General features: G+C 69.4%; 56 protein-coding genes (2 of these 56 cut by a window edge). 21 read left to right on the forward strand and 35 right to left on the reverse strand.

Annotated elements, in window-relative coordinates:
• Positions 1-749, forward strand: the final stretch of a protein-coding gene (locus tag ACWIFB_RS09945) for a DEAD/DEAH box helicase (RefSeq protein ID WP_454058192.1). 1,054 nt of this gene lie to the left of the window's left edge; 749 of the gene's 1,803 nt are visible here — the last part of the coding sequence; the start codon falls outside the window, past its left edge; it ends in the stop codon at positions 747-749.
• 113 nt (positions 750-862) lie between these two features.
• Here ACWIFB_RS09945 and ACWIFB_RS09950 read toward each other — a convergent pair whose 3' ends face one another.
• Positions 863-2,305, reverse strand: a complete 1,443-nt coding sequence (locus ACWIFB_RS09950) for an RNA polymerase sigma factor (RefSeq protein ID WP_452098788.1) — start codon at positions 2,303-2,305, stop codon at positions 863-865.
• Positions 2,306-2,409: 104 nt separating this feature from the next.
• A complete protein-coding gene (gene ppgK, locus ACWIFB_RS09955) occupies positions 2,410-3,255 on the reverse strand; it encodes a polyphosphate--glucose phosphotransferase (RefSeq protein WP_454058150.1) in 846 nt (281 codons plus the stop codon).
• Between the two features lie 160 nt (positions 3,256-3,415).
• Here ppgK and ACWIFB_RS09960 point away from each other — a divergent pair, with 160 nt between their 5' ends.
• Positions 3,416-4,270, forward strand: a complete 855-nt coding sequence (locus tag ACWIFB_RS09960; RefSeq protein ID WP_454058151.1) for an inositol monophosphatase family protein — start codon at positions 3,416-3,418, stop codon at positions 4,268-4,270.
• A 51-nt stretch (positions 4,271-4,321) separates the two neighbouring features.
• Here ACWIFB_RS09960 and cei read toward each other — a convergent pair whose 3' ends face one another.
• Positions 4,322-4,960, reverse strand: coding sequence for an envelope integrity protein Cei (gene cei / locus ACWIFB_RS09965; RefSeq protein ID WP_452098792.1), 639 nt, complete (start codon positions 4,958-4,960; stop codon positions 4,322-4,324).
• A gap of 204 nt (positions 4,961-5,164) precedes the next feature.
• Between cei and ACWIFB_RS09970 the strand changes: the two genes are divergently transcribed.
• A complete protein-coding gene (locus tag ACWIFB_RS09970) occupies positions 5,165-5,467 on the forward strand; it encodes a DUF4193 domain-containing protein (protein WP_230929015.1) in 303 nt (100 codons plus the stop codon).
• A 109-nt stretch (positions 5,468-5,576) separates the two neighbouring features.
• Here the strand turns inward: ACWIFB_RS09970 and ACWIFB_RS09975 are convergent, their stop codons facing one another.
• The gene (locus ACWIFB_RS09975; RefSeq protein ID WP_452098793.1) at positions 5,577-6,083 is read right to left on the reverse strand and encodes a DUF3093 domain-containing protein; all 507 of its coding nucleotides are present in this window, start codon (positions 6,081-6,083) and stop codon (positions 5,577-5,579) included.
• Between the two features lie 53 nt (positions 6,084-6,136).
• Here ACWIFB_RS09975 and dut point away from each other — a divergent pair, with 53 nt between their 5' ends.
• The 4 genes from dut to ACWIFB_RS09995 all read left to right on the forward strand — a co-directional run bounded on the left by dut (position 6,137) and on the right by ACWIFB_RS09995 (position 8,821).
• A complete protein-coding gene (gene dut, locus ACWIFB_RS09980; protein WP_454058152.1) occupies positions 6,137-6,616 on the forward strand; it encodes a dUTP diphosphatase in 480 nt (159 codons plus the stop codon).
• 79 nt (positions 6,617-6,695) lie between these two features.
• Positions 6,696-7,613, forward strand: coding sequence for a DUF3710 domain-containing protein (locus ACWIFB_RS09985; protein WP_454058153.1), 918 nt, complete (start codon positions 6,696-6,698; stop codon positions 7,611-7,613).
• Positions 7,614-7,638: 25 nt separating this feature from the next.
• A complete protein-coding gene (locus ACWIFB_RS09990) occupies positions 7,639-8,049 on the forward strand; it encodes a single stranded DNA-binding domain-containing protein (protein WP_230929011.1) in 411 nt (136 codons plus the stop codon).
• Positions 8,036-8,821 (forward strand): DUF3159 domain-containing protein, encoded by a 786-nt coding sequence (locus ACWIFB_RS09995; RefSeq protein ID WP_452098796.1) that lies wholly within the window; start codon positions 8,036-8,038, stop codon positions 8,819-8,821. Before ACWIFB_RS09990 ends, ACWIFB_RS09995 begins: the two co-directional genes overlap by 14 nt.
• A gap of 90 nt (positions 8,822-8,911) precedes the next feature.
• Here ACWIFB_RS09995 and ACWIFB_RS10000 read toward each other — a convergent pair whose 3' ends face one another.
• The 3 genes from ACWIFB_RS10000 to ACWIFB_RS10010 form a co-directional block, all read right to left on the reverse strand.
• Complete coding sequence (locus ACWIFB_RS10000; RefSeq protein ID WP_454058154.1) at positions 8,912-9,874, reverse strand: hypothetical protein; 963 nt, start codon at positions 9,872-9,874, stop codon at positions 8,912-8,914.
• A 183-nt stretch (positions 9,875-10,057) separates the two neighbouring features.
• A complete protein-coding gene (locus ACWIFB_RS10005; RefSeq protein ID WP_230929009.1) occupies positions 10,058-10,582 on the reverse strand; it encodes a carboxymuconolactone decarboxylase family protein in 525 nt (174 codons plus the stop codon).
• Complete coding sequence (locus tag ACWIFB_RS10010) at positions 10,579-11,175, reverse strand: peroxiredoxin (RefSeq protein ID WP_230929008.1); 597 nt, start codon at positions 11,173-11,175, stop codon at positions 10,579-10,581. Before ACWIFB_RS10010 ends, ACWIFB_RS10005 begins: the two co-directional genes overlap by 4 nt.
• A 154-nt stretch (positions 11,176-11,329) precedes the next feature.
• On the opposite strand from ACWIFB_RS10010, the gene ACWIFB_RS10015 reads away from it, so the two are divergent.
• A complete protein-coding gene (locus tag ACWIFB_RS10015) occupies positions 11,330-12,265 on the forward strand; it encodes a hydrogen peroxide-inducible genes activator (RefSeq protein ID WP_452098798.1) in 936 nt (311 codons plus the stop codon).
• Positions 12,266-12,268: 3 nt separating this feature from the next.
• On the opposite strand, the gene ACWIFB_RS10020 is transcribed toward ACWIFB_RS10015, so the two are convergent.
• The 3 genes from ACWIFB_RS10020 to gndA form a co-directional block, all read right to left on the reverse strand.
• Positions 12,269-13,129 carry a hypothetical protein gene (locus ACWIFB_RS10020; RefSeq protein ID WP_454058155.1) on the reverse strand — a complete coding sequence of 287 codons (861 nt, stop codon included), beginning with the start codon at positions 13,127-13,129 and terminating at the stop codon, positions 12,269-12,271.
• Positions 13,130-13,233: 104 nt separating this feature from the next.
• Positions 13,234-14,655 (reverse strand): DEAD/DEAH box helicase, encoded by a 1,422-nt coding sequence (locus tag ACWIFB_RS10025; protein WP_454058156.1) that lies wholly within the window; start codon positions 14,653-14,655, stop codon positions 13,234-13,236.
• Complete coding sequence (gndA, locus tag ACWIFB_RS10030) at positions 14,622-16,094, reverse strand: NADP-dependent phosphogluconate dehydrogenase (protein WP_452098801.1); 1,473 nt, start codon at positions 16,092-16,094, stop codon at positions 14,622-14,624. The genes ACWIFB_RS10025 and gndA overlap by 34 nt, the downstream gene beginning before the upstream one ends.
• Positions 16,095-16,393: 299 nt before the next feature.
• Here gndA and ACWIFB_RS10035 point away from each other — a divergent pair, with 299 nt between their 5' ends.
• Together ACWIFB_RS10035 and ACWIFB_RS10040 are read left to right on the forward strand one after the other, a co-directional pair.
• Positions 16,394-17,158, forward strand: a complete 765-nt coding sequence (locus ACWIFB_RS10035) for a hypothetical protein (RefSeq protein WP_452098802.1) — start codon at positions 16,394-16,396, stop codon at positions 17,156-17,158.
• Between the two features lie 112 nt (positions 17,159-17,270).
• A complete protein-coding gene (locus ACWIFB_RS10040) occupies positions 17,271-17,684 on the forward strand; it encodes a PaaI family thioesterase (RefSeq protein WP_452098803.1) in 414 nt (137 codons plus the stop codon).
• 121 nt (positions 17,685-17,805) lie between these two features.
• Here the strand turns inward: ACWIFB_RS10040 and ACWIFB_RS10045 are convergent, their stop codons facing one another.
• Complete coding sequence (locus tag ACWIFB_RS10045) at positions 17,806-19,266, reverse strand: NAD(P)/FAD-dependent oxidoreductase (RefSeq protein WP_454058157.1); 1,461 nt, start codon at positions 19,264-19,266, stop codon at positions 17,806-17,808.
• 225 nt (positions 19,267-19,491) lie between these two features.
• On the opposite strand from ACWIFB_RS10045, the gene ACWIFB_RS10050 reads away from it, so the two are divergent.
• Entirely contained in the window at positions 19,492-20,808 is a 1,317-nt protein-coding gene (locus tag ACWIFB_RS10050; RefSeq protein WP_454058158.1) for a class I SAM-dependent methyltransferase, read from the forward strand.
• A gap of 33 nt (positions 20,809-20,841) precedes the next feature.
• Positions 20,842-21,321 carry a nitroreductase family deazaflavin-dependent oxidoreductase gene (locus ACWIFB_RS10055; protein ID WP_452098806.1) on the forward strand — a complete coding sequence of 160 codons (480 nt, stop codon included), beginning with the start codon at positions 20,842-20,844 and terminating at the stop codon, positions 21,319-21,321.
• A gap of 64 nt (positions 21,322-21,385) precedes the next feature.
• Here ACWIFB_RS10055 and ACWIFB_RS10060 read toward each other — a convergent pair whose 3' ends face one another.
• Entirely contained in the window at positions 21,386-21,868 is a 483-nt protein-coding gene (locus tag ACWIFB_RS10060; RefSeq protein ID WP_452098807.1) for a MaoC family dehydratase, read from the reverse strand.
• Between the two features lie 65 nt (positions 21,869-21,933).
• Between ACWIFB_RS10060 and ACWIFB_RS10065 the strand changes: the two genes are divergently transcribed.
• The gene (locus ACWIFB_RS10065) at positions 21,934-22,701 is read left to right on the forward strand and encodes a thioesterase family protein (RefSeq protein ID WP_452098808.1); all 768 of its coding nucleotides are present in this window, start codon (positions 21,934-21,936) and stop codon (positions 22,699-22,701) included.
• Positions 22,702-22,714: 13 nt separating this feature from the next.
• Here the strand turns inward: ACWIFB_RS10065 and ACWIFB_RS10070 are convergent, their stop codons facing one another.
• The 4 genes from ACWIFB_RS10070 to ACWIFB_RS10085 all read right to left on the reverse strand — a co-directional run bounded on the left by ACWIFB_RS10070 (position 22,715) and on the right by ACWIFB_RS10085 (position 26,481).
• Positions 22,715-23,206, reverse strand: a complete 492-nt coding sequence (locus tag ACWIFB_RS10070; RefSeq protein ID WP_454058193.1) for a GNAT family N-acetyltransferase — start codon at positions 23,204-23,206, stop codon at positions 22,715-22,717.
• Between the two features lie 503 nt (positions 23,207-23,709).
• The gene (locus ACWIFB_RS10075; RefSeq protein WP_452098809.1) at positions 23,710-25,140 is read right to left on the reverse strand and encodes an L-lactate permease; all 1,431 of its coding nucleotides are present in this window, start codon (positions 25,138-25,140) and stop codon (positions 23,710-23,712) included.
• A 100-nt stretch (positions 25,141-25,240) separates the two neighbouring features.
• The gene (locus ACWIFB_RS10080; RefSeq protein WP_452098810.1) at positions 25,241-25,519 is read right to left on the reverse strand and encodes a hypothetical protein; all 279 of its coding nucleotides are present in this window, start codon (positions 25,517-25,519) and stop codon (positions 25,241-25,243) included.
• A 44-nt stretch (positions 25,520-25,563) separates the two neighbouring features.
• Positions 25,564-26,481, reverse strand: coding sequence for an SDR family oxidoreductase (locus ACWIFB_RS10085; RefSeq protein ID WP_454058159.1), 918 nt, complete (start codon positions 26,479-26,481; stop codon positions 25,564-25,566).
• A 180-nt stretch (positions 26,482-26,661) separates the two neighbouring features.
• On the opposite strand from ACWIFB_RS10085, the gene ACWIFB_RS10090 reads away from it, so the two are divergent.
• Positions 26,662-27,198, forward strand: coding sequence for a GNAT family N-acetyltransferase (locus ACWIFB_RS10090; RefSeq protein WP_452098812.1), 537 nt, complete (start codon positions 26,662-26,664; stop codon positions 27,196-27,198).
• 50 nt (positions 27,199-27,248) lie between these two features.
• Positions 27,249-27,683 (forward strand): nitroreductase family deazaflavin-dependent oxidoreductase, encoded by a 435-nt coding sequence (locus tag ACWIFB_RS10095; protein WP_454058160.1) that lies wholly within the window; start codon positions 27,249-27,251, stop codon positions 27,681-27,683.
• 128 nt (positions 27,684-27,811) lie between these two features.
• Here ACWIFB_RS10095 and ACWIFB_RS10100 read toward each other — a convergent pair whose 3' ends face one another.
• From ACWIFB_RS10100 to ACWIFB_RS10125, 6 genes are all read right to left on the reverse strand, one after another.
• A complete protein-coding gene (locus ACWIFB_RS10100; RefSeq protein WP_452098814.1) occupies positions 27,812-28,315 on the reverse strand; it encodes a DUF309 domain-containing protein in 504 nt (167 codons plus the stop codon).
• A gap of 132 nt (positions 28,316-28,447) precedes the next feature.
• Complete coding sequence (locus ACWIFB_RS10105; protein ID WP_454058161.1) at positions 28,448-29,191, reverse strand: DUF981 family protein; 744 nt, start codon at positions 29,189-29,191, stop codon at positions 28,448-28,450.
• Between the two features lie 208 nt (positions 29,192-29,399).
• A complete protein-coding gene (locus tag ACWIFB_RS10110; protein WP_452098816.1) occupies positions 29,400-30,302 on the reverse strand; it encodes a P1 family peptidase in 903 nt (300 codons plus the stop codon).
• A gap of 95 nt (positions 30,303-30,397) precedes the next feature.
• Positions 30,398-31,051, reverse strand: coding sequence for a GyrI-like domain-containing protein (locus tag ACWIFB_RS10115; protein WP_452098817.1), 654 nt, complete (start codon positions 31,049-31,051; stop codon positions 30,398-30,400).
• A 15-nt stretch (positions 31,052-31,066) separates the two neighbouring features.
• Positions 31,067-32,686 (reverse strand): ABC-F family ATP-binding cassette domain-containing protein, encoded by a 1,620-nt coding sequence (locus ACWIFB_RS10120; RefSeq protein WP_454058162.1) that lies wholly within the window; start codon positions 32,684-32,686, stop codon positions 31,067-31,069.
• Positions 32,687-32,857: 171 nt separating this feature from the next.
• Positions 32,858-33,475, reverse strand: a complete 618-nt coding sequence (locus tag ACWIFB_RS10125; RefSeq protein ID WP_454058163.1) for a pyridoxamine 5'-phosphate oxidase family protein — start codon at positions 33,473-33,475, stop codon at positions 32,858-32,860.
• A gap of 117 nt (positions 33,476-33,592) precedes the next feature.
• Between ACWIFB_RS10125 and ACWIFB_RS10130 the strand changes: the two genes are divergently transcribed.
• Together ACWIFB_RS10130 and ACWIFB_RS10135 are read left to right on the forward strand one after the other, a co-directional pair.
• Positions 33,593-33,799: a hypothetical protein gene (locus ACWIFB_RS10130; protein WP_452098820.1), complete on the forward strand. Its 207-nt coding sequence runs from the start codon at positions 33,593-33,595 to the stop codon at positions 33,797-33,799.
• Between the two features lie 15 nt (positions 33,800-33,814).
• Complete coding sequence (locus tag ACWIFB_RS10135) at positions 33,815-35,584, forward strand: FUSC family protein (protein WP_454058164.1); 1,770 nt, start codon at positions 33,815-33,817, stop codon at positions 35,582-35,584.
• A gap of 44 nt (positions 35,585-35,628) precedes the next feature.
• On the opposite strand, the gene ACWIFB_RS10140 is transcribed toward ACWIFB_RS10135, so the two are convergent.
• From ACWIFB_RS10140 to ACWIFB_RS10150, 3 genes are all read right to left on the reverse strand, one after another.
• The gene (locus tag ACWIFB_RS10140; protein WP_454058165.1) at positions 35,629-37,992 is read right to left on the reverse strand and encodes an ATP-binding cassette domain-containing protein; all 2,364 of its coding nucleotides are present in this window, start codon (positions 37,990-37,992) and stop codon (positions 35,629-35,631) included.
• A 107-nt stretch (positions 37,993-38,099) separates the two neighbouring features.
• Positions 38,100-39,812, reverse strand: a complete 1,713-nt coding sequence (locus ACWIFB_RS10145; protein ID WP_452098824.1) for an alpha/beta hydrolase — start codon at positions 39,810-39,812, stop codon at positions 38,100-38,102.
• Positions 39,809-40,225, reverse strand: a complete 417-nt coding sequence (locus ACWIFB_RS10150; RefSeq protein WP_452098825.1) for a hypothetical protein — start codon at positions 40,223-40,225, stop codon at positions 39,809-39,811. Before ACWIFB_RS10150 ends, ACWIFB_RS10145 begins: the two co-directional genes overlap by 4 nt.
• A 99-nt stretch (positions 40,226-40,324) precedes the next feature.
• Here ACWIFB_RS10150 and ACWIFB_RS10155 point away from each other — a divergent pair, with 99 nt between their 5' ends.
• Positions 40,325-40,669, forward strand: a complete 345-nt coding sequence (locus ACWIFB_RS10155) for an RNA polymerase-binding protein RbpA (RefSeq protein ID WP_230928980.1) — start codon at positions 40,325-40,327, stop codon at positions 40,667-40,669.
• Between the two features lie 97 nt (positions 40,670-40,766).
• Here ACWIFB_RS10155 and ACWIFB_RS10160 read toward each other — a convergent pair whose 3' ends face one another.
• The 3 genes from ACWIFB_RS10160 to ACWIFB_RS10170 are packed head-to-tail and all read right to left on the reverse strand — an operon-like array spanning position 40,767 to position 44,056.
• Positions 40,767-41,531: a polyprenol monophosphomannose synthase gene (locus ACWIFB_RS10160; RefSeq protein ID WP_452099057.1), complete on the reverse strand. Its 765-nt coding sequence runs from the start codon at positions 41,529-41,531 to the stop codon at positions 40,767-40,769.
• A gap of 15 nt (positions 41,532-41,546) precedes the next feature.
• Positions 41,547-43,145, reverse strand: a complete 1,599-nt coding sequence (gene lnt / locus ACWIFB_RS10165) for an apolipoprotein N-acyltransferase (RefSeq protein WP_454058166.1) — start codon at positions 43,143-43,145, stop codon at positions 41,547-41,549.
• Positions 43,142-44,056 carry an amidohydrolase gene (locus tag ACWIFB_RS10170; RefSeq protein ID WP_454058167.1) on the reverse strand — a complete coding sequence of 305 codons (915 nt, stop codon included), beginning with the start codon at positions 44,054-44,056 and terminating at the stop codon, positions 43,142-43,144. Before ACWIFB_RS10170 ends, lnt begins: the two co-directional genes overlap by 4 nt.
• A gap of 74 nt (positions 44,057-44,130) precedes the next feature.
• On the opposite strand from ACWIFB_RS10170, the gene ACWIFB_RS10175 reads away from it, so the two are divergent.
• A complete protein-coding gene (locus tag ACWIFB_RS10175; protein ID WP_454058168.1) occupies positions 44,131-45,339 on the forward strand; it encodes a precorrin-3B synthase in 1,209 nt (402 codons plus the stop codon).
• Positions 45,340-45,346: 7 nt separating this feature from the next.
• Here ACWIFB_RS10175 and ACWIFB_RS10180 read toward each other — a convergent pair whose 3' ends face one another.
• Both ACWIFB_RS10180 and ACWIFB_RS10185 read right to left on the reverse strand, forming a co-directional pair.
• Positions 45,347-46,606 carry a cobalt-precorrin-6A reductase gene (locus ACWIFB_RS10180; RefSeq protein ID WP_454058169.1) on the reverse strand — a complete coding sequence of 420 codons (1,260 nt, stop codon included), beginning with the start codon at positions 46,604-46,606 and terminating at the stop codon, positions 45,347-45,349.
• Positions 46,603-47,376 carry an SDR family NAD(P)-dependent oxidoreductase gene (locus ACWIFB_RS10185; RefSeq protein ID WP_454058170.1) on the reverse strand — a complete coding sequence of 258 codons (774 nt, stop codon included), beginning with the start codon at positions 47,374-47,376 and terminating at the stop codon, positions 46,603-46,605. Before ACWIFB_RS10185 ends, ACWIFB_RS10180 begins: the two co-directional genes overlap by 4 nt.
• Positions 47,377-47,461: 85 nt before the next feature.
• Here ACWIFB_RS10185 and ACWIFB_RS10190 point away from each other — a divergent pair, with 85 nt between their 5' ends.
• Positions 47,462-47,869 carry a PPOX class F420-dependent oxidoreductase gene (locus ACWIFB_RS10190; RefSeq protein WP_454058171.1) on the forward strand — a complete coding sequence of 136 codons (408 nt, stop codon included), beginning with the start codon at positions 47,462-47,464 and terminating at the stop codon, positions 47,867-47,869.
• A 5-nt stretch (positions 47,870-47,874) separates the two neighbouring features.
• On the opposite strand, the gene ACWIFB_RS10195 is transcribed toward ACWIFB_RS10190, so the two are convergent.
• Positions 47,875-48,981 (reverse strand): M24 family metallopeptidase, encoded by a 1,107-nt coding sequence (locus tag ACWIFB_RS10195; RefSeq protein WP_452098832.1) that lies wholly within the window; start codon positions 48,979-48,981, stop codon positions 47,875-47,877.
• Positions 48,982-49,071: 90 nt separating this feature from the next.
• Between ACWIFB_RS10195 and ACWIFB_RS10200 the strand changes: the two genes are divergently transcribed.
• Positions 49,072-50,001, forward strand: a complete 930-nt coding sequence (locus ACWIFB_RS10200) for a 5'-3' exonuclease (protein ID WP_454058172.1) — start codon at positions 49,072-49,074, stop codon at positions 49,999-50,001.
• 127 nt (positions 50,002-50,128) lie between these two features.
• Here ACWIFB_RS10200 and ACWIFB_RS10205 read toward each other — a convergent pair whose 3' ends face one another.
• The 4 genes from ACWIFB_RS10205 to ACWIFB_RS10220 form a co-directional block, all read right to left on the reverse strand.
• A complete protein-coding gene (locus ACWIFB_RS10205) occupies positions 50,129-52,807 on the reverse strand; it encodes a DEAD/DEAH box helicase (protein WP_454058173.1) in 2,679 nt (892 codons plus the stop codon).
• Complete coding sequence (tatC, locus tag ACWIFB_RS10210) at positions 52,791-53,765, reverse strand: twin-arginine translocase subunit TatC (protein WP_454058194.1); 975 nt, start codon at positions 53,763-53,765, stop codon at positions 52,791-52,793. The genes ACWIFB_RS10205 and tatC overlap by 17 nt, the downstream gene beginning before the upstream one ends.
• A 114-nt stretch (positions 53,766-53,879) precedes the next feature.
• A complete protein-coding gene (gene tatA, locus ACWIFB_RS10215; RefSeq protein ID WP_454058174.1) occupies positions 53,880-54,266 on the reverse strand; it encodes a Sec-independent protein translocase subunit TatA in 387 nt (128 codons plus the stop codon).
• Positions 54,267-54,374: 108 nt separating this feature from the next.
• Positions 54,375-54,425, reverse strand: the end of a protein-coding gene (locus tag ACWIFB_RS10220) for a helix-turn-helix transcriptional regulator (protein ID WP_452098837.1). It continues 924 nt past the right edge of the window; the window shows 51 of its 975 coding nt (coding positions 925-975); the start codon falls outside the window, past its right edge; it ends in the stop codon at positions 54,375-54,377.

The raw sequence follows: 54,425 nt of genomic DNA on the forward strand, positions 1-54,425 counted from the left end.
CCAGCGCCTCCACCCCGCTGTACTTCGCCCAGGCCATCGGGCGGTTCGTGCGTTCGCGGCGCCCGGGGGAGACCGCCTCGGTGTTCCTGCCGTCGGTGCCTGTGTTGCTGAAGCTCGCCTCGGAGATGGAGGCCCAGCGCGATCACGTGCTGGGTAAGCCGCATCGGGAGGAGGGGCTGGAGGACCAGCTGCTCGCCCAGGCGAACCAACAGCAGGACGAGAACACGGAGGACGAAGAGGACCGCGGCTACATCTCCCTGGGCGCGGACGCCGAGCTCGACCAGATCGTGTACGAGGGGTCTTCGTACGGCACCGCGACATTCGCCGGCAGTGAGGAGGAGGCCGACTACATCGGGCTCCCCGGCCTGCTGGGAGCGGACGACGTGAAGGCCCTTCTGCGGCAGCGGGAGAAGGAGCAGTTGAGGGATCGTTCCTCCGCGCAGGCCTCCGGGCCCGGGGCGGTGTCCGTGGTGGGCGCCGACCCCGCCGTGTCGGGAGCGACTCTGCCGGGCAACGCCGCGGGCCCCGGCGCCCACGCCGGCGCCGCCGCCGAGCGGGTCGCCTCGGCCGCCGAGCTCAAGGATCTGCGGCGCCAGCTCAACACCCTGGTCTCCGTGTACTCGGGCCGCCTGGGCAAGTCCCACGGGGCGATCCACTCCCAGCTGCGCAACGCCTGCGGTGGGCCGCCCGTGCCGATGGCCTCGACCGAGCAGATCCGCGAGAGGATCTCGACCCTGCGCAGCTGGTAGGTCCTCCGACCGGCCTCACCAAATCCAAGAAATCCGCTACTCGGATGCCCGATCCGCTACCTGCCTGCGGGTATCGGATCGTGCGGGGGAGTAGCGGATCTCTCCGGGGCGGGTCAGTCCAGGTAGTCGCGCAGGACCTGCGAGCGCGACGGGTGCCGCAGCTTCGACATGGTCTTCGACTCGATCTGGCGGATCCGCTCGCGGGTCACGCCGTAGACCTGGCCGATCTCGTCGAGGGTCCGGGGGAGGCCGTCGGTGAGGCCGAAGCGAAGCCGGACCACGCCGGCCTCACGCTCGGAGAGCGTGTCGAGCACGGACCGCAGCTGGTCCTGCAGAAGCGTGAAGCTCACCGCGTCCACCGCGACCACGGCCTCGGAGTCCTCGATGAAGTCGCCGAGCTGCGAGTCGCCCTCGTCGCCGATGGTCTGGTCGAGCGAAATGGGCTCCCGGGCGTACTGCTGGATCTCCAGCACCTTCTCCGGGGTGATGTCCATCTCCTTGGCGAGCTCCTCCGGGGTGGGCTCGCGGCCCAGATCCTGGAGCAGCTCACGCTGGATGCGACCGAGCTTGTTGATGACCTCGACCATGTGCACCGGGATACGGATCGTGCGGGCCTGGTCGGCCATGGCGCGGGTGATGGCCTGGCGGATCCACCAGGTGGCGTATGTGGAGAACTTGTAGCCCTTGGTGTAGTCGAACTTCTCGACCGCGCGGATCAGACCGAGGTTGCCCTCCTGGATGAGGTCCAGGAACGCCATGCCACGCCCGGTGTAGCGCTTGGCCAGGGAGACGACCAGCCGGAGGTTGGCCTCGAGCAGATGGTTCTTCGCGCGGACGCCGTCCCGCTCGATCCACTTGTAGTCGCGCCGCTGAGCGGTGGTGAGCTTCTCGCCGCGCTCGGCGACCTGCGCCATCCACCACGTGGAGTACAGGCCCGCCTCGATGCGCTTGGCGAGCTCCACCTCCTCCTCGGCGTTGAGGAGGGCGACCTTGCCGATCTGCTTGAGGTATGCGCGCACGGAGTCCGCGGACGCGGTGAGCTCGGCGTCCTTGCGGGCCTGCCGCAGAGCCTCGGACTCGTCCTCGTCCCAGACGAAGTCACCGGAGGCCTTGTCCTTGGCGGAGGGCTCCTCCTTGGTTTCCTCGTCGGCCTCTTCGTCGTCCTCGACATCCTCGACCTCGACGTCTTCCAGCTCGGAGGTGTCGGGCTCGGCCTCGAGGTTCTCCGCCGACTCGTCGATCTGATCCTCGTCGACCTCGGACGTCGCCGGGGAGGTGGTCTTCTTGGCCGCCGTCTTCTTGGCGGCGGTCTTCTTCGCCGCCGTCTTTTTTGCCGCGGTCTTCTTGGCGGGGGCCTTCCTGGCCGCGGCCTTCTTCGCGGGCGCCTTCTTGGCGGCGGTCTTCTTGGCGGGGGCTGCGCCCGTGACCTCGGTGCCTGACGGATCGCCGCTCTCTGCGGGATCCGAACTGGTGGTCTTCGTGGCTGCCACAAACGCCCCTTCACAACCGGTTGCTAGATAGGAATCGGGGATCGGTGCCGCGTGCTCTGCAGACACTCGAGCCGTCCGCCTTGCGGTACCGGGCCCGTCCCCGGCCGGTACATGAGTCCGGCCTGCGCCATTGTAACGAGGAACCGGCGCGAGGGTCGCATCCGGCGGGGTTAACCGGGTCGGTCCTCGGTGACGGAGAGCGCCTCTCCGAGGTCGATGGCGCCGGAGTGCGCCGCGGCATAGAGGGCGGCACCGATGATCCCGGCGTCGTTGAGACGCACGGCCGCGCGAACGGGGGTGCGGTTCTCCAGAAGCGGGAACCACTCGTCGGCGGCCTCGCTGACCCCGCCCCCCAGCACGAATGCACGAGGCCACAGCAGGTCCTCGATCGCGCGAAGCACGTTGGACAGGTGCGGGGCCCATTCGGCGAAGGACATCTCCTCGCGCGCCCGGACGGCGCCCGACGCGAGGTGTTCGGCCTCATCGAAGCCCCGGCCGGCGATGTCCTCAATCATCAGATGGCCGAACTCGCTGTTGGGGATGAGCCGCCCGTTCATGAGCAGCGCGGAGCCGATCCCGGTTCCGATCGTGAGAAGGATCACGAGCCCGTCGACGCCCTCGCCCGCCCCGTAGTGCACCTCGGTCAGCCCGGCGGCATCGGCGTCGTTGAGCATGACAACCGTGCGCCCGGGCAGATGGCGGTCGAACAGGTCCACCACGTCGCAACCGATCCACGACTCGTCGATGTTGGGCGCGATCCTTGCGATCCCCTCGTGGATGACGGTCGGGACGGCCACCCCCACCGACCCGTCCCAGTCGAACTCGTCGACCATCTCCCGGATCGTCGCGGCGATCGCGTCGGGGGTGGCAGGCTGCGGGGTCGGCCTGAGCAGCCGGTCGCCGATCAACTCGCCGTCGGTCAGGTTCACCCGCCCGACCTTGATGCCGGTGCCGCCCACGTCCACCCCCAGGCCGACGGGGGCGGTGTCGGAGGAGTCAGAGGTGGTGTCGGCCAAGGAGGGCTCCCGGGTACGGGCCGCGATACACGGCGGGGATGGATCCGGCCCCGCGGGACGGGGCACGATGGGCGGTGGTCGCCCGCCCGACAGGCTATCCGCGGCGCCGGTCGGAGCGGGCCGATTGGACGACGACAACGACGACGAGGATGAGGATCGCATGACTGGAGACACGGCATCGGCTGGGTCGGACGACAGCCGTCCCGGGTTCATCGACGAGTTGCGGGAGCTCGCCGACCGGCTGGCTACCTCCGGGGGCGAGGTGGCGCGGCGGATGCTCGCCGAATTCGAGGGACAGGGGCTGGGTGCGCGGTCCAAGAGTTCGGCAACGGACCCGGTCACGGTCATAGACACGTCGGTGGAGAGTCACCTACGCGGGGAGATCACCGCGCACCGGCCCGGCGACACGGTGTTGGGCGAGGAGACCGGCGAGGCCCCCGGCTCCGGTGCGGCCAGCCGGGTGCGGTGGGTGGTCGACCCGGTGGACGGGACGGTGAACCTGCTCTACGGCATCCCGTTCACCGCGGTATCGGTCGCGGCTGAACTCGACGGTGTCGTCGTCGTCGGCGCCGTTCACAACATCGTCACCCGGGAGACCTGGACGGCCGCGCTCGACCGCGGGGCCACCCTCCGGGCAGCGGACGGTCAGGTCACCACGCTCGGTGTATCCGGCTGCGACGACCTGTCTCTCGCCCTGGTCGGCACCGGGTTCTCCTACGACGCGAAGCTGCGGGCCGAACAGGGCAGAGCGGTCGCGGCACTCCTGCCCGCGGTCCGCGACATCCGACGGTGCGGATCCGCGGCGCTCGACCTGTGCATGCTCGCCACCGGCCGTCTCGACGCCTACTACGAGCGCTGCCTCAAGCCCTGGGACTATGCGGCAGGGGGCCTCATCGCGGCGGAGTCTGGAGCGATCGTCTCGACCTCCCGCGACGACGCCGTGCCCACCGTCGCCGCGGGCCCGGGCGTCTCGGAGGCGTTCCGGCAGGCGCTACGGGATTGCGGGGCCCTCTAGGGTCGTCGGGCCGGCCGGAGACCAACCGGCAGCTTCAGACCCCGGAAGGGGTCAGCAACTGACGGAACGGGCGGCCGCGAGCTCGGTGGAGATCGGCTGGCGCCCCACCTTCAGCTCGTCGAGCGCCCCCACCGAGGACACCGAATCGGACAGTCTCGAGAAGGTGGTGCCCAGCACGAGATCCACGGACGCGTCGTCCCGGCCATCGGTGACCAGCTGCATGCACGGCGCCGTCAGGGAAAGCGAACGGGCATTGGCCTCGCCCGCCTCGCCGTAGCGGATCTGCCCGTGGCACTCGAGCGCCTGGCCGTAGATCGGGTCGTTGCCGGTCGCGTCGGTGCCCGCGGGTTGGAAACCGCTCTCCGCGAGCTGAGCGGCGACGGCGCCCGCCTGACCGCTCTGCCCGTTGGCGTTGAGCACCCGCACACGGGTGTCGTCCAGGAACGCCGGCTCGACCTCGTCCAGAGCGTTGGCCGACTGCGACTCCAGGCCGGCCCCCTCCGCAGCCTCCGGGATCGGACAGGCGACGGCCTGGGTCGCGGCGTCATTTCCACGGAGCGCGAACGCCCACACGAGGCCTCCGAGGACCAGCACCGCGACCACGAACAGCACGTAGGGGGCCCGCAGGCGCGCCATCCCCCGAGCGGGGGACGGGCTCGGAGTGCTCTGTGTGCTCAGGTGGGCGACCATCGATGGCCTTCCTGCAGGTGGGCGGCGTGACGGCCCGGCAGGGCCCTTCGGCAACACTGTAAACGCCGACGCAGTCGCGCCGCCGCCGGGACACGGAAGGAACCCGTGGATGAAATTCCGTGGGGATTCCGTTAATATGCGTGCGCCGGTCGGACCACGACCGATGCGCGAACCCCTCGACTCGGACCCGCAGAAAAGAGACTCATGGCAACCGACTACGACGCACCCCGCCGGACAGAGGCGGACGAGCTCGCCGGCGATTCGCTGGAAGAGCTCAAGGCCCGACGCGCCGAGGGCGCCACGGGCGAGGTCGACGTGGACGAGACCGACACCGCCGAATCCTATGAACTGCCGGGCGCAGATCTCTCCGGTGAGGAACTGACGGTCCGTGTGGTGCCGGAGCAGGACAACGAGTTCACGTGCGGCGAGTGCTTCCTCGTTCATCACCGGAGCCGCTTCGCCGAGGAGCGCGACGGCCTGCAGATCTGCGTGGACTGCGCGGGCTGAGACACCGCTGACCGGCCACCGGGTGATCCCGGCGGCCGGTCGGGCGATGCCCCTGCAGAGCACTGATCCCGGGCCCGACGGGCCCGGGATCAGCGCATCAGGTGTGGTGTCAGCAGTAGTGGTTGTCCGGCAGCGCCGCGGCGAGTCCCTCCGGGTCCCGGGTGCTGATCAGCCAGTACGGCGTGGGATCCAGCGGGTCGTCCAACACCACGATCACCATCGTGGGGATGTAGCCGCGATGAACCACGAAGGCCTCGGGATCCAGCTGCCGGCCCATGGCGGCCTGCTTGGCGGTGGCGGGGACCACGGCCGTGCGGGAGATGGCGTCGAAGGGAAGCCGGGCGCGGCCAGCGTAGAGGGTCCCGCCGCCCTGCCCGTCCGACTCGACCTCGATCTTCTCGCGGCTGACAGTGACGAAAAGCCAGGCCATGAGCGCCGGGATGACCACGATCAGCAGCCACATCCACCATCGGGCCCCGAGCGCGGCCGCCAGGGCCGCTGCTGCAGCGGTGATGGCGACCAGGGCGATCCACCACCACACGGGCACCCGGAGAGACTCCGAGTGAACCGGACGAGGAGCACGGTCGCGGGGTGGGCGGAGATCGTCTTCGGTCACGTGAACCAGACTAGCTACTATCCGGCGCGACGCCGTAGGAGGGCACAGACACCATGAACCACGACCATGACACGAGCGGATCGGGTCAGATGCTCCGTCTGCAGCGACTCGATGCCGGTCTTCCGCTGCCGGTACGGGCCCACCCGACCGATGCCGGAATCGATCTCCACGCCGCGCACGAGTGCGAGTTGGCGCCCGGTCATCGATCCCTGGTCGGTACGGGCGTCGCGATCGCCCTGCCGGCGGGCTACGTGGGGCTCGTGCACCCCCGCTCGGGACTGGCCGCGCGCGCGGGGCTGTCCATCGTCAACGCCCCCGGCACCGTGGACGCCGGTTACCGGGGCGAGATCAAGGTGAACCTGATCAACCTGGACCCCGCCGAGACGGTGCACATCGTCCGCGGTGACCGGATCGCTCAGCTGATCATCCAGCAGGTCGAATTGTGGGATGTGGTGGTGGTCGAGACCCTCGAGGACTCCGAACGAGGTGCCGGTGGCCACGGATCCACGGGTGGGCACGCCCGCCTGACCTGACCGGGGAGGCGGCTGTTGGGTAGCGTCGACCGAGACGGTCCTGTCCGGGACCGGGGCGCACGGGGAGAGGATTTCCACCATGTTCGGACGTAAGAAGGCGGCGACCGGGGCCCGCGAGTCCGCGGCAGCGGACGCGGCCGCTGCCTCGACCCCGCCGGCCGAGGGGCCCCACGACCGTTCGTTCATCGGTGATGTCCGCGAGTACTACACCGACCTCGGTTACGGGCATATCGACCTCGGCTCCCTGGTCATCGGTGTCCCGCCGGGTCGTGACCTGAACGTCGCCCTGGACCCCAACGGGCAGCCCGAGTTCCACGTCGTCACCCAGGTGTCGCGGGTCATCCCGCGCGCGTTCGCCGCGCCCAAGTCGGCGGGACAGTGGCGGACCATGGTCTCCGACATGCGTGAGCAGCTCGAGCAGCAGGGAGCGGACGTATCAGTCGTGGACGGCCCGTGGGGTCGGGAACTGGTGGCAGAGCTCCCCGGCGCGGTGTTCCGCGCGATCGGAGTGGACGGGAACCGTTGGACGGCCGAGGTCCGGGTCATGGCCACCCCGGAGCTCGCGGAGCAGGCGGCTGACGAGGGCCGCGAGGTCTTCCGTCATCTGGTGATCAACCGAGGTGACGGCCCGATGCCCGTGAAGGAGCAACTCGCGCTGACCATCCCCGAGGAGATCCAGTCGGCCCTGACCCAGGCGCGTTCACAGCTCGCCGCGCAACAGCAGGCCCAGGCGTTCCAGCAGCAGATGGCAGCCGGCGGCGCGGACCGGCAGGCGACGCAGGGCGACTCCGGACAGCAGGCACGAGCCGCCACAGCGCCGACGCCAGCGCAGCAGCAGGCTGCTCCGAACCCGGCTACTCAGAACCAGTCTGCCCAGAACCAGGCTGCTCCGGCTCAGGATGCACCGTCCGGCCCGGCTCGGAACGAGGGGCGTCCGGCCGCGCCGCGGCGCGACGGTAGCGCGATGGACCGGCTCCGTGACGGCGACGATCTGTAACCCGCCCGGCTATGGCGAGTAGCTGATGTCCACGTTGGCGCGAGCGCTGCGAAAGATCTCTGCGCGCCTGACCGACCCGGTCGAGGTACTCGACGCGGCCGAACTGGCGGGTCGGGTCACAGGCTCCGGATCACTGTGTGTCGTGGACGCGTCCCGGGGCGACCGGGCGAGCCTGACCGGTCGCATTCGCACAGTCGTCTCCGGTGGGGGCGATCACCATCTCGGCGTCACCGCCGAGGTCTTCGACGGAACGGGCGCGATCGAGGTCTGCTGGCTGGGGCGACGGTCCATTCCCGGAATCGACACGGGCAGGTATATCCGTGTCACCGGTCGTGTCGGACAACGGCACGGCCGCAAGATCATGTTCAACCCGCGCTATGAACTGCTCGCAGGGCGGCCGGGCCACACCGTGGAGGAATCAGATGACCGAGCCTGAGCAGCGGGCAGGCCGGACCTCCGGCCCCCGATCGGCGTTCGGCGACCCCGACGCGTCGCTGATCGACCAGATGGGCGGGATACGCGGATTGGTGTTCTCCTCGATCCCGATCCTCGCGTTCGTACCCATCAATGCGATCTGGGGACTGACCGCGGCGATCTGGGCCGCTTTGGGTGTGGCGGTCGCGATGCTCGGCTGGTCGCTGGTTCGGCGTGAGAACCCGCAGCCGGCGATCTCCGGGTTCATCGGTGTCGCCATCTGTGTCTTCATCGCGTGGCGGACCGGAAGCGCGAAAGGGTACTTCCTGTACGGGATCATCACCCAGGCCGTGTACGGCGGAGCGTTCGCGATCTCCGCGTTGATCCGGTGGCCCCTGGCCGGTGTGATCTGGGGCTTCCTGGACGGTAGGGGGATGGCCTGGCGTCGCAATCCCCAGGCAAGGCGCTGGTACGCGGTCGCGACCTGGGTCTGGGCGGCGCTTTTCGCGATCCGCGCCGTCCTCCAGTACGTGTTGTACCTCAACGACGAGGTCAACTGGCTGGGCGCGGCCCGCATCGGGATGGGATGGCCGCTGGCGTTGGTGGCGTTCGTGGTCACGGTGTGGGCCATACGCCGTGCGATGACGCATGAAGAACCCGTGGAGACGGATGACACCGTCGGGGAATCGCAGGAGGCGACGGGGCAGGGAATTGAAGCCCGTGGTGAGCCCGTCGCGAGTAAGGTGGACGACTCGCCGGAGAATGACACGACGGTGGGCGGGCAGGAGCGCTGACTGTTTCGGCGACGAGTGATACCGCAAAGCCCCGGTGGCCAGGATGGCCACCGGGGCTTCTGAGTCCCCTCGGAAGGGTGCTGGATGTGGTCAGACGGCGCTGGCCGCGGTACGGGAGAAGTCGCTCGGTCCGGTGATGGCTCGGTAGGCGACCGTGGAGGCCAGTGCCGTGATCGGGATTGCGACGAAGAGGCCGACGAGCAGGGCGATGAACCCGACGATGATGATCAGGACGTTCAGGATCGCCAGCAGGAAGAGATTTCCGCCATCAGACTTGATGGCGTTGAAGCTCGACTTGATCGCATCGCCCGGGCCCATGTTGCGGTCGATCACGAAGTGGAACGTCCAGTACAGGAAGAACATGATCGCGATACCCGGGATGATGAGCAGGACCAGCCCGATCGTCGTGGCGATTCCGACGATGATGCCGGCGACGACGAACGACCCGAAGTTGGTGAGCTTGAAGAAGCTGCCGATGTCCGGCTTGTATCCGTCGACTTCAAGCAGGGAGCCCCGGATGGAGAAGGCCTGGATCAGGAACCCGACAACGATGGTCAGGATCGAGCCGATAAGGGAGACGCCCACCGATTCGGAATTCGAGAAGTAGCTGGTGATGGCGTTGGCGAGGAACGACACGAGGGTGATGAGCACCCACGGCAGCGGGTTGTTCTTGAACAGTTGCCAGGCCGCGCCGATGGCCTCGGTGGCGGACGGCCTCCCGATCGCTACACCGCCTCCGCCTGCTCCTGCGTGCGGGTAGGCGGCGCCGTAACCGGGCGCTCCGTACTGCTGCCCGTAATCCTGCTGGCCATAACCCTGGCCGGGGTACGGCTCCTGCGGTGACTGACCGTAGCCCTGATGACCGTAACCTTGCTGATCGTAGCCCTGGTGACCATAACCCTGGTCAGGGTAGGGGTCCTGGCCCTGCTGGCCGTAGCCCTGCCCGTAGTTCGAGTCGCCCTGCTGCTCCCAGCCCTGCTGGCCCGACCCGGTGTTGTACGGGTCGTTGTGCGAACCGTCTCCGGTCGGGGAGCCTCCGCCTCCGGTGGTCATGTCGTCTCCATATCGTCAGAGTGGCCGCAGATACCTTCCACGACACCTCCTACGAACCTAGTGCCGACGGGGGCTTCTGGGGAGGTCCAACCCGCCGTGGAGCGCGAGCCCGATCCCGGGAAATACGAGATAGCCCCGCTGACCGATCGTCAGCGGGGCTATCCCGATCACCGTGAGGTGAGGTCAGATGTTGGCGTCGATCTCGACGGCCTGTGCGACACCGGCGACCGTGGCGGCGACCTTGACGGCCTCCCACGCCTGCTCCTTGGTGAGGCCCTCCTTGCGGATGACCGCGTCATGAGCGGCGGTGCAGTTCTCGCAGCCGTTGATTGTGGACACGGCCATCGACCACAGCTCGAAATCAGCCTTCTCGACACCCGGGTTGGCGATGATGTTCATCCGAAGGCCCATACGGACCTGGGTGTAGTCCTCGCCCAGGAACTCCTTGGCACGGTAGGACACATTGTTCATCGCCATGATCGAGGCGGCGCCGAGGGCGGCGTTGAACGCCTCGTCCGAGAGGTGCCCGCGGGCCTCATCCGCGATCTCCGACAGCACGGTGGCCGAGCGGGTGGCCGCGGCGGTCGCGAGGAAGGTGCCCCACAGCTGCTGCTCGTTGAGCTCCGTGGAGCGAGCGAGCGAGCTGAGGTTCAGCTTGAGATCCTTCGCGAACTCGGGGAGTCCGGACTTCAGGTTCTCGATGCTCACTTGATGCCCTCCTGCAGCATCTCCATCTTGTCGATGTTCTTGGTGGGGTCGTTCTTCTGCCAGTTGCAGGCGCAGACCTCGGAGGACTGGAGGGCGTCCAGCACTCGCAGGACCTCGTCGACGTTGCGGCCCACGGCGTCGGGGGTGACCGAGACGAACTGGATGACGTTGTCCGGGTCGACGATGAAGGTGGCGCGATCGGCCACGCCGCCGGCGTTCTCGACACCCAGGGCCCGGATCAGCTCATGCTTGATGTCCGACAGGAGCGGGAAGGGGACGCCCTTGAGCTCGTCGTTGGTCGCGCGCCAGTTGAAGTGCGCGAACTCGTTGTCGATGGAGCCGCCGAGGACCTGCGTGTCGCGGTCCTGGAAGTCCTCGTCGAGCTTGCCGAACGCGGCGATCTCGGTGGGGCAGACGAAGGTGAAGTCCTTCGGGTAGAAGAAGATCACGCGCCACTTGCCGGCGTAGGACTGGTTCGAGATGGTCTCGAAGTAGTCCTCGGGCTGCTGCGCGTTGACCTCGCGGAGGTCGCCGCCCTTCAGAGCGGTCAGCTCGAAGTCGGGGAACTGGTCGCCGATGGTGAGAAGTGCCATGTGATCCTCCTGAGGATTGGGCCGTTGTGGGACGGACAACGACCACTATGCATGAGCCTCTTCAACAGGTAAAGCCTAATGAGACAGAGATCACTCATAGTTTAAGCCGAATAGTCATCGACTTCGGGCTATCGATCGGCCTAGGCTGATCGGCATGGTTGATCAACGGTTCGTTCCGAGCGTGATGCAGCTCAGGGTGTTCCTCGCGATCGCGGAGAGGCTCCACTTCCGGAGCGCCGCGGAGGAACTGGGCATGAGTCAACCTTCGTTGTCGCAGGCGCTCGCGACGCTGGAGGAGGGGCTGGGCCTTCATCTCGTCGAGCGCAGTACGCGGTCAGTGCTCGTCACGCCCGCGGGGCAGCAACTGCTGCCGTTTGCGCGCGCCGCGGTGGCCGCGATGGACGCGGTCGCCGATGCCGCGGCAGGCAGCGGCGGACCGCTCGTGGGCCAGCTTCGAATCGGCGTCATCCCCACGGCCGCACCGTACCTCCTCCCCGGGCTGTTGCCCGCGCTCGCCGAGAGGTTCCCGAGCCTCAGGCCGCGGATCGTGGAGGACCAGACCGCTAGACTGGTCGAGGCGCTCCGCAGCGGTGCTGTCGATCTGGCGCTGATGGCGGTTCCGACGGATGCGGCAGGGGTGGTGGCCATCCCGCTGTACACCGAGCGGTTCGCCCTGCTCGTCCCGGCCGGACATGATCTGGACGGCGTTGACGGGATATCGCCGGAAGCTCTGGCCGACGAGCCGCTGTTGCTGCTGGACGAGGGGCACTGCCTACGGGAACAGACCGTCGAGCTGTGTCGACGTGTCTCGGTTCCGGTCCTGGGCCGGGAAGAGTCTCGTGCGGCGTCGCTTGCCACGGCCGTCCAATGCGTCGCCGGTGGTCTCGGGGTGACGATCGTCCCCGAATCCGCGGTCGGGCCCGAGACGCGGGATCCCGGGATCGGGGTCGCGACGTTCGCCGATCCTTCGCCGGGGCGGACGATGGCGTTGTTCTTGCGGACCGCGGCCGCCGCGGACGACGCGTACAGGGAGTTCGGCCACGTCGTCACGGAGGTCGCCGCGGAGGTCTTCGGCGCACGGGCCGTATAACGTTCAGCCCGCGTCGTCCGGGGTCGCTGCCGGGCCGGTGGGGGCGGTGGGCGACATCCTTTCGAGCCGGTCCGTCGCCCGCACGAAGCGTGCACGCAGGGACCCTGTCCGGACGATCCACCCGCGTTGAAAAGCGACGAACTCGGCTCGGCCTCGCGCGGTCTCCACCGGAATCGGCTTCAGCCCCCATTCCGACAGGTCGTAGGGAGACGACCTCATGTCGACCTCTCGTGCATCGAACGCTGCGCCGAGGGCGTCCAACAGGAGTTCGCCGGGTGCGCCGGCTTCCAGCAACGCCGTGTACGAGTAGATGTCCATCCCGGCGTGTAGGCACGCGGGTTGCTCGTTCGCGATCTGCCCGTCCCGGGAGAGGGCCGGCTCGTTGAGTGGGGCAGCGGCTTCGGTGAAGAAACGGTAGGCGTCGAAGTGGGTGCAACGCAGGCGGGAGCCGCGCACGACGTCATCGATCGCGTCGGGCGAAATCCGCAGGGGCACCTGTCCGTGCCGCGCCCCGTCGGCCCCTGAGCGGTAGAGCATCGCCCATTCGTGAAGGCCGAAGCAGCCGGTCGCCCCGGGTCGGGTGGCGGTTGACTCGACCACGCTCCGCGCGCGTCGAATCCGGTCCCCGCGTCGAGCCATCACCGAATCCGGGTCGACGACCAATCCGCAACGTCCGTAGAGGGAGTCCCGACGATAGTGGCGCCATTCCGCTCTGTCATCGTGGTGTGCGTTCTCGAGGATCACGCCCGGCCCGGGATGCCATCGGCGAACGGTACCGACGCTGGTGCGGTAGTAGGTGAAGAGGAAGTCGACGACCGGGTGCTCGGCGCCGCGCCGTCGACGATCCAGGTGGTCGCCGGTCATCGCGTCGACGAGCTGGTGATGACGGCGCTCCCTGGCTCGCCAGAGTGATTCCGGCAGCAGAACGGGGGAGCGGGTCGGCGCCCGCCTCGGTTCCCGCGCCACCGTCACAACCGCTTTTTCCTCTTGGGACGGTGGACCCGCGATCGGGCTGGACGCCGGGTGGCGGGCTTGGGCGCGGGTTCGCGCCGCCGACGGGGGACCTCGATCTCGGGCCCGAACACTGCGTCGAGCCTGGCCTGCGCGCCGGTGGCGTCGGCATCGACCCGGTCGATGCTCATGCCGGCTTTCCTCGCCTGCTCGATCACCCGCATGGCCTCTCCGGGCCGCACGACCGCGGCCACCGTGCCGGCCGCATTGCCGCCGCGGCCGGTCCGACCGGAACGGTGCACGAGGTCCTGGATGGAATGGGGAGGCCCGACGTGGACGATCTGCCCGATGTCCTCGAGGTCCAGGCCCCGTCCGGCGAGGTCAGTGGTGACGAGCACCCTGACGGCGCCGCTGGCGAGTTCTCCGAATGCGGTCGCGCGGCGGTGAGGAGAGGCGGAACCCGACACGCCGGCCGCGGGGACGCCGACGTCGGCGATCGACGCGCGGAGCGGTTCGACAGCGTCCCTTCGGGCGACGAAGAACAGTGCGCGTCTGCATCGTGCGGACAGCGAGGTCGCGCATCGCTCGGGATCGTCGGCGGTGAGGACGATCAGGTGACGGGGCTGGCTGCTGTCCGCGGGTACGGCGGCCTTCGGCGATGTGGCGGGTGGTTGGCCCCGGTGGTCCGGGACGGCGACAACGGCTGCCGGCTCGGGCGCGCCGAGCTCGCCAGCGCCCGGGACCTGGTCGCCACCGCCTTCGATGCGGTGGATCCGGAGGTCGGGGTGACGACGACGAGCCGCGGCTTCGACGTCGGCATCAGCTGTGGCGGTGGTCGCCATCAAGGTGGCACCGGCGCATCGGGCCAGTAGCGCGGCGGTCTGCTCCCCGAACGAGGCATCCAACAACCGGTCGACTTCGTCCAGGACGACGATCCGGATATCAGCGGGGTCGAGGGCCCCGCTGCGCATGAGGTCGACGAGGCGCCCAGGCGTGCCCACCGCGATGTCGACGGGAGCGATCAACGCGCGTTTGTCCTTGGCGAGGGGTTGCCCGCCCACGAAGCTGGCGGTCCGGAGCCCGGCTCCGGCACCGACCTCGGCCAGGACCTCATCGTTCTGCAGCGCCAGTTCCCGGGTCGGGGCGACCACGATCGCCCGCGGTCTACCCGGGACGCTCGGTGCGCCGGAGATCCGGTGGACGACGCCGATGGCGAAGACGAGCGTCTTGCCGGAACCGGTCGGTGCGACGGCGAGGAGATTCTCGCCGTTGACGGCGTCGCTCAACGCGGCTGCCTGGATTGCGCTCACCGGTCCCGAGACGATCCCGGAGACCGCATGGCGGATGGGGACCGCGACCCCGAGCTCGGTGAGCAGGCGATCCAGGCCGGGGCGTGCGTCGCCGGTCAGGCCCGCACCTCCGAACGATCGCCGCTCCACAGGGTGTGGTAGCTGCCTTCACTGTCGGTGCGCAGGTAGGTGTGGGCACCGAAGAAGTCACGCTGGCCCTGGATGAGGGCGGCGGGAAGACGCTCGGTGCGGAGACCGTCGTAGTAGGCCAGTGCCGCCGAGAACCCGGGCGCCGGGATTCCGGCGCCCACCGCCGTGGTCACCACACGACGCCAGCTGTCGACACAGTCGGCGAGAGCCTCGGCGAAGTACGGAGCCGCGAGAAGGGTGGGCAGGTCCGGGGTCTGCGCGTAGGCCTCACGGATCCGGTCGAGGAAGGTGGCCCGGATGATGCATCCACCGCGCCAGATGGTCGCCAGATCGCCTCGTGCCACGTCCCACCCGTGCTCGGCGCTCGCGGCGGTGATCTGATCGAAACCCTGCGCGTAGGCGATGATCTTCGACGCGTAGAGCGCCCGCCTGACGTCCTCCACGAAATCGGCACCGGGCTCCGACGGGATGGACAGACTGCCTGAGGGGAGTCCCTGACCGGCTTCACGCTGGGGGACAGAGCTCGAGAGCGCGCGTGCGAAGACGGCCTCGGCGATACCGGTGACCGGCACGCCGAGGTCGAGTGCCGACTTGACCGTCCAGCGCCCGGTGCCCTTCTGACCTGCCCGATCCACGATCACGTCGATCAGGGGCCCGCCGGTCGCCGCGTCGACCTGGGCGAGCACCTCTGCGGTGATCTCGATGAGGTAGGAGTCGAGCTCGCCGGTGTTCCAATCCCGGAACACCTCGGCCATGGGGCCGGGCTCGATTCCCGCGACCCCGCGGAGCAGGTGGTAGGCCTCGCCGATCAGCTGCATGTCGGAGTACTCGATGCCGTTGTGGACCATCTTCACGAAGTGGCCCGAACCGTCCTCACCGATGTGGGTGCAGCAGGGCGTGCCGTCGACCTTTGCGGAGATGGACTCGAGCATCGGCCCCACGACCTCATAGCTGGAGGCCGGGCCGCCGGGCATGATCGACGGTCCCTCGAGGGCGCCCTCCTCGCCGCCGGAGATGCCGGCGCCGATGAATCGGATACCGCGCTCGGCCATGGCCTTCTCGCGGCGGATCGTGTCGGTGTACAGCGCGTTGCCGCCATCAATGATGATGTCGCCCTCGTCGAAGGCGTCGGCGAGAGCGTCGATCACGGCATCCGTGGGCGCGCCCGCCTGGACCATCACCAGGGCCCGACGCGGGGAGCTCAGCGCCGCGGCGAACTCTTCGATCGTCTCCGTGCGGATGAAGCTGCCCTCGGAGCCGTGCTCGTCGAGCAGGAGGTCGGTCTTGCCCGCAGACCGGTTGTGTACGGCGACCGTGTAACCCCGGCGGGCGAAGTTTCGGGCGATGTTGGAGCCCATCACGGCAAGTCCGGTGACCCCGATATCGGCGGTTCCGGTCGTGGCGGTCGCGGTCTGCGCGTCCTCGCGCTCAGTACTCATGGGGACAAGGGTAGTCGACGCCGGTCGACACGGCGGACCTGCGGTGATGGAGGATCCGGTGGGGACTCGTTACTGAGAGGGTTCTATGAACTATCTGACAGATCACTGTTGCACTCAGTGCAGAGTTTGCCGGAACCGACCGGAAATCCTTGGAGTTGCGTGGCGATGTGTTGTAACACTTAGTACCGGGCCGGGTGACGGGCGCCACTGCGGGACGGGGGGATCGGACCGCGTGGTGCGCCATCCCGAGGGGTGCCGGCCACTGTCAAGTGGGGATATACACAGGGGGAAGACCAGATATGACCAGCTCCGTTCTGCCTGAGCAGATGGTTGGTATGAGCACGGTGTTCGAGGACACGACCGAGAAGCTCGGCACGTTCCGGGCCGGATACCCGAAGTTCTATTCGATGGCGGACCTCGGGACCCAGTCCCGTCGCCGCTGGGTCCCGCTCGAGGACGCCGTGGACGGCGGTCGGGTGGAGTTGATGTTCCGCAACTACTTCGCGGACTCCGGCGATATGCGATTTTCCACCTATCTCGTGGCGGAGGCGTTCACCCATGGAGTTCTCGGCCGTGCGGTCGCGAGTTTCGTGACCATCGGACGGGTCTGGGACACCGGCGCCGAGAACATGGCTGTGCGGACGGACATCGAGGGGGGCCTCGACTGGGCGGGCGTTCGCGACACGACGCTGCGGGTCCTTCCGGGCGACCCGTGCGCCGGTTCGCCCGGCACGGTCGTGCTGCCGTGCGAGCAGGCGCTCGCCCAGTGGCTGGCCTGCCGCGCGCGGGGCACGCTGTCGACCGTGTTCGCCGGACTCGCCGAGGTGAGCAACTGTAGCCAGGAGACGCTGTGGTCGGTGGCCGGCGAGAGCGTTCTGGGTGCCGCAACAATCGTCCCGACTTTCGCGGGGACCAGCCCCGAGGTCGGGTACCGACGCGGGCAGCTCGTGCTGCAGGCGTTGCACGACTCCGGTCTGGCGGTGCGAAAGCGGAGCCGCCTGCCCCGTACGCCGGGCGCCGGTCCGATCCCGGTCCGCGACCGCGGGTGGCGTTCGGTCCGCTGACATCTCCTGACGCGCCTCTCCGTGTCGAGCGCGCGGGTAGCCTCTGGACGGTCGCCCGGGCACTCCGGGCCGGACGGTCGCCCGGAGTGTCCGGGCCGGGAGAAGAGGTCAGATGTCGGAGATGAACAGCGATGTGATCAGGCAGGTCCGCGAGCATGAGGACGTGGGCTTCGGCGGGGTGATCGGTCTGGAGTACCGCGACGTGACCCCGGATCGAGTCGTCGTGACCGTTCCGGTCGGCCCGCACCTCCATCAGCCGCACGGGATCGTCCACGGCGGCGTGTACTGCGCGATCGCGGAGACGGTCGCGAGCGTGGCGGGCTCCGTGTGGCTGGGCGGCGAGGGTCGGGTCGTGGGCGTCAACAACTCCACCGATTTCCTGCGCGCGGTCACCGAGGGGACACTCACCGCGACCGGGACCCCGGTGCACCGCGGGCGGTCTCAGCAGCTCTGGCGGGTTGAGATCGCTGACGATCGGGACCGGGTCGTCGCGGTCGGTCAGGTTCGTCTCGCCAATCTCCAGTAGCACCGGGCACGCATCATCGCACGATCCGAGAAACCCCCGGCGGGACACTTCCCGCCGGGGGTTTCTCGCATCCACCCGCGGCCAGCTGTCGAAGTCCGGAGCGGGCGGGCGGCCTCGTCGGCTAATGCACGGACTCGGCGTCCTGTCCTGCGCGGTCGGAATTGCTATCGGTCGCCGCCGAGTCGCGCCGGGCCTGCTCCGCAGTGCGCAGCGCCGCGGCTTCGTCGGCGGCGACCCGCTCGATCGCCTCTCGCGCGTACACCCACTGCTTGGTCGAGGTCAGCTGGGAGCGATGGTCGCCACCCATGTGCATTCCCCAGGAGAACATGGTGGTGATGCGGTTCTTGAAGCCGATCAGGTACGCCAGGTGGACGATCAGCCACATCACCCAGGCGATGAAGCCGGAGATCTCGATCTTTCCCATCTTCACCACGGCGCTGTACCGGGAGACCGTGGCCATGGAGCCCTTGTCGAAGTACTTGAACGGAGGCCGGTCGGCCGGCGTCTTGCCCTTCTCGACCTCGTTGATGATCTGCTTGGCGGCGTACTTTCCGCCCTGGATCGCGACCTGGGCGACGCCGGGAAGATTGTCCAGACTCATCATGTCGCCCACCACGAAGATCTCGGGGTGCCCGGGCAGCGAGAGGTCCTTACGGACGAGGACGCGGCCGGCTCGATCGATCTCCGCGTCCGTCTGGTCGGCGAGCATCCGTCCTAGCGGGCTCGCCTTCACACCGGCGGACCAGATCTTGCAGGAGGCATCGATTCGCCGAACCGAACCGTCGGGATCCTTCACTTCGATGCCGTTGTAATCGACATCGGTGACCATCGCGTTGAGCTGGATCTCGACGCCCATCTTTTCCAGACGGGCACGGGCCGCATTGCCGAGATTGTTGCCGAAGGGAGGAAGCACGGCCGGCGCGGCGTCCAGCAGGATGACGCGGGCCGAAGCGGGATCGATACGCCGGAAACTGTCCTTGAGGGTGTGCTGGGCCAGCTCGGCCACCTGGCCGGCCATCTCGACGCCCGTGGGGCCGGCGCCGACGATGATGAAGGTCAGGAGCCGGCGGCGCTCGTCCTCGTCGTCGATGACCTCGGCCTGCTCGAAGCAGCCCAGGATGCGACTGCGCAGCTCGAGGGCGTCGTCGACCGTCTTCATGCCGGGCGCCCAGCGCTCGAAGTGGTCGTTACCGAAGTAGGACTGGTTGGCGCCGGCGGCCACGACCAGGCTGTCGTACTCCAGGTCGAAGGCGATGTGACCGGCGGTGGCGTGAACACGCTTGCCGGCGACATCGATCTTGTTCACATCGCCCAGGACCACGGTCGCGTTCTTCTGGTCGCGCAGGATCAACCGCGTCGGCGGGGCGATCTCACCGACGGACAGGATCCCGGTCGCCACCTGGTACAGCAGGGGCTGGAAGAGGTGGTGTCCGGTCTTGGCGATCAGCGTCACGTCGACGTCGGCTTTCTCCAACTGCTGCGCAGCGAACAGGCCGCCGAAGCCGGAGCCGATGATGACGACACGGTGCCGGCGGGGCACCGGCGTGGCTGCGGTGACCTGGTCGGATGCGGGCTCGGTCATGGTGGCTCCTGTGAGGCTCGGTGTAGGTCGGGGCGCAGTGGCCTCATCGCTGTTCAGGGCTCGCGGAAATCGCGCGGGCACGGGTTCCAAGGATAGTGGTCGCGCGCACAGCGCGCACGAGGAGGCGGGAGGATCACAGTCCGGCGCCCCCGACGCGCCTGCCCGTCCCCGTCGACCGGCGGCGGTACGGTCCAGGTTCAGGCGAGCCCCGTGAGGAGGGAACCGGTGGTCAGAGTCGAACCGCAGACCGTCGACCTGGAACGCTGGCCTGCCCTGGCCCCGCCCGCCGGTGTCGGGGGGAGTCCAGCCGGTCTCGTCGCCCAGTCGTTGCGCCGCGCCGGACGTGATCTCGGCATACGCATCGACTACCCGGACTCGTCGGCCGCAGGTGATTACGACGCGGACGTGCGGGTGGTCTTGAGGGACCCTGACCACTTCTGGGCGCGACTGGCCGCCGCCGGAGTCGTGGGGCTCGGCGAGTCCTTCATGGCGGGCGAGTGGGCGACCGCGGAGCTCGGCGCGGCTATCGCCGCTCTCGCGCCGTGGATCGCCGACAATCCGGACTGTGCCGACCCGGGGGAGCGCGCGTTCGGTCGCGACGGGCGGGGGCACTCCGGAGCCGGGAGGCGCCGCGATCGAGCGCAGCAGGTACCGCTGGAGGACTCGGTCCCGGGTGCGCTCACGTCGCTGTACACCGATGAGACCATGTCGACCTCCGGCGCGGTCTTCGCCTCAGGCGCTCGGACACGAACCCGTCTCGATGACGGGTCAGATGTCGTCCACCTCGAGGCCCCGGCCTCCCCGCCGCGACGCAATGACCTCGGCGACGCCCAGCGACGATCCGCGGACATGCTCCTGACCCTCGCGGCGGTGGGTGAGGGGGCCCGGGTGCTCGTCGCGACACCCGGCTGGGGTGAATTGCCGATGCGTGCGGCCGAGCGAGGTGCGCACGTGCGGACCATGACGGGGTCCACGGAGAGACTCGCTGCGCTGGGATCGCGGTTCGCGGCCGCGGGCCTGGAGGACAGCGTCTCCCTCTTCCTGGGGGAGCCGTCGGAGGCCGGAGGCGCCCTCGACGCGGTGGTGGCGACCGACCCCGGGGTCGAATCCGGATTGGCCGGCATCGGCGGGGTCGTCGGCGTGGCGGAGCGCCTTCTGGAACCGGGCGGCCGGATGGCATTCCAGGCGTTGGTGTGCCCGGGGCGGCCTGAACGCGCCCACGTGGAACTCGCGGCGTGGGGATCGAAGTACGTGGCCGAAGCGGGGCCGGCGCCGTCGTGGTCGGACCTCGTCGAGGTGATCGCCCGTTCGTCCCGGCTGCGGTTGCGCGGACGGATCGAGATGACCGCGCATCACGCGGAAACGGTCCGTCTCTGGTCGGAGTCGTTCGCGCTCAGAGGAAGAGATGCCGCGGCGCTCGGCTTCGACGCGGTCTATCGTCGGATGTGGGCGTTCCACCTGGCCGCGATGGAGGCGGGGATGCGCCACGGCTGGGTGGAGTCCGTCCAGGTGTTGGCGGACGTCCCCGACACCGTCGTCTAGCCCATGAGGCAGCCGGGGCAATAGGCTCTGCCCATGAGCAATATTCTCACCCCGGTCGCGATCTGGTTGGGGCGGCAGGACGCGACCCGAGAGAACTCCTCTCTCGTGGTGACGGTCGACACCTGGATGTCCCGCGTTTCCGGGGGGCGCCTGCCCCTACTGCGGGTCGCCGGACTCCCTACTCTCACTCTCCACGTGCCGGGCCGTAGGAGTGGCGCGATGCGCAGCACACCGCTTCTGTGCGCGTCGTGGAACAACGGGTTGATCATCATCGGCTCCAACTGGGGTGGAGAGAAGACCCCGGCATGGGTCTACAACCTCCGCGCGGCGGCCGACGGGCTCGTCGAGATGAGCGTCTACGGGGCCCGGCTGCCCGTGGACGTCCGCGAACTCTCGGACGCTGATCGGGACTCGGCGTGGGCCGCGGCGGTCCGGGTGTGGCCGAACTACGAGCACTACGCCGCGCGCACGACCCGACTACTGCCGATCTTCCATCTCACGCCGCGGTTGTGAGTTGAGCCGGTCCGCCCGTAGCCGGTGCCGCCAACCGCGGTCAGCAGGGACCGGCTTGAGGGTCTCAACGTCGCCGGGCGACCATGTTCATCGCGGTCGCGGTGAGAATCGGCTCCGCGTCCTGGTTGACCAGCGTGACGTCCGTGGTGAGGATCCCGCGGTCCGGCTTGGTCCGAGACGGACGCACTCCCGTGGTCTCGCAGATGAGGGTGAGCCGGTCGCCCGGGCGCAGGGGCCGGACCCATCGGAGCTCGTCCACGCCGGGTGAGGCCAGGCTGGCCACGCTGGTGAGGTAGTTGTCCGCGAACAGCCGCATCATCAGCGCGGCGGTCTGCCACCCGCTGGCGATGAGCCCGCCGAACGGGCCGCCCGCCGCGGCTTCCGGGTCGGTGTGGATGCTCTGGGGGTCGTACCTGTGGGCGAACGCCACGATCTCGTCGGCGTCCACCGATTCCTCGCCGAAGCGGTAGCGGCCCCCCTCGGTGTAGTCCTCGAGGTACCTGTCGTCGATCGGTGCGGTGAACTCGTCGAAGGTCTCGTCGTTCATGTCTTCTCCTCGCGTAGCGCGTGTAGGGTTTGAGTTAATCACGATTCACCGACTGGAGGGCGGGGATGGCCTACTTCGAACGACTCGGTGCGGCCCGGTTCCGCCCGACCGAGCACGTCAGCGGCGCGTGGGACGAGTCGACCCAGCACATCGGCCCCGCCCTGGGGCTGCTCGTCCACGCGGTTGAGTCGGACTTCACCGCCCGTCGCGACGATCCCATGGTCATCTCCCGTCTGTCCTACGAACTCCTGGGGGTAGTCCCCATGGACGCGGTCGACGTGGCGGTCGAGGTGATCCGGCCGGGACGGACAATCGAACTGGTCGAGGCCACCTACTCGCACGACGGTCGTACCGGCATCCGGATGCGGGCGTGGCTGCAGCAGCCCCGCGATACCGCCGCTATCGCCGGGGACGGCTTCGACCCCATTCCGCCCCCGGATCAGATGGAGCCCTGGGATCCCACCACGGTCTGGCGGGGCGGATACCTCGCGTCAGCTCAGGTCCGCCGCATCTCCGACGGCCCGGGGCGGTCGCGCTACTGGGTGCGCACCGACGTGCCGCTGCTGGCGGGCGAGGAGGTCAGCGCGACCGCGCGGATGGCTGCGCTGTTCGACATCGCCAACGGTATGGCGATCCGCGCGGACCCGACCGCTGTGCACTACCCGAACATCGACCTGTCGGCGCACCTGGTCCGCCCGCCGCAGGGGGAGTGGCTGGGTTACGACACCCGGGTCACCTTCGGTCCCGGTGGCCTGGGGCTGACCGCGAGCGTGATCCACGACGAGTCCGGCCCGCTCGGCACCATCGCGCAGTCACTCACCGTTCGGCCGTGATCGGCCGCCTCCTCTACAGCTGACGTAGATAACAGCGCATCCCGGACCCGGACTCCGGGTCGACGTCGGAGAACCCGTGTCGGGCGTAGAACCTGCGAGCGTCGATGTCGTCGGAGTCGACGTTGATGTGCAGCTCCTCACCTCCCCGGATCCGGACCTCGGCGAGGACCCGGTCGAGTATCGCGCTCCCGACGCCGGCCGATCGGTGTGCCGGACGGACGTAGAGGTCCTCGAGTTGGGCCAATGGCCCGTCCCAGTAGGGCGTGGGCCTGAAGGTGAGGAGTGCGAAGCTGATGTCCTCGGGGTCGCCCGCGCAGCCGTCGCCGTGCGCGGACGTCGTGGAGGAACGACCGGCGACGACGACGAGGACGTCCTTCCGCCGCAGCAGGGCATCGAATCGACGTTCCCCCTCCGCCGGGGTCGGTGAGGGGCAGTCGAACTCTGTGTTGAACTCGTGGAGCAGCAGCGCGATCCCGGCCGCGTCTGCCGGGGACGCGATCCTGATCTCGGCCGTTGTGGCCCCGCCCCCGGCTGCTCTGGTGGCGCCGCTGACCGGCGATCTCTCGAGGAGACGCCTGAGACGGCCGAGATCAGCGGCCACCATCGCGCAGTCGCGTTCGAAATCCTCGTCGTCGTCGTCTTCGAGTTGTCGGATCGAGAACACGACCTCGGCGCCGGCCGGGTGGGGGAGGACGCGCATCGGGTTGTGGACGCGCGTCCCGTCGGGCAGCGTCACCTCATGGTCGAGGACACCCAGCGGGTTGCGATCGACGAAACGCACGCGGACGCGTCCCATCGGGGACTCGACCACGAACTCGTCGTCGTGGATCGTCGCCTCGCCGGTCGCCAGGCCCGCAGCCCATTCCGGTAGGCGGGTCGGGTCCCCGGCGAGGCCATAGACCTCATCGACGGGGCGGTGGACGACGACACTGAGGTGGCGGCTCCGCATGGCCTGCAGATCCTACGGCCACAACGCGGGTGGGGGCACCGTTGGACGATGTCGCGGACTCACGCCGACACGGCCACGACCGCGCCCAGGAGGGCCGTCGCGCATACGACGGCGGTGGCCAGCATCCGGGTCGCCGCACCGGGAAGGCGTGATCGGCCGGCCATGACCACGCCCACCGCCAACGCGACGCGCGGTGGCGAGACGATGATGGCATACGACCCCGCGACGTTCTGACCAGCGAGGGCGGTGAGGGGATCTGCCCCCAGGCTCGCGGCCGCGCCGGTCGTGGCGGCGGAGAACATCGCGGCCGCGCCGGTGTTGGACCCGGTGAGGTACCCGCCGAGAGCGCCGATCGCCGGGATCAGGCCCACGAAGACGTCGCCCGCGCCGGTCGCCAGGGACGCGAGGTGGCCGGCCATCCCGGTCGCGGCCATCACCACTCCGATCAGCATGAACACCACCGCGTTGCCGGCGACGGTCGCCCACGTCCGCAGCGCCTCGCGGACCAACGGGACGACGGCAGGTCGAGGAACACCCGACGTGCTGATCGCGATCAGCGCCGCGACGTTGATCCACACCGCGGGACCGGCGATCCACTCGAGCCCCGGCGGGGAGCCGGCCAACCCGATCACCGCGCTCGTGCCGAGGATGCCGGTGAGCAGGACGAGATAGGGGACCACGGCCCGCACGAGGGCACGATCGACCGCCGGGAGCGCGCCGTGACGGGCCCGCGAGATACCGAGAAGAAGCACGGTGACCGCGAGAGAGGCGATGATCCCTGCGGGCGGTGCCCCGACGAACAGATTGGCACCGACCAGCGCGATCCACTGGGTGAGGATGACCGCCGCGGCCAGACCAACCAGCCACACGGCGGGGCGGCGGCCGAGCACCACGAGGACGCCGATCATGCTCACGACGAGCACCGGCAGGGTCAGCAGTGCTGACCGGTAGCCCAGCTCCGCGAAGCCCTGCCCACCGAGTTCGGCGGCCACCAGGGTGCCCGGGGCAAGTGAGCCCCACGGGACGAGGACCAGTCCGAGCAGGCCGGTGACGACCGCCTTGACCGGTCCGAGCCCCATACGGACGAGCAGCGGTGCGGTGATCACCACGCCCAGTCCGAAGCCGGTGACGGACTCCATGAACGGTGTCAGTCCGAAGACCAGCAGAAGGATCGTCACGATCCGGTCGGGCCCTGGCTCGACGCTTTCCAGCCATCCGGCGATGCGTTCCTGCGCTCCGGCCCGCGACATGACCACGGAGAGCACGACGCCGCCGAGCAGGATGAGGGCGACCTCCAGGACGGTCGGTCCCATCTGGCCGAAGGATATGGAGATCTGGTCGGCGGTCGGGCGGAACACCGCGACGGCGGCCAGGACCGTGCCGCCGAGTCCGGCCGCCCCGGCGACGAGGGAGGGCACCCGGAGGGCCAACAGCGCCAACACCAGGGCAATGGGGGCGAGTGCGGCCGCGGAATCGAAGTGCTGACTCACCGCGGCCACCCGGGTCGGTGGTCGGCCCCGGCGTCCGAGGGCGGTGGGAACGTGCGGCCGGCCGGGCCGACTATCGGCCCGACCGACCTGTCAGTGCCGGTCAGCGGTTGACGAGCTTGAAGAAGGTGCTGCCCTCGCCGTCGGACTTGTGGTCCTGGTAGAGCAGCGCGAGATTCTGGGACTCGAACTTGTCGAACCACTCGGCCCAGCTGATCTGCTCAAGCGACTCGTCACCGGCCCCGCCGGGGAAGTCGAACCGCAGGACACCGGGGTCATCCCCGCCCCCGGTGTCCCGGACGCAGGCGGGCTTGCCGTTGTTGCGTTCGACCCAGTTGCGGATCTCGTCGTGGTCCGTCGTGGTGGTCGACTCTGACGCCATGGCCTGGAAACTCCTTCGGGTTGAGACCTACCGTAGTCCGTGGATCAGGGTGTGGGCATGCCGCCGTTGACGTGCAACGTCTCGCCGATCACGTAGCTCGACTCCGGCGAGGCGAGGAAGACATACGCCGGTGCGAGCTCGGTCGGCTGGCCCGCACGGCCCATGGGGGAGACCTGGTCGAACTTCGGCAGATCCTCCTTCTCCTGTCCGTCCGACACCTGTAGTGGGGTCCAGATGGGTCCGGGCGCGACCGCGTTGACCCGGATGCCCTTGGTCGCGAGCTGCTGGGCCAGCCCCTTGGTGAAGTTGTTGATGGCCGCCTTGGTGGACGCGTAGTCGAGCAGGTTGGGTGCCGGCTGATAGGCCTCGATCGAGGTCGTGTTGATGATCGTGGAACCGGGTGTCAGGTGCGCGAGCGCCGCCTTGGTGATCCGAAACATCGCCAGGATGTTGACCGTGTACGTATCGGTCAGTTGCTCGTCGGGCAACTCCTCAAGGCTTGGCGCGACGACCTGTTTGCCGGCGTTGTTGACGAGGATGTCCAGACCGCCGAGACCGTCGACGGCGTCGCTGACGACCGAGGAGCACAGCGCCTTATCGGTCAGGTCGCCCGGCAGGAGCACGGCCTTGCGGCCCTCTCGTTCGATGATCTCGCGGATCCTGTCCGCGTCGGCTTGTTCGTCGGGGAGGTAGTTGAGTGCCACGTCCGCGCCCTCGCGGGCGAAGGCGATGGCGACTGCCGCTCCGATACCCGAGTCTCCGCCGGTGATGAGCGCTTTACGTCCGGTGAGTCGTCCGGTTCCGCGGTAGGAGGACTCGCCGTGATCGGCCTTCGGCTCCAGTTCGGCATCCAGTCCGGGCTCCGGCTGGTGCTGGATCGGCGGTTCCACCGTCGGATAACGCGTGACGGGGTTCTGGAACGTCAGTTGATCACTGTCGGCTGCGGTGTTCGTTCGCGTCATCGCTGCTCCTCTCGGTGCTTCTACCAAACCGACCCTACGGTGGTTCGATCCCGTTGCAACTGGTCGAGCAGCACTACGCTGAACGGGCGCCCGGGGGTCATATTGGACGGATCGCGCGATCCCGGTGGTCGTTCACCGGCCCGTGTGGCTGCCGAAGTATGCAGGGGAGAGGAAGAGGCTATGACACTCATCCGCAGGGAACACCGCGACGACGTCGTTGCCATCAGGGATGTCACCGCGGCGGCGTTTCGCGCTGCCGAACACAGCGCGCCGCCGGTCGAGCCGGGCGGGCCGCCGGGTGAGGTGAACCTCATCGACCGACTGCGCGAGGACGGGGGCTGGATCCCGGAACTGTCACTGGTGGCGGAGACGGCGGGGCGCGTCGTGGGCCATGTGGTCGGGTCGAGGGCGTTCGTCGGTGACGTGCCCGCGATCGGTCTGGGGCCGCTGAGTGTCGAGCCGGAACTGCAACGGTCCGGAATCGGTGCTGCGCTCGTGCACGCGGTCCTTGGCGCGGCGGATGCGCTCGGCGAGCCGCTGGTCGGGTTGCTCGGCGATCCGGCCTACTACGGGCGTTTCGGCTTCGCGCCGGCCGTCGCCTTCGGCGTCGAGTCGCCGGACCCGGCTTGGGGCGACTATTTCCAGGTTCGTGCCCTCACCACCTACCGCGGCCACTCCGGGCTGTTCCGCTACGCGGCGCCGTTCGACGCGGTCTGAACGAGTCGCGGCCCTGGTGACGCCGGTTGGTGCGGTGTCATACTGGCGCCATGCCACTTCACGGGGAGTACGAGCCGAGTCCGAGCGCGTGGGCCGCTGATCAGGCCGAACTGATCGAGACGTCCGGCGGTACCGAGGGCACCAGCCTCCAGGGGCGGCCCGTTGTTCTTCTGACCACCAGGGGGGCCAAGAGCGGCAAGCTCCGCAAGAGCCCGCTGATGCGCGTCGAGCACGACGGCCAGTATGCGATCGTCGCGTCCATGGGTGGAGCGCCCAATCACCCGGTCTGGTACTTCAACGTCAAAGCAGAGCCACACGTCGAGCTCCAGGACGGCCCCGTGAGGCAGGACATGCGTGCCCGCGAGGTGACAGGGGAGGAGAAGGCCCGCTGGTGGGAGCGGGCGGTGAAGGCGTTCCCCGACTACGCGGACTACCAGGCCAAGACCGATCGTGAGATCCCGGTGTTTGTGCTCTCGCCGATGTGACACTCAGAGAGCCCCGGCTCCGTCGGTGGATCAACCGCATCGCACAGTACCGGGGAAGGCCTGCGCTCGCCCATGAACTCGGCGCCCGGCCGAGGGCGACTGAACGCGCGGCGTCCACAGCGAGCATGTCAAACCTCAGTGGGCTGGTCGACCAGACGCGGTCTGAGCCGGGCAGGCGAGGGGTCGACGCCTCGCCGAAGCTCGGCAGTGAGCTCGTCGGCGTAGGAGATGAGTCCGGTCGCATCGATTCCGTGAGGTGCGGGGCCATCGCTGTGTCGGATGCGCTCGGCCGCGCGTTCGAGCAGCGTCAATGCGCCCTTGGCGTTGCCGCGCTGAATGTGGGTGATGCCGACGGCCAGTTGGGCCAGACCCTGCCAGAGCAAGCGTTCGTCGTCGGGGCAGCTTTTCCAGGCGCCTTCGAGTACTTCGTGCGCATTGAAGGCGAGGCCCCGGTCCAACAGGTCCTGCGCCCACACCAACGATTCGGCGGGCGTCAGATCGAGATCCTCGGGGATACGCTCGACCCCGACGCTTCCTGGCGGTAGCGGGCGGCCGAGCTCGTCGCGGGGACGTGAGTTACGTGCGCGACCGTCGGCGTCACGATCGCGCTCGATTCCACCCGGGGTCAGCATGCCCACATCGTCCCATCCATGACTGGCCGCTTGCCACTTCCGAATTTTCTGACCGAGCGCAGTGATCTCCTGACGACGTGATCCGCCGCTGACGCTGGGCGAGTCAACCCGTTGCCCTCAGAGGCAACGGCCTTACATCGTGTTGACGACCAGCCCGATATGCGAATAGAAATTGAGGGCGGCGAAGAGTAACCAGATGGTGCCCGTAACGGCCCAGCACCAGCCGATAATGCTGGTCACGACGCCGCCATCGAGGCCTCGAGCGAGGCGCCCGGTGGCAAAGGGTGTGAGGAGTGCACCGACACCGATTGCCGTGTAGAGCGCCGATATGAAAATCGCCTCGATAATCGCCCACTCACCGAAGAACCCGGAGATCGGTTCCTGCGGGGGTGCCGCGAACAGCTGATAGACCACGCCGGCGAGGGCGATTGCGAACATTGCCAATCCGAGCCCCACCACGAAAATCGTCATCGGTCGTGAGTCTCTCGCCACCTCACGTGCTGTGACACCGACTTCCCGCTTAGACCAGAGATACACAGCCGCAGCCAGCAGGAGCACGCCCAAAGCGAGACTGGGCTCGCCGAAGATGATGTTGTCGAACGCAAACCCGCCGGCGGCGAGAGGCCAGGTGAGCGTCATGTGCAGACCCGTGACGGTGAGGATCAGGCCGAGTACACCGAAGTTGAGGGACCAGCCGGTAACGCTGACCTCTGCGGGGTCTGCATGCAATGCCCGGAAGAAGAAGACCAGTCCCACAAGGGCTGCGCCGACGGCTAGCGCCATAACCGTGTTGTACGTCGGCATCGTCGTCCAGTCGATCATGCCGGGTGTTTCGACACCCCGGAAGAAATCGCCTATCGAATCCTGGGTTTCCATGAGATTCCTTTCGTCAACCGAGGTTCTGCGGCAGTCGCTGTGAGAGACGATACGACGGGGTGCCGACTCGCGCGAAGGGTTGGGGCGAGGACCAGCCGCGGGCGGAGCGCATCCGGCGCCGTCTCGCGGCCGCCGCCGGGAGGGGCGGGCTGGGTTTACTTTACATAATGTAGATTATCGGCACTCGGGGCGAGTGTCTGACCTGGAGCTACGCGGGTCGCGTTCCCGCGCTCCGAATGGCCCGGCTCACCGCGTCCAAGGCCATCAGCCGGACCGTGTCGACGTCCGCCGGTACCTCGCCAGTTGCCGCAGCGATGAATGCGTCACCGTCGTACCGCGTGTGCGGCGGCGTGAGCGCGCGTGACAGTCCGTCGTGCGCACCCTGCGCCATGACGTAGCACGCGGTCTTGTCGAGCCGGGCGTTCGTCACCACCGCGCCGATGGTCGTGTGGGTTCGCTCGCTGCCGAAGTCGAATGGTGGAGCCAGGTCGGCTACGGCCGACAGGTCGACCTCGGCTTCGCCGCCGTGGTCGATGTCCCCGAACGCGTTGACCGCGCACCATGCACCCACCACGGCTTCTCCGAGAACGGTCTCCGCATACCGGAGCCCGCCCGGGCGGGCCGCGTCGCGGCCACGCCACCAGGACGTCATCGCGCCGGTACCTGCGCCGATCTGGCCGACTTCGAACTCCGGACCCGAGGCCGCCCGGGCGGCCGTTAACGCGTTGTCCGCGGTCGGCCGCACGGAGGCATCTCCGATTCCGAGGTCGAACAACGCCAGTGTCGGAACGATGGGCACGCGGCCGCCGGGCGTCGGCACGCCGCGGCCGGCGGCCTCGAGGAATCGCATCACCCCGTCGGCTGCGGCCAGTCCGAATGCCGATCCGCCCGTGAGTACGACCGCGTCGGTTGAGCTCACGGCCTTGTCCGGAGCCAGCGCGTCGAGGTCCCGGGTGGCCGGCGCGCCGCCTCGGACCTCGCGGGACGCGACTGTCCCTTCGGGAAGGATCAGCACGGTGCACCCGGTTCGGGCGGCGTGGTCCGACCAATGTCCGACCGAGACGCCCCGCAGTCCGGTGCTCTGAAGTATGGCGCTGTCGGAATGGCTCACGGCGCTACGGTATCCGGCTGTCGGGTTCGGTGATGGCGAATTGCCCACGGTTCCCCGGGTTGTAACGTCTCGTCTCTGGGGTCGTACTCGAAACGTCACTGTGACGGTTTGGCAGGCTGGCGGAGGATGGTGCGGAGGCGATCCGGTGGTGTCTTCCGCGGGTCGGACAGATAGATCTCGTGATGACGTCCGGCGGCGACCATGCCGTGTCCCGGCAGGACCTCGTCGTGTATCCGCGCGATGGTCGGGCCCTCGGCGTCGTAGGGGCCCACATGGAGCGTCTGGATCGCCGGCCCCTCAACGAGGGTCGCGTACCGTACGAGATCCTTGACACCCGGGATCTTCTTCGTACCCACCGTGTCCAACGCAGACGCTGCCACATCCGGGGTGATCCACTCGGGCTGCCAGATCATCATGGTCCAGTACCATGCGCCTTTGTCCCGTGCGGTGAACACACTGAGATCGTCCGCGTACCAGAGGCCCTCGAGTGGTCCTACGGTGTGCACAAGTCCTAACCGGGACCGTGCTGCCGCCCGGATCGCATAGGCCGTTGTATACAAGGCCTCGACGGCACGGCGATAGTCGTCTGCGAGGTTCGGATCGCCGTGGCCGTCCGCCATGAGGAAACTCATCTCGGGTACGTCCACCACATCGAACCTGCCCGCTCGTCCGCTGTACAGGTCCCGACGGTCCTTCTTGACGTCGTAGTTCGCGGTGGGCCGACTCGAGGCCCCGGGGTCACCTGACATACACCGACCCTAGCGCTACCTCCGTATCACGAGCGTGGGCCAATCGCTGAGATCGCGAAGCAATTGCCGGTCGTGAGTGGCTACGGCGACGGCACACGACGCCGTCCTCAGGACGGCCGTGAGGGCGTCGACCAGGGAGAATGACAGATGATTGGTCGGCTCGTCGAGCATCAGCAGATCTGGTTTCTCCGCGAGGCACAGTGCCAGGTGGAGCCGCCGCTGCTGTCCCTGCGACATACGCGACACGGTGGTCCCCACCGTGTCGGAGCCGAGTAGTCCGGTGGTCACCAGGCCGGGCGCGGACGTCGCTCCGAGCCGGTCCACGTGGTCGCGATAGATCTCCGCCCCGGTCCGGTGCGGATCCCACCCCGGCACCTCCTGGCTGAGGAGCGACACCCGGGCGTCCGGGCGTCGATCCACTCGGCCCGAGTCGGGTTCGAACTCTCCGGCCAGCAGACCCAGCAGGGTGGATTTCCCCACGCCGTTCGGGCCGGTCAACAGTATTCGGTCGCCGGTATCGATCGACAGGGACACCGCGGCGGTGAGTCGGCCGGTGACCCGCGGCTCGAAGCAGGTGAGCACGGCACGCCCGGCGGGCACCGACCATTCCGGCCACAGGAACCGCGCGGGCGGCGGTGGCACGGTCACCCGGTGGCGATCCAGGGCCTCACGTCGCCGGTTGAACGCCTGCACGGCACCGGCGGCCCGTGTCGCCCTCTCGTGCCGACCGTGCCCCTTGGCGGGACGCCACGAATCATGGAGTCTCCCACGCGCGTCTTCTGCCGCACGACTGAGTCGGTCGTGCTCGTCCACCTGCGCCGCATGAATCTGTTCCCATCGCACTCTCTCTCGGCGTCGGCCTTCGATCCAGCCCTCGTAGCCGCCCCCATAGAGTCGCGGTACGCCATCCTGGCTAGGGTCCAGGTCCAGAAAGTGGGTCGCGACGTCGCGCAACAGGGCCCGGTCGTGGCTGGCCAGGGCGAGCGCGCCGAGGTGTTCCCGCAGTCGTTCCGTCAGGAACGCCAGTCCGGACGCGTCGAGGTGGTTGGTGGGCTCGTCCAGCAGGAGTATGTCGTGCCGGGCGCCGAGGACGCATGCCAGTCGCACCCGGTACCGCTGCCCCACCGACAGCGATGACAGCGGCCGTGCCCGATCCGTGCAGGCGGACAGTCCCTCCAGCGCCACGTCCACGCGGCGGTCGGCGCCCCATGCGTCCAGCAGTATGGCGCGGTCCAGCGCGGAGGTGTACGCGTCGTCGGCGCCGGGCCGTCCTTCGACCATCGCGGTGGTGGCACTGTCCAACGCCTGTAGAGCGTTGATGCTGTCGGCGATCTCCAGGTCCACTGCATCTCCGACGGTGCGGCCCTCCGAGATGTCGAGATGCTGTTCCACGGTGCCGACGCTCCCGCGGCGTGTGATGGTGCCGTCATCGGGGCGCCGGGTTCCCGCCAGAACCTCGAGCAGGGTGGTCTTGCCCCGCCCGTTCTCCCCCACCACCGCCAGTGCGGTGCCGGCGGACAGGGTCACGTCGACCCCGGTGAGGACGGGCCGGCCCCCCAGGGCCACTGAGGCGCCGGTCAGACGGATGTGGGCGTGGGGGCCCGCGGGAAGATGATTGTTCGGTGTGTCAGGCATGGTGCTCTCTGCAAAGTTCGTCGCGGAGCCGGACAGCACGAATGCGCCGCCCGGCCGGTGGGCCGTCGACGGCGTGCAGAGATCAGAGGTGAAGTGTGGGCCCTGCCGCCGTCAGCGGCGGGACCAGGGCTTCAGTGAGTACGCACCGGGATTCATGGCGGTCAAGGTACATCAGCCGGTGCGCCCGTGTCCACGGAGTTCGTCAAGTCGCGCCTGCAATTGGTCGATATCACGCTGGTACAGGCCGGTGAGTCTGTCGATGTACTCCCGGTCCCACCGTGGCGTGATGTGCTTGCTGCAGTTGGCGTCCGAGGCGACGAGTTCCACGACGATCGCCCGCTCCACGTGGCCCGTGTAGGTCTTCTCCCCCATCGTGCGCAGTCGCTCGATCAGCGCGGGATCCTGCTCCGGCTCCACGATCCGCGCGTGGCCGAACACCTTGAGCCGGCTGCGCGTGGGGTAGTCCACGAAGAACAGGCAGACCCGCCCGTCGGAGTCGATGCCGCCGGTGGACACGTACTGCTGGTTGCCGCGGAACTCCACCCAGGACAGCGTGGTGGCACCGTCGACATGGACGAATCCCGCGGGCCCGCCGCGATGTTGCACATAGGGCCACCCCGTTTCGGTGACCGTGGAAAGGAAGAAGTGGTCGGCCCGCCTGATCTGGGCGATGTCCGTGCCCTCGAGCGCGAACTCGCCGGTCTGCTCGGGTCGGTTGACGCCCACGGCCTCCTGCCTGGCGCGTGCGGCGGGGCCGAATGCGATCTCCGGATAACGGTTGGCGGTCATGGCATCGACACTAACGGCGTCGGCGCCGGACTCGGCAGCCGCGAGACGGACCGCTCCGTCAATGAACGTTGACGAGGGGGGCGGGGTCAACGTAGATTGACGTCGGGGGTGGTTACGGTGGAAACCGCACTGGAATACGACGACGACGAGGGCGGGCCGGTCGCCCGACTGGCCGCGATCGCGGGAGCCAAAGCAGATCTCGCCCGTGAGGAGGCGGCGGCCGTCCGCCACGCCCGTATTCACGGGATGAGTTGGGCGGAGATCGGACTCGTGCTGGGCGTGAGCAAGCAGGCGCTGCACAAGCGCTTCGGGAAGGTGGGCTGATCACTGTCGAGGACGATGAGGCCGGCGGCGGAGTTCCTCCGGCAACTGGTGACGCTCGCACCGAGCCCGCCGCGGTTGCCGAACGCGATCAAGGCGGGACTGACGGTTCTCCTGTGCCTGTCGGTCCCCACGCTGCTGGGACGGCCGGACCTGGGACTGCTGACGGTCACGGGGACCTTCGCGGTCCTGTACGCCCCGGCTGCTCCCCTGCGCCGACGCGCGGTCACGGTGGCGGGGATCGGCCTCGGACTGATCGGCGCGACGGCCCTGGGGGCGTTCACCGCGGGGTCCGTCGCGCTCTTCGCCGTGTCGGCGATCCTCCTCGCCATGGTGACCGCCGGCCTGTGCCTCGCACTCCGGGTCGGGCCGCCCGGTTCCTACTTCCTCGTCCTGTGCGCGGGAATCGCCTATCTCCTCGTCGGTGAGCACGGAACCGCGCCGTGGCTCGTGCCGGCGATGACCGCGGTCGGTGCGACCGTCGCATGGGCGGTGACGATGGCCGAGCTCATACCCGACCCGCGACGGCCCGAGCGCCTCGCCGTGAAGGCTGCCGCCGATGCGGTGACCGCGTACGCCGCTTCCGAACCGGGGCCGGACGGTCGCCCGCTGCACCGGGCAGCCGCCCACGCCCTCGCGTCCGCGGAGGAAGCCGTCGCCGAAGGGATGTGGACCGCCGACCGGTCGCTCGCCGCCGCGCTGGAGAGTGCGCACCGCGATTACGCCGAGCGCAGTGCTCGGGCGAAGCTGCACGTCGTTCCCGGGGAGGAACTCGGGTGGGATCCCCGCAACCCCGACGCCGGTCGGTGGATCGAGGACGACGCGGGGCATGCGGACGTCGAGATGCCGACGGCGGAGGTCGCCGAACGTGTCGAGAACGCGCTCTCCGACGATGAGCTGCGCAGCACGGGCTCGCTGCGACGTCGGCTGGCGGACGGACTGCGGTGGCCGGGTGAGCCGTGGTCGGTGGCGCTCTCCGTGGGGGTGGCCACGGCGATTTCGATACTCGTACTGCTGGCCATCAGTGGACCGGATCAGCCGCACCTGTACTGGGTGGTGGCCTTCTCGGCGCTCGTGCTCCACCAGGGAGGTCCCCGTGTCGCCCGGACCCACCGCGCTCTCCACCGGTTGACGGGGACGGTGCTCGGGCTGGGTCTGTTCCTGTTGCTGACGCTGGCCGATCCGTCGGGGTGGTGGCTGATCGTCCTCATCGTCACGCTGCAGTTCGCCATCGAGCTGCTCGTCACCCGCAACTACGGGCTGGCGGTTACGCTCATCACCCCGCTCGCCCTCCTCGTCGCGACCGGCGGGCAGATGCCGGAGGACCCGTTGGCGCTGACCGGTGAGCGGCTGCTCGACACGGTGATCGGCGTCGTCGTCGCCGTCGTCGTCCTGTGGACGCTCGGACGTCGAGCGCCCCACCGGGCGGTCCGAGGCGACACCCGTCGCGCCCTCGCAGAGCTCGCGGAGTTCGCCCGCGGCGACGCGCAGACCCCGACGGAACCGACACTGGCCTCCGCGCTGCGCGACCTCAACACCAGCACGACCCTCCTGATCGCGGACGGGCACGGCGATTCGGCCGAGGCCCGCACCGCCGAGGCGATCACCTACGCGGGGTACCTCATGCTCGGCACGCTCGATCGGCAGACCGTCCGCATGTCCGCACCGCGCTGGGTCGCGCTCGCCGCGGCCGAGTTGCCCTCGGGGGCGCGGTCGGTGGGTGCCGAGCACCCGGCGGACGTGGCGATCCGCCGCGAGTGCCGGCGGGCCGGCGCGCCGATCGACTGAGGCTCCGCAGCGACAGGAGGAGCCTGGCCCCGGTTCGTGACAGGTCAGGACCGCGACGGCGCCTTCCCCACGTATTCGGCCAGATGCTCGCCGGTCACGGTCGAGGGGTCGGTGATGAGTTCGGTGGGTGTCCCCTCGAACACGACGCGCCCGCCGTCGTGGCCGGCACCGGGACCGAGATCGATGATCCAGTCCGCGTGCGCCATCACGGCCTGGTGGTGCTCGATCACGATCACGGACTTGCCCGAATCGACCAGCCGGTCGAGCATCCCCAACAAGTTCTGTACGTCGGCGAGGTGCAGACCGGTGGTGGGTTCGTCGAGGACGTACACCTCGGCCTTGTCCGCCATCTGGGCGGCCAGCTTGAGCCGCTGCCGCTCGCCGCCGGACAGTGTAGTGAGGGGCTGGCCGATCGTCACGTACCCCAGCCCCACATCGCGCAGTCGGACGAGGATCTTGTGGGCGGCCGGGATGCGCCCCTCCCCCTGGCCGAAGAACTCCTCGGCGGTGGCCACCGACATCCCCAGGACGTCGGCGATGTTCCGACCGCCGAACTCGTAGTCCAGCACCTCCGACTGGAAGCGTTTGCCCTCGCAGTCCTCGCACGTGGTGGCGACGCCCGCCATCATTCCGAGATCTGAATAGACCACCCCGGCGCCCTTGCAGGTGGGACACGCGCCGTCCGAGTTGGGGCTGAACAGGGCGGGTTTGACGCCGTTGGCTTTGGCGAAGGCCTTGCGGATCGGCTCGAGCAGCCCGGTGTAGGTGGCGGGGTTGCTCCGGCGGGATCCGCGGATCGCTGTCTGGTCGATCGCCACCACCCCGTCGCGGGGCGAGACCGAGCCGTGGATCAACGAACTCTTGCCCGACCCCGCGACTCCCGTCACCACGCACAGCACGCCGAGCGGGATGTCCACGTCCACCGCGCGGACGTTGTGCGCGGTCGCGCCCCGCACCTCCAGCACACCGGAGGCCGGGCGCACGGCGTCCTTGAGCCTCGCGCGGTCGTCGAGGTGCCGACCGGTGACGGTCCCGCTCGCGCGCAGTCCTTCGACGGAGCCCTCGAAGCAGATCTCACCACCCTCGGAGCCGGCACCGGGTCCGAGGTCCACCACGTGGTCCGCGATCGCGATCGTTTCCGGCTTGTGCTCCACCACCAGAAGCGTGTTGCCCTTGTCCCGCAGCCGCAGCAACAGGTTGTTCATCCGCTGGATGTCGTGCGGGTGCAGGCCGATCGTCGGCTCGTCGAAGACGTAGGTGACGTCGGTGAGGGCCGACCCGAGGTGGCGGATCATCTTGACCCGCTGCGCCTCGCCACCGGAGAGCGACCCCGCCGGCCGGTCCAACGAGAGGTAGCCGAGACCGATCTCGACGAACGAGTCGAGCGTGTGCTGCAACGACTGCAGCAGCGGGGCGACCGACGGCTCGTCCAGGCCACGCAGCCACTCCGCGAGGTCGGTGATCTGCATCGACGAGACGTCGGCGATGTTCATCGCGCCCATGCGCGAGGATCGGGCGCCCTCGTTGAGGCGGGTGCCGCCGCAGTCCGGGCAGGTGGTGAACACGACCGCGCGCTCGACGAAGGCGCGGATGTGGGGCTGCATCGCCTCGACGTCCTTGGCGAGCATCGACTTCTGGATCTTGGGGATCAGCCCCTCGAAGGTCACGTTGATGCCTTCGGCCTTGATCCTGGTGGGCTCGAGCCGCAGGAGACGGTGCATCTCCTCGTCCGAGAAGTCCTTCACCGGTTTGTCCATGTCGAAGTACCCGGAGCCGGCATAGATGCGGCCGTACCAGCCGTCCATCGAGTACCCCGGCACGGTGATCGCGCCCTCGGCGAGCGACTTGGATCGGTCCACCAGGGCGTCGATGTCGAAGTCGGACACGCTGCCCCGGCCCTCACAGCGCACGCACATACCGCCGGTGATCGAGAACTCCGCCTTCTCCCGCGTCCCGTCGGCCTTCTTGAGCACCCCCGAGCCGGTGGCCGACGCGACATTGAACGAGTACGCCTTGGGCCCGCCCAGGTGGGGCTCGGCCAGGCGGCTGAAGAGGATCCGCAGCATCGCGCCCGTGTCCGTGGCGGTCCCCACGGTCGACCTGGGGTCGGACCCCATCCGCTCCTGGTCGACGACGATCGCCGTGGTCAACCCCTCGAGGACGTCCACGTCGGGCCGGGCGAGCGTCGGCATGAAGCCCTGGAGAAAGGCGCTGTAGGTCTCGTTGATCATCCGCTGGGACTCGGCCGCGATGGTGGCGAACACCAGCGAGCTCTTCCCGGAGCCGGACACGCCGGTGAACACGGTCAGGCGTCGCTTGGGCAGCTCGACATCAACCGACCTGAGATTGTTCTCTCGCGCACCGAGGACGCGGATGATGTCGTGGCTGTCTGCGGTGTGGATGCTCATCGCGGTTCTCCTCGTCGGGTCGGTACCCCCGATACGCTAGACCCGGCCGGGCGAGAAGTGGAACAGCCGCGCGACCGCAGTCCTGCCACCGCACGGCGCGTCGGACCTCATCCGCGCGCCTGGGTCTCCATCGCCAGGTCGTGAAGGCGGGCGAAGCGACGGAACTCGTCGTCGTCCCAACCTTCTCGGCCGGTGGCCGCCGCCCACCCGTCGAGGATCTGGTGATCGTAGAGATGCCCGTATCCCTGCGATCCTCCGATCGCATTGCCCAGGTCTGCGGTCACCTGGAAGAAGGTGAGGACGGGCATGTAGAACATCCCGGGGTGGCGGCCCTTCCCCGGGGGTTCGGCCAGCCATGCCGGGCGCTCGAACAGCATGTTCGGGGTCCACCACACGACCGGGTCGGTCGCGTGCTGGACGTACAGCACGTGCGGCGGTATCCACGGGGTGTCATCGCTCCGGAACTCGGCCGGATCCTCCGAGAACCGGACCAGAAGCCCGTCCGCGTAGACCGGTTCGGTGACGGGCGACCCCGGGTCCCGTCGTTCGACGAGAGATTTCCAGATGCGGTTGGAGTTGGGCGGCCCCATCCACAGCACGCCGTCGACCGTGTTCCGGATGTCCCGGATCCCGGAGAACGCGGCCTCTCCCGCCTGGGTGCCCAGACTCTCGCCGTAGACGTACAGATTCGGACGGTGTGCATCCAGCGGCAGCGACTCCCGCCAGTTCACCACGGCCTCGATGAGCGACTGGCCCGCGGCCTCGGCCTTCTCCCTGTCGGCGAGGAACGAGATCCAGCTCGGTAGGTACGAGTACTGGGTTCCGACGATGGCCACATCGCCCCCGCTGAGCAGTTCGATCGCCTGGGCCGCGTGGGGATTGATCCAGCCGGTTCCGGTGGTCGGGACGATCACCACGGAATCGCGCTCCCACGCCCGCGTGCGGTTGAGTTCCTCCACCACCAGGGCGGAGCGCTCGTCGTCGGTCGCGGCCGACTGCAGGCCCGCGTACAGGCGGATCGGCTCGAGAGCGTCCTCGCCCAGCAGGTCGGTCAACGCCGCCTGGTCGAGCCCACCACTGATGAAACGCCGGCCCTGCATGCCGAGATCGTCGAAATCCACGACCGAGCCCGGTCCTCCGGATCGCTCGGGCGTCGTCGGACGCGTCGCGCCCGGTACGCGTTCGTCGTTCTGGACCCCGGAGACCCGGTTGGCCGCCTCGAAGAACAGCCGGGGCACCACTCCGTCGACCACGCCGAAGAGCAGTGCCGCGATCACGACGAAACCGGTGAGTCGGGCGGTGTACTCCCCCAGGTTGAACCGACGGCGGATCGTGCGGACAAACGCCCGGTATGCGGCCCGGATGCCGCGGGCGAGTACGAGCAGCCCCACGAACACCGCGAGGGCGATCCAGGGGATGCGCATGTAGTCGGCCCACGGGGGCCGGGGTGACTCCACCAGGTCCGAGACCTGATCCTGCCAGCGAATCGCGGTCGCGGTGGCCGTGATGAGGTACACGACCAGCACATACGGCGCTGACAGGCGGGCAAACGCCAATAGGCGATCGCCGAGTGCGTCGAGATCGGGGTGGACCCTGATGCGGGGAGCTGCCAGTCGCTGCCAGAGGGTCCGCAGGGCCACGCCGACGCCGTAGCCCACGGCCATGGAGACCCCGGTGACGATCCCCTGGTAGTGCCATGCGCGGGGCAACAGCGACGGCATGAGCGAGACCCACGCGGCCAGGGCCGCCATCACGAGCCCGGTGACCGAGGGGTGCCACCGGACCCACCACCCCCGGAGAACTGTGACGATCGTGTTCACCGCAGCCGTTCGGCCCTTCTCGCGGCGGCCACCAGATCGGCGGACATCCGGGCCACCTCGGCCGGGTCCTCACCCTCGGCGATCGCGGTGTCCAGGTCCTCACAGGCGCAGCGCAACTGGAACATCCGGTCCATCAGGTCGGCTGACTCCGTCTCGGTGAGCACGACCGTGCCCTCCGGGAGATCCTGCATCAGCAGGGACCGACGCTGCTCATATGCTCGCTGTCGGCACGATCGCCGGCAGTACCGACGGCGGCGCCCGGTGCTGCCCTCGTCCACCGGGCGACCGCACCACGCGCACGAGGCCTCTCCCCGCCTGGGCGGGGCCTGCTCTGCCCTGACGTCGGTTTCCACGCATGTCAGGCTACCCACGAGGCCCCCGGGGTAGCACGGGACACGGGGGCGTGGGAACATTTCGGGGCTCTCTTGGCGTTGACAGGAGCAGGTACCACGCAGCGTCTGTGTCGATCCGCGGATATCGACCGAAGACGCGACACGGCAGAAGGAGTTCGCATGGCAGATCGAGTGCTCAGGGGCAGCCGCCTCGGTGCGGTGAGCTACGAGACGGACCGGGACCACGACCTCGCCCCCCGCCGGATGGCCAAGTACCAGACCCCCAACGGGGAGGTGTACGAGGTCCCGTTCGCTGATGACGCGGAGATCCCCGGCGCCTGGATGTGCAAGAACGGCCAGGAGGGCCAGCTCATCGACGGCCCGGCCGTCGAGGTGAAGAAGGGCAAGCCGCCACGCACCCACTGGGACATGCTGCTCGAGCGCAGGTCCCTCGAGGATCTCGAGGACCTGCTCAAGGAGCGCATGGACCTGCTCAAGAAGCGTCGTCGCGCCGGGTCGCGCTGACGCTCCCGTCGCGCCGAGCCGGAACTCCCCGTCCCTGAAGCCCAGGGACGGGGAGTTCTCTTTTCGGGCTCGCGGGGCGGGCCCGGGCGTCAGGCCGTCAGCGGCCGAGGAGTTCCCTGAGCTGCCGCCGCCGTTTCTGCCAGCCCCAGCGGGCGACGTTGACCGCGGCCTCGCGGAAGATCGACTCACTCATCTTGGAGTGCCCGACGGTGCGCTCGGTGAAGGTGATGGGCACCTCGACGACCTTGCGGCCGTTGCCCAGCAGACGCCAGGTCATGTCGATCTGGAAGCAGTACCCCTTGGACTCGATCGAATCCATGTCGAGCTCGGCGAGGGCGCCGGCGCGGTAGGCCCGGTAACCGGCCGTGATGTCCTTGATGCCCACCCCGAGCATGATGCGGGAGTAGACATTGCCTCCGCGCGAGATGACGTGCCGCTGCCACGGCCAGTTCACGACCCTGCCACCGGGCACGTACCGCGATCCGATGGCCAGGTCGGCGCCGGCGTCGACCGCCTCGAGCATGGCGGGGAGCCGCTCCGGCGGGTGGCTGCCATCGGCGTCCATTTCGACCAGGACCGTGTAGTCGCGGGCCAGTCCCCAACGGAAACCCGCGATGTACGCGGCCCCGAGCCCCTCTTTGCCCTTGCGGTGCAGAACGGTGATGCGGCCGTGCGGGTCCTCGGCGGCCAGCCGGTCGGCGACCTCGCCGGTGCCGTCGGGGCTGTTGTCGTCGGCGATGAGGACCGAGACGTCGGGCGCCGCGGCGAGCAGCCGCTCGACCACGACCGGCAGGGTGTCCCGCTCGTCGTAGGTCGGGATGATCACCAGAGTGCGCTCCGCTGGCGCGGTGCTGCCCGGCATCGACGGATCGGTCACTTAGCTCTCCTCGTGGTCGTGTACGGGCCGGCGTCGGGAGTGGATGACCGCCCAGGCCAGTCCGACGAGCCCGATGAGGCAACACGCCACCTGCGGGATGCTGCCCGATCGGGTTGCCACTGTACCGGCCGAACCGATCTCCACCTGCGCCACCAACGCCGCGGGTTCGAAGATCTCCGTCTCCTGCTGAACGGCGCCGTCCGGTCCGATCACGGCGCTGACCCCACTGGTCGCGGCGATGAGTACAGGGACGTGATGCTCGACCGCACGCACCCGCGACATCGCCAACTGCTGGTATGTCATCGGTGACCGGCCGAACGTGGCGTTGTTCGTGGGGATGGTGAGCAACTGCGCGCCGTGGGCGACAGGCCCGCGCGCGGCGGAATCGAACGCCACCTCGAAGCAGATGGCCACCCCCATGTCCACCCCGGCGGCGGTCACCACGCCGTCGCCGTCGCCGGGCACGAAATGCCCGGCGGTGCGGGCGATCGGGAACAGCGCCTCGAGAGGCGCGCGCAGCGGTAGCCATTCGCCGAACGGCTGGATGTACTTCTTGTCGTGGCGGTCCGCGACCGGGTCCTCGCCGCGGTCGGCTGACTGTCCGTCCCACACCAGGTAGGAGTTCGTCGCCTCCCGCCCCTCGCCGGTCGGCAGCACGGTACCGACGAGAATCGGCGCCCCGAGGCGGCGGGACAGTGCCGAGATCTGGTCGGCGGCTCGTTGATCGGCCAGCGGCGAGATGTCGGAGGCGTTCTCCGGCCACATGACCACATCCGGCCTCGGTACCTCACCGGCGTCGACGCGGTCGGCGAGTTCGCCGGTCACGCGCAGGTGATTGTTGAGGACGGCGCGTCGCTGGGCGTTGAAGTCCAGCCCGAGGCGCGGAACGTTGCCCTGGATGACCGCCACGTCGAGTGTCTGTGTGGGGTGTTCGTCACCGGGGTCGATCGCGGTGGCGGCGACCAGCCCGGCCGTGACCAGCGGGACCGCGAGGAGCCCGGTGGCGGTCCGCACCGGCCGGTCGCGTCGGAGAAGCAGGACGACGGCGAACCCGAGTGCCGTGCCGAGGGCCGCCACGACGAAGCCCATCAGCGGTGTCCCCCCGAGCGAGGCGAGCGGCAACAGGGGGCCGTCGGCCTGGCCGAACGCCAGCCTCCCCCACGGGAAACCACCCCACGGCCACGACGAGCGGATCCACTCCCACAGCGACCACCATCCCGCGACGCCGAGCAGAGCAGCAGCTGCGCGCCGGCCGTCGTGGCCGCCGGGGGTCAGCCCTGCGCGCAGGATGACCGCCGCGCCGGCGCCGAACGCCGCCAGGTACAGGGCCTCGACCACGGACAGGCCCCAGGCGGCGTAGGCGCCCACGTACAGGCCGACCCACGGCACGAGGAGCAGGAAGAACACCAGGCCGGCGAGAAACCCGACGAGTGCTCCGGTGCGCGCCCGGGGCGCGGTGCCCCGGACAGGAGAGAGGACGACGACGAGAACGGCGATCGCCGGCAGTGCCGTCCACCAGAGGCCGACCGGAGGGAACGAGGCGGCCAGCAGCGCACCGGAAGCGGCGGCTCCGACCAGCCGGAGCAGAAGCGGGATCACTCCGCCCGGCCGGCGGGCTCGCCGTCCACGACGAGGGCCCGCAAAACGGGGTCCGGGCCGGTGAGATCGGGCATCGGGGGCACCCCGGAGCGCGGATCGGTGGACCAGCGCTGGACGGCGTCGTCGGCCGCGACCACGGCGAGATCACCGGTCTGCCATCGGGCGAAGGAGGCCGGGGCCCCCGGCGCGAGCGTCCCGGACAGCCCGTCCCGGGCGCCGGCCGCGCGGCGGGCGCCGCGGGTGGTGGCGGTGAACGCGGCCCGGGGCGACAGCCCCCGCCCACCGGGGACGCTGGTCAGGGCACGCAGAGCGTCCCAAGGGCGTGCTTCGCTGCCGGCGCGGACGGAGGCGGCCAGCGCCACGCCCGAGGCCGCGATCCGGACCAGATCGAGACCGGTGAGGTCATCGACGAGCGGGCGCAGCAGCAGGACCGTGCCGACGGCCGAGAGCGCCGCCAGGTCGTCGTCACCGATCTCGGCCGCGCCGATCAGGATCGGCGTGCACCGCGCCACGGCCGGACCGCCCAGCTCGTCGGCGAGCCGCGTCAGCTCCCCGGCGAGCCGAGTGGGGTCGGTCCCGGGTTCGAGGACGACCCGCTCCCCCTCGCGCGCCCGGTCCGCGACGGCGTCCGGTCCGTGGGCTGCGGCCAGCCCCGTCAGTACGACGCCCGAGGCTGCCGCGGTGGCCGCGTCAATGGTGGTATCCGTATCGACCCCGCCAACGACACACTCGACGAACGGCGGAGCGACCCAGTCCCCCGCCAGATCGAGGTGGTGGGCCCCGGGGAACAGCGCGGGACCGGGCGCATCGGCTCCGGCCCAGACGACCTGCCCCTCCTCCCACGCCAGCGCGGTGGCGTCTCGCGAGGCGGGGGTGAGGACGCGGCCTCCGGTGGCGAGAGTTGCAGGCATGATCCGAGTATCCCCGAGCCTCGCCCGCTGCGCGGAACCCGGCCACCCGTAGGGCTGAACTAGGCTCGGCAGTCATGACGGCCCCCGACTCCCCCACCGGCTCCGCCGACCGCTGTCCGGGAGTCCGGCGGGTGCACGCCGCCGCGGATGGCGGACTGGCCCGCCTCCGGTTCCCCGGCGGCCGACTGGAGCCCACGGACTGGGCCGCGCTCGCCCGGATCGCGGCAGACCACGGCAGCGATCTTCACCTCACCTCGCGGGGCAACGTGCAGATCCGGGGCGTGCGGGACGAGGCGCTCCTGCACGAGCGTGTCGCGCAGGCGGGGCTCCTGCCGAGCGCCGCCCACGACCGGGTACGCAACATCCTGGCCTCCCCGATGGCCGGCCGACTCGCCGGACATCATCGCCTCGGCGATCTGCCGGAGCGGCTCGACGCGGAGCTCCTGTCGAGGCAGGACGTGACGGCGCTCAGCGGGCGCTTCCTGTTCGGGTTCGACGACGGCTCGGGGGACGTCCTGGCCCACCGGCCCGACCTGGCGGCCGTCGCCGGGCACCCCGACGGGTTCCTCCGCCTGCACGTCCGTGGCCGTGACACCGGGATCGGCACCGCGATGGCGGACGCGGCGACCGTCCTCGCGGACGCCGCCGCCGCTTTCGACCGGAGCGCGGAACGGCAGTGGCGCGTCCCGCCGGTCGGGGAGCTGAACGACCTCGTCGTCGTCGCACTGTCCGAGCACCCACTAACCACCGGCCAGGCGGGCACCAGCGGCAAGTCCAACTCGGGAGGTCCCCTCGATGAGGTCGGCGACCCCGCCGGGGGCGGCGCCCACATTGCGGCGGTGGAGGTGCCGCCGGTCGGCTGGATCGACACCGACGACGGCCTGGTCACCCTCCTGGCCGTGGTGCCATTCGGCGTGGTCCCCGCCCGCCTGGCCGAGTTCCTCGGCGCGATCGAGCGGCCCAGCACGATCTCGGCGGAGCGTGTGATCGGCCTGCACGGTCTGACCGAGGGCATGGCCGAGCAGGTCGTCCGGGTCCTCGCCCCGATGGGCATGGTCTTCGACGCGGCGTCGCCGTGGGTGGAGGTGAGCGCCTGCACCGGCCTGCCCGGGTGTTCCCGCTCACATTCCGACGTGCGCGCCGACGCCGCCGAATCGGTGCGCGCCGGCACGCTACCCGTGGTCGGCAGACAGCACTGGGTGGGTTGCGAACGGGCCTGCGGTGACACCGGGGCGGGTGAGCGCGTCACGGCGTCGCCGAGCGGCTACCACGTGGGGCGGTAGGCGCGGGTCAGCGCGAGCCGAAGCGGTCGACGAGCCAGCGGGCCGCATCCTCGATCCGGTGAACGGTCTCGGGGGCGGGCGGGGCGTCGGCGGTCGTGGTGGGGCTGCGCGGCCGGTCGACCATCACCACCGGGATGCGCAGGGCCCGAGCCGCCTCCAGCTTGGCCGCGGACGCGCGGCCGCCGCTGTTTCGGGTGACCAGCACGTCGATCCGGTGCCGCGACATGAGCGTGCGCTCGGACTCGACGCCGAACGGCCCGCGGTCCAGGACGAGCAGGTAGCGGTCCGGTAGCGGGCCGGGCGGTGGTTCGGAGCACCTGATGAGGTACGAACCGCGGGCGTCGTCGGCGAACGCCGATGCCCCGAGCTTGCCGACAGTGAGCATGGGGCGCCGGAACCGCTCCCGCACCACCGCGACCGCGCCCTGCACGTCCGCGACGTGGATCCACTCGTCGCCCCCGGTCTCCGACCATTCAGGCCGCTCCAATCGCAGCAGCGGGACCCCGGTCGCCGCGGCGGCGTGGAGTGTGTCGACCGAGATCTGCTCCGCGAACGGGTCGGTCGCGTCGATCACCGCGCTCACGGAGTTCTCCCGCAGCCAGTGCGCTAGTCCCTCTGCGCCGCCGAACTCGCCGATCCGTACCTCGCCCCGGGGAAGCCGGGGGCGGGCCACCTTCCCGGCCAGGGCGGTCACCACCTCCAGCCCCGCGGTGACGAGCAGTTCCGCGAGATCGCGGGCCTCACCGGTGCCGCCCAGCACGAGGATGAGGCCGGGCCCGCCGACGGGCAGCCCCGACGCGGCAGCTGCACCGGCCGGCCGGGCGGCCCTCGTATCGTCGCCGGCCGCGTCTACGCGCGATGCCTCGAGGAGCGTGGGGAAACCGGGATGCGGGACCCCGGGCACGACCTCCCAGGAGACCCCGGCGGTGTCCAGAGCATCCGTCAGCTGCGAGGCCTCGTCATGCTGATCGGGAGTTCCGGCGAACAGGCACGCGACGCGGTCACCGCGCTCGAGAGCGGTCCGGATCTCGTCGAGCGCCCGGGTGTCCGAGAGTCCGGAACAGTCCACGACCCTCGCGGTGGGCGGCATCAGGGACATGGCCTCCCGGGGCACGAGGTCGTGGGCGCAGAGGCAGGTCCCGCTCATCGCGATCAGGCGTGAGGCCCGTACCGTGAGCAGGTCGACAGGGCCGGGTCCCACCCCGACGAGGTGCACCTGCGCGAGCTCGCCGGACGCGGGCCCTCCCGGGCGTTCCGGGCGGCTCACCGGGGCATCCGTCGCCAGACCGGCTGGGGTACGAGACGGGCGACGGCGAACATCACCCGCAGCTGCCACGGTATCCACACGACACCCGCGCGGCGCGCGAGAACGCGGGCGACCACGGAGTCCGCCACCTCGTCCGGGGTCGAGGAGAACGGTGCGGGATCCATCCCCGTGGTCATGCGACCGATCACGAAGCCCGGCCGCGGGATCACCAGGGTGACGCCGGTGCCGTGCAGAGCGTCCGCCATCCCTGACGCGAAACCGTCCAGCCCCGCTTTGGCCGACCCGTACACGTAGTTGGCGCGCCGGACGCGCTGCCCGGCGACCGACGAGAACGCCACGAGCACGCCCTGTCGGCGGGACTTCATCCGCTCGGCCAGCGTCGTCAACAGTGCGGCCTGGGCCACGAAGTCGGTGTGGAGGATCTGCGCGGCGGCCTCGGCGTCCCGCTCGGCGATCTCCTGGTCACCGAGGATGCCGAATGCGAGGACCGCGATGTCGACGGGGCCGACCCGGGACTCGATCCGGTCGACCACCGCGGCGTGGGTGCCGATGTCGTCGGCGTCGAAGTCCATGATCTCGACCGCGGCAGCGCCCGCCGCCTCGAGCGGAGCGGCAAGCGTCGAGACGTCGCCGCCCGGCCTGGACGCCAGCACGACGGTACGACCGGGCGCGAGGCGGTGCGCCACGGCCAATCCGATCTCGCTGCGGCCGCCGAATATGACGACGACCTCGCCACCGGGCCGGGAGGACGACGATGCGGGTGTGGGCATGTGCTCAGTGTTTCACGCAGGCCCGCGCCGGCGGGCCTCACGGCCCACCTCGGCGATTCCTGACCGCTGTGGCAGTCTCGAGCACATGGCCCGCACCCTGACCGAGCTGTCCGACGAGGCTCACCAGTTCCTGTCGACCTACCATCTGGGCACACTGACCACCCTCCGTGCCGACGGGTCCCCGCACGTCGTGGCCGTGGGCTTCACGATAGATACCGAGGGCGGGCTCGCCCGGGTGATCACCAGGCGCGGGTCACAGAAGGCGCGCAATGCCGAGCGGGGCGGCCGCGCGGCGGTGTCCCACGTCGACGGCGGCCGCTGGCTGACCTTCGAGGGCCCGGTCCGGCTGCTGACAGACGCCGACGCGGTTCACGAAGGCGAGCGCCGATACGCACTACGGTACCGGGAACCGCGCCCGAACCCCGAGCGCGTGGTGGTCGCGATCGAGGTCGACCGCGTGCTCGGATCCGCCCGGATGTTCACCGGCGCCTAGTCCCTCTACAGGACCCGGAGGCCCCGCTCGCCGTTGTTGAGATCGCGACGGCCGTCCGCGGTCACCGCGACGATGTCCTCCAGCCGGGCACCCCAGTGCCCGTCCAGGTAGATTCCCGGCTCGACGGAGAAGGTCATCCCCTCGGCCAGCACGGTGTCCGCCCCGGGCGCCACGAACGGCGGCTCGTGCAGCCCGAGCCCGATCCCGTGACCGGTGCGGTGGATGAACCGCTCCCCCAGCCCGGCCGCCGCCAGGTACTCACGTGCCGCCGCGTCGACCTCGCCGATGGCCACCCCGGGCCGCACGGCCTCGCGTGCCAGTCGCTGCGCCTCCTGCAACGCGGCGTACTCGCGGGTGACCTGCTCGGACGGCTGGCCCATCGAATAGGTGCGGGTGCAGTCGGAGTGGTAGCCGCTGGGCAGCGGCCCGCCGATGTCGACCACGACGACGTCACCCGCCTGCACCACGCGGTCGGAGACCCCGTGGTGCGGGTCCGCACCGTGCGGGCCGGAGCCGACGATCACGAACTCGGCGTGCGTGAGCCCCACCGCCTCGATGGCGGCCGTGATGAGTTCACCGACCTCCGACTCGGTCCGTCCCACCTGCAGGAACTCGCCCATTCGCTCGTGCACGGCATCGATGCGGCGGGCGGCCTCGGCGAGCTCACCCACCTCGTGCGCGTTCTTGACGGCCCGGACGTGATCGATCACGTCCGAGGCCAGCACCACCTCGCCGTCGACGCCCTGCTGTAGCGGCACCAGGTGCAACGCCGGCATGGCGGTCGACACCGACACCCGTCCGGACACCTTCCCCGCGACCAGCGCCACCGCGTCCGTCCCGTCCGCCCACGGGTGCACGGTCGCGCCGACCTGCTCGGCGGCACGGCGGACCGGATCGGTGAGCTCGAGTGACGGCAGGATCAGCAGCGGCGCGTCACCGGCCGCGGGGACCACCAGCGCGGTGAGCCGCTCGTGGGAGTCCATCCGTAGACCTGTCAGGTAGGCCATGTCCTCCCCGGAATAGACCACCACGTGGTCGATCCCGATCTCCCGCGCGCGGGCGCGGACGGCGTCGAGGCGGTTGGGGTGGAGATCCGGGGAGTCGGCATTCATGTCCCCCAGAGTAGGCCGAGCCGCGCTTCGCCCGCCTCCGTCGGCGGCTATCCTTGCGGGGTGGTCCAGACCAGATCTCCAGGAGGCGCGATGTCCCAGGGGCCGTTGATGGTTCTCGACAGCGCCGGGCTGTGGTTCCGGGCGTTCCACTCGGTCCCGGAGAAGATCACCGGCCCCGACGGCGCCCCGGCGAATGCGGTGCGTGGGTTCTGCGACATGGTGGCGGTTCTGGTCGAGGAGTACTCGCCGAGCGGGCTCGTGGCCGCGCTGGACCGTCAGTGGCGGCCGGATTGGCGCGTGGCGCTGTTGCCGTCGTACAAGACGCATCGGGTCGGCGACGACGGCGAGGAGGACGCCCCCGCCTCGTTGGCGCCACAGGTGAATTCGATCCGTGCGGTCCTGTCCGCGGCGGGCATCACCCAGGCGTGGGCCGAGGACGCGGAGGCCGATGACGTGCTCGCCGAGCTCTCCGCCCGCGATCGAGAGGTACTGGTCGTCACCGGCGACCGTGATCTGTTCCAGCTCGCATCGGCGTCCACCACGGTGGTGTACGTGGGCGCCGGGATGAAGAAGCGGCTGGCGTACACGCCGGGGGTGGTGGCCGAGCGCTTCGATCTGCCCGAGGCCGCCGATGCCGGCGTGTACGCCGACTACGCGGTGTTGGTGGGTGACGCCTCGGACGGGCTGCCCGGTGTGGCGGGCGTCGGTGCCAAGACCGCGGCGACTCTGCTGCGCGAGTACGGCGATCTCGACGGGATCGTGGCCGCGGCGACGGACCCGGGATCGGGGCTGACCGCACGCCAGCGCAGCTCCGTCCTGGCGGGCACCGACTATCTGGACGCGGCCCGCGGGGTGGTCCGTCTGGGCGGGCGGGCGTTCGAGCTGGAGTTCGACGGCGACACCGACGGCCGACGCGGTCCGGTCGACGATGGGCGACTCGAAGAGCTCGGTCGGGCGACCGGACAGGCCCGGGCGATCGGCCGGCTGGTCGAGACGACGGCGACGCTGGACGAAGCCTGAACCCGTCCCTCTCCTGATATTCCCCCGCTGCGGCCAACATCGAGAAGAGCGTTCGACGCACCTGTCTCTCGCGTTTTGTGTGCCGAACACTCTTGTCGATGCGGGAGTGGGCGCGGGAGTGGGCGGGTCAGGCCATGTGGTCGAGGACGACGCCCCGCCGCAGCGAGCCGACCGCGGATCGTGCGGTCCGGGCGAGGTCGGGTTCCGCGACCTGGCCCACCTGCGCGAGTACGTCCACCACCAGGCGGGCGGATCGGACGAAGTCGCCGGCGGTCAGCTCCACGCCTTCCTGCCACGAAGCGGCCAGGATCGAGGACAGGGCGCCGCCGGATACCCAGTGGTGGAGCACCGGCGCGAGACCGGCATCCAGGTCGGGGGTCGCGGGCAGCCGGTGCGCGCGTTCGACCCCGGCGACGTCCGAGGCCACCCGTTCGGTGTCCGCCAGGGCGGTGCGCAGGGTCTCGTCCGACGGTTCGCGAACGGCCGATTCGCTGCGCGGGTGCGCGACCACGGTGGCGATCACGGCGGCCAGCCCTGCCGGGTCGAGTCCGCGCCAGACGCCGCGTCGGAGGCACTCGGCCACGAAGAGGTCCTGTTCGGTATGCACTCCTGCCAGGAGTCTGCCGGCATCGGTGGCGCGCAGCGCGCCCTCGTACTCCGCCAGGTACCCGAGCTGTTGTAGCAGCTCGACGATGCGGCGGAACCGGCGGGCCAGCGAGTCGGAATCCGCATCGACCTCGGCGGTGAGGGCGGCGACATCGGCATCGGCTTTCGCCCAGCGTTCGTGTAGGCGGGCGAGCTTGTCGATGCCGGGATCGTCGTGGAGCGGATGCTGGCGCAGCTCACGGCGCGCGGCGGCGATGCGGGGATCCTTGCGCATCGGCTTCCCGCCGGAGTTCTTCATGCGTCCCTTGGCCTTGCCCCGCAGGTGCTCCATGCGTTGGACGAGCGCTCTCTTGGCGCGCCCGTCGAGCTTGCGTCGGCCTCTGGGCAGGTCCACCCGGCCGACGGGAACGGGCGGTACGGAGAAGTCGTGCTGGTGCAGCCACCCTGTCCAGCCGGTGTCGGTGAGGCACAGCAAGGCCGGGTCGGACGGGATGTCGGTGCGCACCTGCAGGACCGTGGCGACGATCCCGTATCGCTTGCGGCCGACCGTGATGACCGAGCCCGCGGTCTGCCTGAGCATCGCCTCACGGACGGCGGAGAGCCGGTCGTCGCGTGAGGATTTCTCGACCTTGCGCTCGAGCCGACTCAGATTCGAACGGGCCGCCATGTACTCATCGAGCTCCTCGTCGCCTCCCGCCTCGACGAGGGTGGCGCGCATCCGGTCACGCTCGTCGGCGCGGCGCTCGATCGCGCGGGAGCGTGAGACGAGTGTCCGGTCCGTCTGGAACTGCGCGAAGGACCGGCCGATCAGCGAGGTGGCCTCGTCGACTCCACGTTGCTCGACGAGGTTGACCGCCATCGAGTAGTCGGGTGCGAAAGCGCTGTGCAACGGGAAGCGCGGAGTGTCCACGAGGGCCGCCAACGCGTCGAGGTCGAGATCGGGCTGACTCAGGACGACCGCGGTGCCCTTGGTGTCGATACCGCGCCGGCCGGCGCGGCCGGTGATCTGTGAGTACTCCGACGAGGTGAGCATCGCGTGGGTGTCGCCGTTGAACTTGGTGGTCTTCTCGAGCACCACGGCGCGCGCCGGCATGTGGATTCCCAACGCCAGGGTCTCCGTGGCGAACACGACCTTGATGAGCCCCGCCGAGAACAACTCCTCCACGACCGTGCGGAACAGCGGGAGCATCCCCGCGTGGTGCGCCGCGATCCCGCTGACCAGCCCGGCCCGGAACGCCGGGTAGTCGAGGGCGTCCAGGTCGTGCTGCGGGACCGGGGCGCACGCGGCGTCCACATGAGAGGCGATGCGCCGGGACTCCTCCCCGGTCGTCAGCCGCAGCCGGGCGCGGCGCATCTGCGCGACCGCACCGTCACACCCGGCGCGGGAGAAGACGAAGTAGATGGCGGGCAGCAGACGCTCGTCGTCGAGCTTGTCGATGACATCCCGACGGCGGGCCCACTGCGCGCCCTGACGGGGGGCCACCCGCTCGTCGTGGTACCCGGCGTGGGTTCGCCGGCGCTGTTCGGCAGCCGCCCGGACGGGGACCAGGTCTCCGTCGGTGTAGAGCATGTGGGCCAGGGGCACGGGCCGGTGATCGGAGAGCACCACGGCGGTGTCACCGCGGATCTCGGTGATCCAGTCGCCCAGCTCGTCGGTGTTGCTCAGCGTGGCCGACAGGCCGACCAGCCGCACCGCGGGATCGAGGGTGAGGATGATCTCCTCCCACACCACGCCTCGTGACCGATCCCCCAGGTAGTGGATCTCGTCCATCACCACGCAGTCGAGATCGTGCAGCGCCGATGATCCGCTGTAGATCATGTTCCGCAGGACCTCGGTGGTCATCACCACGATGGGCGCGTCCGCATCGATGGAGTGATCGCCGGTGAGCAGGCCGACGTTCTCCGGGCCGAACCGCTCGCGGAACTGACGGAACTTCTGGTTGCTGAGGGCCTTGATCGGCGTCGTGTAGAAGCACCGGCCCCCGCCGGCGAGAGCACGATAGGCCGCGTACTCGCCCACCAGCGTCTTGCCGGAGCCTGTGGGAGCCGACACGAGGAGGTTGCGCCCGGCGTCCAGGGCGGTGAACGACTCGAGTTGGAACGGGTCCGGGGTGAATCCCTCGCCGGAGAGGAACGAGTCGAGCAGCTCTCCGGAATGGTCTCCCTCGTCGGGGCCGGTGATGTCAGGTGATGTCGTCATACGGTGACCCGCCGCCGGTGGGCGCCTGGAGCGGGCTGGAGTTGTGCGGCGCGGGGGCGCCACCGGCGGGAGCGGAGGTGGGTACCGGAGCCGGACGACCCAGCGGCCCCGAGGCGCCGATCCCACCCGAGGAGTCGATGCCCCCGGACGCCTCGATCGGGGACGCCGATTCGTCGTCCACCTCGAGCCACTCCGCGCGGGCCTTCTTCTTGCGCTTGTCGCGCAGGCGGGCGAACTGGATGGAGAACTCGACCAGGATGCACACGGCCACGGCGAGCGCGAGCATCGAGAACGGGTCCTGCCCGGGCGAGGCGACCGCGGCGAACACGAAGATGCCCATGATGATCCCGCGACGGGACTTGGCGAGCATCTCGTAGCTGAGCACCCCGGCCACGTTGAGCATCGCGAGCAGCAGGGGGATCTCGAAACTCACGCCGAAGATGAGGATGAGCTGGATGAGGAAGGTGAAGTACTGCGTTCCCGACAGTGCTGTGGTCTGGACGTTGTCGCCGATCGACAGCAGGAACTCGAGGGCGTGGACGATCACGATGTACGCCAGCACCGCGCCACCGATGAACAGCACGGCGGCGAGGGTCGTGAAGACGATGCCGTAGCGCTTCTCGTTCTTGTGCAGCCCGGGCGTGATGAACGCCCACAACTGGTAGAGCCAGACCGGACTGGAGATCACGATGCCCGCGGTGGCCGACACCTTGAGTCGGAGCATGAACTGCTCGAACGGGCCCGTGGCCAGGAGGCGGCACTGGTCGCCGTCCCCGAGCTGAAGCCGGGCGCCCGGCGGGATGTCACAGTACGGGCCGGTGAGGATCTCACCGAGTGACGGGATCACGCCGATGCCACTGCCGTACCACCAGAAGCCGAAACCCATGAACACCACGATCGCCGCCATGGCGATGAGCAGCCTGGTGCGCAGTTCGTAGATGTGCTCGATGAGCGGCATCGTGCCGTCCGGGTTACGCCGACGACGACGGCGCTTGGACAGCAGGCGACCGGCGCCCCCCTGTGGGGAGGCGCCGGTCGTCGGGGACCCGGTATCAGTCATCGATGAGGAGACCTACTGCCCCTGCCCGCCCTGGTACGGAGCGGTGGGGTCCGAGTGCTGCTGCGGCTGCTGCGGCGCGGCGGGAGTCCGGTGCTGCTGAGGGTAGGGCTGCGGCTGGGAGACGGGCTGCTGATACTGCGGGGCCGGTGCCGGTGCCGGTGCCGGCTGCTGGCTCTGCGGCTGCACGTACTGGGCCGCGTTCGGCTGGCCCTGGGTGAGGGCCTGGGGCTCGTCGTTCTCCGCCGGGGAGCCGTCGTTCTGCATCTCCTTCATCTCGGACTTGAAGATGCGCATCGACCGCCCGAGACCGCGCGCGGCGTCCGGGAGCTTCTTCGAACCGAACAGCAGGAGCACCACCGCGAGAACGATGAGCCAGTGCCAGATGCTCAACGCACCCATGTCAACCTCCGTTTGTCTGACAACGTTTCCATGCTAGCGCACCCCGCGCGACCGCCGACACCGCGGTATCGGCGTTTACCGGCGGTGACCTGCACGTTCACGGAGAATTCACATCCCTGGCGCGGGCTCTTCTTCCGTCGGTTCCGACACACTTCCGGT

It is taken from the genome of Dietzia sp. NPDC055340 (assembly GCF_053645335.1).

What these genes read in the sequence shown, in the direction of transcription:
- ACWIFB_RS10100 (WP_452098814.1), bottom strand. Translation starts at nt 28,315, where the DNA reads ATGCTGACCCCGGGTGGAATCGAGCGCGATCGTGACGCCGACGGTCGC.
- ACWIFB_RS10010 (WP_230929008.1), bottom strand. Translation starts at nt 11,175, where the DNA reads ATGGCACTTCTCACCATCGGCGACCAGTTCCCCGACTTCGAGCTGACC.
- ACWIFB_RS10190 (WP_454058171.1), top strand. Translation starts at nt 47,462, where the DNA reads ATGGCCCGCACCCTGACCGAGCTGTCCGACGAGGCTCACCAGTTCCTG.
- ACWIFB_RS10020 (WP_454058155.1), bottom strand. Translation starts at nt 13,129, where the DNA reads ATGACCGGCGACCACCTGGATCGTCGACGGCGCGGCGCCGAGCACCCG.
- dut (WP_454058152.1), top strand. Translation starts at nt 6,137, where the DNA reads ATGAACCACGACCATGACACGAGCGGATCGGGTCAGATGCTCCGTCTG.
- ACWIFB_RS10135 (WP_454058164.1), top strand. Translation starts at nt 33,815, where the DNA reads ATGAGGCCGGCGGCGGAGTTCCTCCGGCAACTGGTGACGCTCGCACCG.
- ACWIFB_RS10125 (WP_454058163.1), bottom strand. Translation starts at nt 33,475, where the DNA reads ATGACCGCCAACCGTTATCCGGAGATCGCATTCGGCCCCGCCGCACGC.
- ACWIFB_RS10155 (WP_230928980.1), top strand. Translation starts at nt 40,325, where the DNA reads ATGGCAGATCGAGTGCTCAGGGGCAGCCGCCTCGGTGCGGTGAGCTAC.
- ACWIFB_RS09960 (WP_454058151.1), top strand. Translation starts at nt 3,416, where the DNA reads ATGACTGGAGACACGGCATCGGCTGGGTCGGACGACAGCCGTCCCGGG.
- ACWIFB_RS10085 (WP_454058159.1), bottom strand. Translation starts at nt 26,481, where the DNA reads ATGACGCGAACGAACACCGCAGCCGACAGTGATCAACTGACGTTCCAG.
- ACWIFB_RS10185 (WP_454058170.1), bottom strand. Translation starts at nt 47,376, where the DNA reads ATGCCCACACCCGCATCGTCGTCCTCCCGGCCCGGTGGCGAGGTCGTC.
- ACWIFB_RS10150 (WP_452098825.1), bottom strand. Translation starts at nt 40,225, where the DNA reads ATGTTCCCACGCCCCCGTGTCCCGTGCTACCCCGGGGGCCTCGTGGGT.
- ACWIFB_RS10205 (WP_454058173.1), bottom strand. Translation starts at nt 52,807, where the DNA reads ATGACGACATCACCTGACATCACCGGCCCCGACGAGGGAGACCATTCC.
- ACWIFB_RS09985 (WP_454058153.1), top strand. Translation starts at nt 6,696, where the DNA reads ATGTTCGGACGTAAGAAGGCGGCGACCGGGGCCCGCGAGTCCGCGGCA.
- gndA (WP_452098801.1), bottom strand. Translation starts at nt 16,094, where the DNA reads ATGAGTACTGAGCGCGAGGACGCGCAGACCGCGACCGCCACGACCGGA.
- ACWIFB_RS10045 (WP_454058157.1), bottom strand. Translation starts at nt 19,266, where the DNA reads ATGACCGAGCCCGCATCCGACCAGGTCACCGCAGCCACGCCGGTGCCC.
- ACWIFB_RS10200 (WP_454058172.1), top strand. Translation starts at nt 49,072, where the DNA reads ATGTCCCAGGGGCCGTTGATGGTTCTCGACAGCGCCGGGCTGTGGTTC.
- ACWIFB_RS10015 (WP_452098798.1), top strand. Translation starts at nt 11,330, where the DNA reads ATGGTTGATCAACGGTTCGTTCCGAGCGTGATGCAGCTCAGGGTGTTC.
- ACWIFB_RS10080 (WP_452098810.1), bottom strand. Translation starts at nt 25,519, where the DNA reads ATGGCGTCAGAGTCGACCACCACGACGGACCACGACGAGATCCGCAAC.
- ACWIFB_RS10055 (WP_452098806.1), top strand. Translation starts at nt 20,842, where the DNA reads ATGAGCAATATTCTCACCCCGGTCGCGATCTGGTTGGGGCGGCAGGAC.
- ACWIFB_RS10140 (WP_454058165.1), bottom strand. Translation starts at nt 37,992, where the DNA reads ATGAGCATCCACACCGCAGACAGCCACGACATCATCCGCGTCCTCGGT.
- ACWIFB_RS10160 (WP_452099057.1), bottom strand. Translation starts at nt 41,531, where the DNA reads ATGCCGGGCAGCACCGCGCCAGCGGAGCGCACTCTGGTGATCATCCCG.
- ACWIFB_RS10065 (WP_452098808.1), top strand. Translation starts at nt 21,934, where the DNA reads ATGGCCTACTTCGAACGACTCGGTGCGGCCCGGTTCCGCCCGACCGAG.
- ACWIFB_RS10035 (WP_452098802.1), top strand. Translation starts at nt 16,394, where the DNA reads ATGACCAGCTCCGTTCTGCCTGAGCAGATGGTTGGTATGAGCACGGTG.
- ACWIFB_RS09970 (WP_230929015.1), top strand. Translation starts at nt 5,165, where the DNA reads ATGGCAACCGACTACGACGCACCCCGCCGGACAGAGGCGGACGAGCTC.
- ACWIFB_RS10170 (WP_454058167.1), bottom strand. Translation starts at nt 44,056, where the DNA reads ATGCCTGCAACTCTCGCCACCGGAGGCCGCGTCCTCACCCCCGCCTCG.
- ACWIFB_RS10060 (WP_452098807.1), bottom strand. Translation starts at nt 21,868, where the DNA reads ATGAACGACGAGACCTTCGACGAGTTCACCGCACCGATCGACGACAGG.
- ACWIFB_RS10095 (WP_454058160.1), top strand. Translation starts at nt 27,249, where the DNA reads ATGCCACTTCACGGGGAGTACGAGCCGAGTCCGAGCGCGTGGGCCGCT.
- tatC (WP_454058194.1), bottom strand. Translation starts at nt 53,765, where the DNA reads ATGCCGCTCATCGAGCACATCTACGAACTGCGCACCAGGCTGCTCATC.
- ACWIFB_RS09995 (WP_452098796.1), top strand. Translation starts at nt 8,036, where the DNA reads ATGACCGAGCCTGAGCAGCGGGCAGGCCGGACCTCCGGCCCCCGATCG.
- tatA (WP_454058174.1), bottom strand. Translation starts at nt 54,266, where the DNA reads ATGGGTGCGTTGAGCATCTGGCACTGGCTCATCGTTCTCGCGGTGGTG.
- ACWIFB_RS10105 (WP_454058161.1), bottom strand. Translation starts at nt 29,191, where the DNA reads ATGGAAACCCAGGATTCGATAGGCGATTTCTTCCGGGGTGTCGAAACA.
- ACWIFB_RS09990 (WP_230929011.1), top strand. Translation starts at nt 7,639, where the DNA reads ATGTCCACGTTGGCGCGAGCGCTGCGAAAGATCTCTGCGCGCCTGACC.
- ACWIFB_RS10040 (WP_452098803.1), top strand. Translation starts at nt 17,271, where the DNA reads ATGTCGGAGATGAACAGCGATGTGATCAGGCAGGTCCGCGAGCATGAG.
- ACWIFB_RS10195 (WP_452098832.1), bottom strand. Translation starts at nt 48,981, where the DNA reads ATGAATGCCGACTCCCCGGATCTCCACCCCAACCGCCTCGACGCCGTC.
- ACWIFB_RS10115 (WP_452098817.1), bottom strand. Translation starts at nt 31,051, where the DNA reads ATGTCAGGTGACCCCGGGGCCTCGAGTCGGCCCACCGCGAACTACGAC.
- cei (WP_452098792.1), bottom strand. Translation starts at nt 4,960, where the DNA reads ATGGTCGCCCACCTGAGCACACAGAGCACTCCGAGCCCGTCCCCCGCT.
- ACWIFB_RS10090 (WP_452098812.1), top strand. Translation starts at nt 26,662, where the DNA reads ATGACACTCATCCGCAGGGAACACCGCGACGACGTCGTTGCCATCAGG.
- ACWIFB_RS10000 (WP_454058154.1), bottom strand. Translation starts at nt 9,874, where the DNA reads ATGACCACCGGAGGCGGAGGCTCCCCGACCGGAGACGGTTCGCACAAC.
- ACWIFB_RS10120 (WP_454058162.1), bottom strand. Translation starts at nt 32,686, where the DNA reads ATGCCTGACACACCGAACAATCATCTTCCCGCGGGCCCCCACGCCCAC.
- ACWIFB_RS10175 (WP_454058168.1), top strand. Translation starts at nt 44,131, where the DNA reads ATGACGGCCCCCGACTCCCCCACCGGCTCCGCCGACCGCTGTCCGGGA.